The sequence below is a fragment of the Streptomyces cinereoruber genome, from assembly GCF_009299385.1.
Taxonomy (GTDB): domain Bacteria; phylum Actinomycetota; class Actinomycetes; order Streptomycetales; family Streptomycetaceae; genus Streptomyces; species Streptomyces bikiniensis.
Genome location: NZ_CP023693.1, coordinates 2444437 through 2502107 on the forward strand (window position 1 = coordinate 2444437; position 57671 = coordinate 2502107).

Here is a 57671-nt window from a genome sequence, read left to right on the forward strand (position 1 = left end):
TGCGAGGTCCTGGGTCAGGGCCTGTCGGCCGACAGCCACCACATCGCGCAGCCCGAGCCGACCGGCCGGGGCATCGCGGCCGCGATGCGGAACCTGCTGGACTCGACGGACCTGAAGCCGTCCGAGGTCGTCCACCTGAACGCGCACGCCACGTCGACGCCGCAGGGCGACACCGCCGAGATCAAGGCGCTGCGGAACGTCCTGGGCGACGACCTGGACCACGTCGCGATCTCCGCGACGAAGTCGATGACGGGTCACCTCCTCGGCGGCGCGGGCGGCATCGAGACCGTCGCGACGGTCCTGGCGCTGTACCACCGCCTCGCCCCGCCGACGATCAACGTCGACGACCTGGACCCGGAGATCGACGCGGACGTCGTCCGCGGCGAGGCCCGCGCGCTCCCGGAGGGCACGATCGCCGCGATCAACAACAGCTTCGGCTTCGGCGGCCACAACGTGGTCCTGGCGTTCCGTACGGTCTGATCCCGGATCCCGTCGAACGCGTGAGGCCCACCCCCGGCAGGGGGTGGGCCTCCGGCGTGTTCCGGGGCGTCAGACGACCTGGTGGAGCCAGCGGACCGGGGCGCCCTCGCCCGCGTAGCGGAAGGGTTCCAGTTCGTCGTCCCAGGGCTTGCCGAGGAGTTCGGCGATCTCGGCCTCCAGCCGGGTCCCGCCCTGCGCGGAGCGCGCCAGGGCGGCCCGGAGCCGGTCCTCGGGGACGAGGATGTCGCCGTGCATGCCGGTGACGGCGTGGAAGATGCCCAGGTCGGGGGTGGCGCTGTAGCGCTCGCCCTCGGCGGTGGGGCAGGGCTCCGCGGTGACCTCGAAGCGGAGCATCTGCCAGCCGCGCAGGGCGGAGGCGATCCGGGAGGCGGTGCCGGTCTCGCCCTTCCAGGAGAGTTCCGCTCTCCAGGTGCCGGGGGACGCCGGCTGGCGGACCCAGTCGAGCTGGACCCTCGCACCGAGGACGCCCGCCACCGCCCATTCGACGTGCGGGCAGAGCGCGCGCGGTGCGGAGTGTACGTACAGGACTCCACGTGTCGTCACCGGGACCTCCAGTGTGGGACGAGGTTCGCCTTTTCCCAGCGGCCTCAGTAAACATCATCGGGAGTGGATCATCACAAACCATCAAAAAGGGGACAGGTTGTGACGTGATGTAATTTACCGGAGCCGGTCGGCGAGGGCGCCTCTGGTTCGACGGGGGAAAAGCTACCGTGCCGCGCTGTCATCGGGGTGACGTACGGTCGGACCGATGACGGTGCACACGAAGCTTTCACCCGCGAGGACGCCGAAGGAGGGGGCCGGGATGCGCGGCCGACGCCGATTCCGTACCGCCGCCGCCACCGCGACGGCGGCACTGCTGTGCGCGGGGGCGCTGGCCGGATGCTCGTCCGGTGCCCCGGAGAAGGCGGCCCCCACCAGGAGCGCGTCGACCCCGACGCCGACGCCCACGCCCACCTCCTCCTGGAACGCCTCGCCCTCCTCCCTCGCCGCCGTCGGCGACTCCATCACCCGTGCCTTCGACGCCTGCTCGCTCCTCTCGGACTGCCCGGAGGCGTCCTGGGCGACCGGGACGGACGCGGCCGTCAACAGCCTGGCGCTGCGGCTCCTGGGCCCGGAGGGGGCGGCCGGCCGCAGCTGGAACCTGGCGCGGACGGGGGCGCGGATGGCGGAGCTGCCGGAACAGATGACCGCCGCGGCGGCCCGGAAGCCGGAGCTGGTGACGGTGATGATGGGCGCCAACGACGCCTGCCGGCCGACCCCGGCCCTGATGACCCCGGTCGCGGAGTTCCGCGCCTCCTTCGAGGCGGCGCTCGCCCGGCTGCGGGCGGCGGCGCCGAAGGCGCAGGTGTACGTGGCGAGCGTGCCGGACCTGAAGCACCTGTGGTCGACGGGCCGGCTCGGCGGCGCGGCGAGCGTGTGGGACCTGGGGATCTGCGGCGCGATGCTGGCGGACGCGACGAACCTGGGACCCGAGGCCGAGCGGCGGCGCGCGACGGTGTCGGCGCGGGTGGACGCGTACAACGAGGTCCTGGCGGAGGTCTGCGCGAAGGACGAGCGCTGCCGGTACGACGGCGGCGCGGTCCACGGGTTCCGCTTCGACGGCGCCCAGTTGAGCCCCTGGGACTGGTTCCATCCGAGCCGGGACGGCCAGGCGCGGCTCGCGGAGCTGGCGTACCGGCGGATCACGGCGGGGTGAGGACCCCGGGGCGGATGTCAGGTTCCGCCCCGGGGCCGTCGGGGAGGGCGGCCCGTGCCGGAGGGGTCAGTCGATCTCCAGCACGGCCGTCAGGCGCACGTCGTCGAGGGAGTGTGCCGCCCTGACCTCGTATGCCCCGGGCACGAAGGTCCAGTCGCCCTTCTCCTCGTCCCAGATCTCGAAGGCGCGGCGGGAGAGCGCGATCGACGTCTCGACGGTCTCGCCGGGCCCCGCCCCGACGCTCGCGAAACCGGCGAGGACGCGGGCCGGGCGCTCGGGGGCGCCTGAGGAGGGGGCGGGCGCCAGGTAGACCTGGACGGTCTCGCGGCCCGGCCGGCCGCCGGTGTTGGTGATCCGGACGGTGGCCGTCTCGGGGCCCGCGACCAGGGAGTCGTACGACCAGGTGGTGTAGCCGAGGCCGTGCCCGAAGGCGTACGCGGGGGTCCGGCCGCTCCGGTCCCAGGCTCGGTGGCCGATGAAGGGGCCCTCGGCGTAGTCGAGTTCCCCGTCGACGGGGACGACGTCGGTGACGGGGGCGTCGGCGAGGACGGCGGGCCAGGTGGTGGGGAGGCGGCCGCCGGGCTCCTCGGCGCCGGTGAGGACGTCGGCGAGGGCGGCGCCGCCCTCCTGGCCGGGGAACCAGGTGAGCAGGATCGCGGCCACGTCCTCGCGCCAGGGCATCTCGACCGGGGAGCCGGCGTTGACCACGACCACGGTGTTCGGGTTGGCGGCGGCGACGGCCCGTACGAGGTCGTCCTGGCGGCCGGGGAGCGCGAGGTCCGTGCGGTCGAAGCCCTCGGACTCGACGCGTTCGGTGGTGGCGACGACCACGACGGCGGTGTCGGCGGCGCGAGCCGCCTCGACGGCTTCGGCGATCAGTTCGTCGGGGTCACGGCGCGGACCGAGGTGGACGAGGGAGAAGGCGACGGCCGGCAGCGGGGCCGCGAACTGCTTGTCCGGGGTGTGGAGCAGGGAGACCTCGACGGTCTCTCCGGCGGTGAGCGGGACCTCGGCGCGCACGACCGGGGAGCCGAAGAAGGCCTCGAAGGGGTCGGTCTCGGAGCCCATGGCCTGGACGCCGTCGAAGACGGTCTCGCCGGCGACGGTGAGGACGAAGGCGCCGAGGCCGCGGGTGCCGAAGGCGTGCGCGCCGGTCTCGCGCGGGGTGAAGGTGCCGACGACCTCGACGGAGGCGAGGGCCTCGTGGGTGACGCCGTCGGGCAGGTCGCCGCCGATCCACTGGACCTGGCCGGTGGGCAGGGAACCCTCGCCGAGCAGGTTCCCGGCGGCGTCGCGGCAGCGGGCGCGGAGGGCGAAGCCCTTGTCGGCGGGGGCGGGTTCGTCGGTGGGGTCGGCGCCGACCGCGTACGTCAGGGCCCCCTCGGGCAGGGCGGCGGCGAGGCCGTCGAGCGGGGAGACGACGTGGTCGGGGAAGACCTGGGCGGAGCCGCCGCCGAGGACGCGGGCGTCACGGGCGGCGGCGCCGGAGAGGGCGACGGTGGTGCCGGGGGCGAGGGGGAGGACGGGGTCCCCGGTCCGTACGGCAGCGGCTCCGTCTCGTACCCCGGGCTCGTTCCGGAGCAGGACGAAGCCGCGGTGGGCGAGTTCGCGGGCCAGGGCGTCGCCGTCGATCGGGGCGGGGGGTTCGGTGACGGCCGGCGGGGCGCCTTCGAGGGCGCCGACGCGGGCGGCGAGCCGCAGGACGCGGCGTACGGCGGTGTCGACGGCGGACTCCGCCACCTCCCCGGCGCGGACGGCGGCGGCCAGGGCCTCGCCGTAGATGGTGGCCGGTCCGGGCATGGCGACGTCGAGGCCGCCCCGGAGGGCGCCGGCGGTGGAGCGGGCGGCCGTCCAGTCGGAGACGTTGATCCCGTCGAAGCCCCACTCGCCGCGCAGGACCTCGTTCACCAGCTCGTGGTGTTCGGTCATGGTCACGCCGTTGACCTGGTTGTACGCGGTCATGATCCCCCAGGGCCGCGCGCTCTTGACGATGGCCTCGAAGGGGGCGAGGTAGAGCTCGCGGAGCGGGCGGGGCGCGACGCGGTTGTCGACGGTGAAGCGGTCGGTCTCGGCGTCGTTGGCGACGAAGTGCTTGACGGTGGTGCCGACCCCGCCGTCCTGGACGCCCAGGACGTAGCCGGTGCCGATCGCGCCGGTGAGGAGCGGGTCCTCGGAGTAGGCCTCGAAGTGGCGGCCGCCGAGGGGGCTGCGGTGCAGGTTGACGGTGGGGGCGAGGAGGACGTGGACGCCCTTGCGGCGGGCCTCCTGGGCGAGGAGCCGGCCGGCCCGGCGGGCGAGGGCGGGGTCCCAGGCGGCGGCGAGCGCGGTCGGGGAGGGCAGGGCGACGGAGGGGTCGTCGGCGGTCCAGCGGACGCCCCGGACGCCGACCGGGCCGTCGGACATGACCAGGGGGGCGAGGCCGACCTCGGGCAGGGGGTGCAGGCTCCACATGTCCCGGCCGCCGAGCAGCCGGGCCTTGGCGTCCAGGTCGAGCTTGCCGAGGGCCGCCTCGACGGCCGCCTCCCGGGCGGCCTCCCCCGCCGCACCCGCGTCCGCACTCGTCCCCGGCTCCGTTCCCGTAATCGTCCCCGCGCCCGTCTCCGCCATGTCCGTACCTCCTCGTCCGACGTACCGATGGGGCCCATCGTGCACCGCTTTCCCTGTAGAGAGGTAGGTGATGTGATGATTCTGTTACTTGCACGAAGAGGTGAGGAGGTACGGTCCTGTCCGACGGACCTGCGGAAGGGGGCCCCGGGGATGGTGCGGGCCAGGAGCGAGGAGCGGCGCGCGGTCATCGTGCGCGCCGCCCTCGAAGTGATCGCCGAGCGCGGCTACCGGGGCGCGACGCTCGCCGCCGTCGCCGAGCGCGTCGGGCTGACCCAGCAGGGGCTGCTGCACTACTTCCCGACGAAGGAGGCCCTGCTCGTCGCGGTCCTGGAGGAGCGGGACCACTGGGACACCAGCGGCGGCGGGGGCCGCGAGGGCTGGCGCCTCGACCTGGTCGAATCGCTCGTGGAGTACAACGCGATGCGCCCCGGGATCGTGCAGACCTTCTCCGCGCTGCTCGGCGAGAGCGTCACGGAGGGGCATCCGGCGCGGGAGTTCTTCACCGAGCGGTACGCCCAGGTGCGGGCGCACATGGCGGAGGTGCTGCGCCTGGAGTTCGGCGAGCGGCTGCCCGGCGGCCTCACCCCGGAGCGCGCGGCGCCGCTGCTCACGGCGGTGATGGACGGCCTCCAGTACCAGTGGCTCCTGGACCCGTCGGCGGTCGACATGCCGGGCGCCTTCCGGGACTTCGTACGGCTGCTGTACGGCGGCGAGGACCCTTCCTGAGCCGCGCCACCCGGCGGACGGGATGATGGGGTCATGATCGTCGCAGCCGCCCAGTTCGCCCCGGTCGCCGGGGACATCGACGCCAACGCGCGGTCCGTCGCCGGCCTGGTCCGGGAGGCCGGGGAGACCGGGGCCCGTGTGGTCGTCTTCGCCGAGCTGTGCCTCAGCGGGTACGAGCCCGCGCTGATACGGGACTCCCCCGGCCTGGTCCTCGCCGAGGACGACCCCCGGCTCGCGCCCGTGCGGGAGGCGTGCCGCGCGGTGTCGGCGGCGGCCGTGGTCAACGGGCCGGTGCGGACGGCCGACGGGCGGCCCGGCATCACCACGCTGGTGATCGGCCCGGACGGCGGCCTCCTCGCCCGCTACGACAAGCGGCACCTGTACGGCGTCGAGCGGGAGGTGTTCGCGCCGGGCGCGGAGGACGGGCGGTTCGCGCTCGACGGGGTCCGGTTCGCGACGGCCACCTGCTACGACAACCGCTTCCCGGAGGTGGCCGAACGGGCGGCGGCCGACGGCTGCGCGGTCTACCTGGCGAGTTCGGTCCTGACCGCCGGCAACGACTCGTTCACCGGGGTCTATCCGGTACGGGCCCGGGACTTCGGCCTGTACGTGGTGCTCGGCAACGTCCTCGGGACCAACGAGGACGGGGTGGGACAGGGCGGCGCCGGGGTCTGGGGCCCGGACGGGGAGCGGCTGGCGGACGCGGGCCCGGACCGGCCGGGCTTCGTCCTCGCCGAGGTCGGGGCGGGCTGAGAGGTCCCGGGCGCACGGACGCCGGGCGGCCGTCGGGTCGGCCGCCCGGCGCGGGACCCCGTGACGGGACCCCCGGCCCGTTACGGGGCGCTCAGACCCAGCGTGTACGCACCGGAGCCGCTGTACGCGTGGACCACGTACCGGTAGTAGCCGGCGGTGCCGTAGTAGCTGGTGTTCTCGTCGGCGGTCGCCGTGCCGCCCACGGCCACGTCGGTCCAGCCGTACCCGTTCCACTTCTGCAGGTACAGGTCGTAGTCCTGGCCGGCCGGGCCGCGCAGGCAGCCCGTGTGGGTGCCGGACGCCGCCGAGTGGTAGTACGAGCCGTCGGGCTGGATCGCGGTCCGGCCGGACGTCAGGCTGCCCTGGTAGGTGTGCTGGGCGCCCGCGCAGCCGGTGGGCGGGGTCGACGAGCCGACCGTCAGCTGGTAGGTGACCGTGTGGGTCGCGGAGCCCGTGCCGGTGATGGTGATCGGGTACGTGCCGTCGGCGGTGCCCGCCGCGACCTGGACCGTCATCGTGGAGGAGTTGCCGGAGGTCACCGAGGAGGGGCTGAAGGAGACGGTGACGCCGCTCGGGGCGCCGCTCGCGGAGAGCTGGACGGTCTGCGCGTTGCCGCCGACGGTGCTGGTGTTCACCGTGGAGGTGGCGGAGGCGCCCGGCTGGACCGAGCCCGAGGACGGGTTCAGGGCGAGCGAGAAGTCCGGGTTGGTGGAGCCGCCGCAGTCGGTCTCACCGGACTGGGCGGGGACGCCGACCGCGTTCCAGGCCGCCTTCACCGCGTTGCACTCGGCGCTGCCGTAGGTGTTCTTGGCGCTGGTCAGGGTCGCCCTGCGGGCGGCCAGGTGGTTCCAGGAGGAGGTCTTCATGAGCAGGGCGCCCATGAAGATCTTGCCGGCCTTCTGGATGCCGATGCCGGTCACGGAGGAGGGGCCACCGGAACATATGGGGCTGTTGGGCTTGCCGCCGCCCGGGTTGGAACCCTCGGCGAGCAGGTAGAACCAGTGGTTCTGCGGGCCGGCCGCCGCGTGCACCTCGGTGCCCGAGGTCAACTGGGTGTAGCAGTTGGGGTCGTTGTTGATCAGCGACGGGTTGTACATGTTGCGGATCGGCTGGTTGTTGCCGGTGAAGTTCAGCTCCTCGCCGACCGTGTAGTCCGGGGTGTCGTTGGGGTTGTTGGCGTAGTGCTCGGTGAGCGCGCCGAAGATGTCGCCGGTGGACTCGTTGAGACCGCCGTTCTCGTTGGAGGAGCCGGCGCTGCCCGGGGTCCGGTCGAAGATCTCGTGGCCGTACTCGTGGGCCACGACGTCGATGCCGGTGAGCTGGTTGGTGCCGTTGCGGTTGCGGCCGTAGGTGGTCTTCGTACCGTCGTAGTACGCGTTGACCTCGCTGAGTCCGGCGCGGGCCGGGACCATGCCGCCCTGCCCGTTCTGGCCGTTGTAGCCGAACCACTCCTTGAGCATGGAGTGTTCCTTCTGCGCCGCGTACATGATGTCGACGCAGGCGGTGACCAGGTCGTTGGCGCCGTTGTTGCCCCACGGCGGGGTGCCGGTGTAGGCGCTGCCGTTCTGGCCGCCGCACCTGAAGGAGCCGCGGGTGGTGTCGGTCATCGAGTTCGCGGCGGTGTCGATGGTGACGTTGCCGTTGTGGTAGCCGCGGCCTTCGGCGTGCAGGATCTTCTCGGTGGACCGCGTGACGGCCCCGGTGCGCGCGTCGACGTGGGTGTCGAGGGAGCTGGGGACGTTCTTCGCGGTCCGGCCGACGACCAGGGTGTGCCAGGTCAGGACGGGCTTGCCGTCCTTGAGGAGCACGGTCAGTTCGGGGGCGCTCGCGGACTCGACGGAGGCGAGCTGCTTGCGGGCGGTGGCGAGCGCCGCGGCGGCGGGGACCTTGGCGGTGGTGGTGGCGAGCCTGATCGCGGGGGCCTTGGCGCCGGTGACCTCGCGGACCGCGCCCGTGGAGTCGCTGAGGACGACCGCGTCACCGCCGCCGGCGACCGGGAGGCCCTTGTAGGTGCGCTCGTAGGCGGCGTAGTACAGGCCGTTCGTCCAGGGGGTGACGGAGGTGCGGACCAGCTCCTCGTCGGTGCCGTGCCGCAGTTCGTCGAGGCCGCTCTCGGCGGCGGTGTCGGCGGCGGCCAGGGCGAGGGACCGGCCGTGCCCGGGCGGTACGGGCTGGGCCTGCGGGCCGGACGGGGCCTGCGGGGCGGCGGTGGCCGGGCCGGCGAGGGCGGTCGCGAGGCTCGCCGAGAGCGCCAGGGCGGCCACGGCCGCCGTGAGTCTGAAGGGGTGCACGTGGGCTCCGTTCGAGGTGGGGGATCCGGCGCGGGGAGTCCGGAGTGGGGACTCCGGGGTGGGGATTCCGGGGTGGGGATTCCGGTCCGGTGGTCCGGGGTGCGGGATCGGGACGGTGATCCGGGGTGTGGGATCGGGACGGTGATCCCGGGGTGGGATCGGGGTGGCGGTCCGGAGTGGGGAAGTCGGATCGTCGCGCCGAGTATGGGCGTGGACATGGCCGGTCCGGGACATCCCATGCGGCATAAGACGCGGGTTATGGTGCGCCCGCCCGGTGCTGCGTACGCTGCTGAAATGCAGCTGGAGTTGAGGCACCTTGAGGCCGTCTGCCGGATAGCGGAAGCGGGCAGTCTGGGGCGCGCGGCGGTGCGTCTCGGGGTCTCGCAGCCGGCCCTCTCGGCGCAGTTGCGGCGGATCGAGCGGGTCGCGGGCGGAGAGCTGTTCCTGCGCGGCCGCAGCGGTGTGGAGCCCACGCCGCTCGGCGAGTTCGTCCTCGCCAAGGCGCGTCTGGTACTGGGCGAGATGGACGCGCTGGCGGCCGGGGCGCGGGCCGTCGCGCCGGACGCCCCGCTGCGGCTCGGCTGCATCCTGCTCGTCCTGGTGGACCGGCTGATGGAACGGCTCGAAGAGGTCCTGGCGGGGCGGGAGATCGCGGTGACCGTGGAGCACTCGGTGACCACGCTGACCCGGCAGCTCGGCGCGGGCCGGTACGACGCCGTCCTGTACGGCGAGGTCAACGACCACGAGGTGCCGCTGCCGGAGGGCGTGACGGCCCGGACGCTGGTCCCCAAGGAGCCGTTCTGCGTGCGCCTTTCGGCGGGGCACCCGCTGGCCGCGAAGGAGCGGATCGCGCTCGCGGAGCTGGCGGGCGAGTCCTGGATGACGCTGGTGGAGGACGACGACGGCGGCCCGGAGGCGCTGGTCGCGGCCTGCGCGCGGGCCGGGTTCGCTCCCCTGCTGCGGCACCGGGTGGCCGACCGCAAGATGCACTACGACCTGATCGCGGCGGGCCGGGCGGTCTCGCTGAGCCAGCCGACGGCGCCGCCGGCCGCCGGGACGGTGCTGCGGCCGCTGGAGGGCGATCCGGTGACGGGGAGGATCCGGCTGGCCTGGAACAGGGCGGCGGTGCCCGCCCGGCACGCGGAGCTGCTGTACCGGGCGGCGGCCGGGGCCTACGTGGCGAACGTCGGCACGAACGCCTTCCACCGGGAGTGGTGGGAGGCCCGGCCGGAGCTGCATCCGGCGCTGGGGGACCTTCCGTAGCGACGGTCTTCGGGGTTACGCGCCATGGCCCTCGGGGTCACGCGCGGCGGCCCCGGGAGGTCACCTGTAGGAGAGGTCCCCGGCCGAGTAGCGGCAGGTGGTGCCGTCGGGGCCGGTGCCGGTCGCCTTGGGCTCCTTGCCGGTGCTGTTGCCGGTGAAGCGGGTGCAGGGCTCGATCTTCTCCTTGGCGTCGCCGTGGATCCGTACGTTTCGCAGGGCCGCGGTGTCGCCGTAGTTGGCGTTGACGCCGACGATCGACTTGCCGGGGGCGGTGACGTCGATGTCGTTGAGGATGATCGTGCGGGCGTACTGCTTCTTGCAGTTGCCGCAGGAGCGGACGAGCTTGCCGAAGTCGGAGACCTGGAACTTGGTCACGACCAGCTTGCCCGCGCCGTTGAACTGGAAGACCTTGTCGGAGGCGCCCTTGGCACCGCCGCCGTAGACCGTGTACACGGACTTCGCGGAGGTGCCCTTGAAGGTGGCGGCGTCCTCGCCGACGTTCTCCCACCAGACGTTCTGGAGGGTGCAGCTGCCCAGGCAGTGGACGCCGTCGGCGGCGGGGGTGCCGAGGATCACGTTCTTGAGGACCGCGCCGTCCTCGAGGACGAAGACCGGCTTCTGGCTCTCGTCCTGGCCGTCCGAACCGAGGGCGCCGGTCCCGTGGAAGCGCTTGAGCCTGCCGTCGTACGTGCCCGAGACCTCGATGGTGGAGGCGACCGGCGCGCTGCCCCTGGCCTGGGGCCAGGCGGCCGTCGGCGCGCCCTCCGCGCCCGCCGGGGCGAGCAGGGTGCCGGCGACGACGGCGGCGGCGGTGACGCCGAGGGCGCTCAGTCCGCCGATGAGGGCGCGGCGGCGGCCGGTCTTCCGCTGGTGGGAGGTCATCGTGCTCCTTCGTCAGTGGGGGAGGTGGTGCACCCCCTGGTCGCCACCGGACGGAGGAAGGTTGCCGTCGTGCCGCCCGTTCTTCGAGAAATCGACGTCCCGGCCCTCGGACCGGTCGCCGTCCCGCTCCTCGTCCCGGTCGTCGTCGGCGGTCTCGCCGCGCAGGTCGCGGGCCATCAGGGTGGCGCCGGCGACCGCGCCCGGCATGAGGAAGACGGCGACGAAGGGCACGAGGAAGGCGAGGGTCAGCGGAACTCCGAAGCCAAGCACGGCGGTCCGGCGTCCGCGGAGGAGCCTCAGCCGCTCCTTGAGTTCGACGCCCCGGCGCTGGAGTGCGACGGCGGTCAGCTCCTCGGTGAGGAAGAAGCCGGAGACGCAGAAGCCGATGACGGGGACGACGGTCTGGCCGATCACCGGGATGAAGCCGCAGGCGAAGAGCAGGATGCCGTAGAACGCGACCCGCAGCAGGACGCGCAGGCTGTCCCGGGCCGAGATCCACAGCTCGCGCCAGAGCGGGAGGCCGGACTCGGGCACCTCGCCGCCCTCGCTCCGGTCGACCGCCTCGGAGAGCGACTCGTAGAAGGGCTGGCCGACGAGGAGGGTGACGGCGGTGAAGGTGATGACGGCGAGGAAGAGGCCGAAGACGAAGACGAGGGCCGTGAGGGTGCCGCGCAGGACGTCGAGCCAGGGCGAGGTCCAGTCGTCGGCGAACGGGGTCGCCCAGGCGACCAGGTCGTCGGCGCCGTAGCCGAGTCCGACGAGGGCGCCCGCGTACAGGACGAGGGTCACGAGCCCGGGCAGCAGCCCGAATCCGAACCACCGCCCGTGCCGGGCCACCCACTTCTGGCCCTTGACCAGGTAACCGAAACCCACCCCGAGATCACGCATGGGGGTCACCCTATCGGGGCCGGTCGGCGGCCCGTTTCCGGTCGGTGCCCGTCGCCGGCCGACCCCCGGCTCCGGACGCGGCGAGGCCCGCACCCCGGTCCGGCCGGGGTGCGGGCCTCGTACGCCGGTCCTCTTGCGGTGGTAAGCGCCGGGGCCCGGGCGGCGCGCGCCCGGGACCGGACGGTGCGCCCGGACCGGAACGGCGCGCGTCCTGGATCAGACGGCGAGTTCCACCGTGATGTTGCCGCGGGTCGCCTTGGAGTACGGGCAGACCTGGTGGGCCTTCTCGATGAGGTCCTTGGCGGTCTCGGCGTCCACGTTCGGGATGGTGGCCGAGATCTTGACGATGATGCCGAAGCCCTCGTCGTTCTTGCCGATGCCGACCTCGGCGGTGACCGTCGAGCCGGACACGTCGGCGTTCTCGTTGCGGGCGACGACCCCGAGGGCGCCCTGGAAGCAGGCGCTGTAACCGGCCGCGAAGAGCTGCTCGGGGTTGGTGCCCTCGCCGGAGCCGCCCATGGCCTTGGGCGGGTTGACGACGACGTCGAGCCTGCCGTCGTCGGTGGCGACGCGTCCGTCGCGCCCGTTCTCGGCGGTGGCGACCGCGGTGTAGAGGACGTCGGAGTGCTGGATGGACATGCTGGGTACTTCCTTCTGCGGTTCGCCGCGACTCGCGCCCACGATCGCGACGGCTGGGGGAAGCCTAGCGGGTCACACCGTGACGATCATCTTCCCGGTGTTGTCCCCGCGCAGCAGGCCGAGGAAGGCGTCCACGCCGTTCTCGATGCCCTCGGCGAAGGTCTCGCGGTGCTTGAGCTCTCCGGCGGCGAGCCAGCCGCCGACCTCCTGCACGAACTGCTCCTGGAGGTCGTAGTGGTCGCCGACGAGGACGCCCTGGAGGCGCAGCCGCTTGCCGATGATCAGCGCCATGTTGCGCGGACCGGGGGTCGGCTCGGTGTCGTTGTACTGGGCGATCATGCCGCAGATGGTGGCGCGGCCGTGCACGTTGAGCGAGGAGATCGCGGCTTCGAGGTGGTCCCCGCCGACGTTGTCGAAGTAGACGTCGATGCCGTCCGGGGCGGCCTCGCGGAGCTGGTCGCGGACCGGGCCGTTCTTGTAGTTGAAGGCGGCGTCGAAGCCGAGCTCCTCGACCAGCCACTTGACCTTCTCGTCGGAGCCGGCCGAGCCGATGACCCGGGAGGCGCCCTTGATGCGGGCCATCTGGCCGACCTGGCTGCCGACGGCCCCGGCCGCGCCGGAGACGAAGACGGCGTCGCCCTCCTTGAAGGAGGCGACCTCGAAGAGGCCCGCGTAGGCCGTGAGGCCGGTCATGCCGAGCACGCCGAGGTAGGCGGAGAGGGGGGCGAGGTCCGGGTCGACCTTGGTCGCATGCTTGGCGGGCACGTCGGCGTACTCGCGCCAGCCGAGGCCGTGCAGGACGTGGTCGCCGACGGCGAACCCCTCGGCGTTCGAGGCGACGACCTCGCCGACCGCGCCGCCGTCCATGGGGTGGTCGAGCTTGAACGGCGGGACGTACGACTTCACGTCGTTCATCCGGCCGCGCATGTACGGGTCGACGGAGAAGTGCTTGTTGCGCACGAGGATCCGGCCCTCGGCGGGCTCGGCGACCGGAGTCTCGCGCAGGGCGAAGTCCGCGGGGACGGGCCAGCCGTGCGGGCGGGCGACGAGGTGCCACTCACGGCTGGACGCGGGAAGAGCGGACATGGCACGGCCTCCAGAAAAGCTTCAGATCGAAAAAGGTTCACTGCCTGAAACAACCATGCACCTTGATATTTCAGGTTGTCAAGCATCCGGGTAGGATGGTGCCCATGGCCACCTCACGCACGGACCCCGTCACCCTCGAAGTCGTCGAGTTGATCGGCGCGGTCGTGGCGCGCTACTACGAGGAGTACGAGCAGGCGGCCGCACAGCACGCGCTGACCGGCGCCCAGGCGCGGGTCCTCGGCCTGCTCTCGCTCGAACCGCTGCCGATGCGCCGCATCGCCCAGAAGCTGAAGTGCGAGCCGTCCAACATCACCGGGATAGTCGACCGCCTGGAGGCGCGCGGCCTCGTGGAGCGCCGGCCCGACCCGGAGGACCGGCGGGTCAAGGTGGCCGTCCCCACGGACGAGGGCCGGGCCGTCGCCCGCCGGCTGCGCGAGTCGCTCGACTTCGCGCGCGAGCCGCTCGGCGAGCTGACCGGGGTCGAGCGGGCCCTGCTGCGGGACCTCCTGAAGCGGATGCTGGGCGAGGCCCCGGCGTAACGCGTACGCGGGGACCGCTCCCCGCTACACGCACCACCAGAGGAAACGGGTGCAGGTGGGTGTCGGGCTCGGCGTCGGGCTCGGGGTCGCACTCGGCACGGGGCCGGTGGCCGGGGGCGCAGGCCGGCCGGAACCGGAGGGCGTCGGGCCACCGGCGGGCGGGGTCGCGCCGGGCGAGCCGGAGGGCGGGGCCGATGAGGTGGCGTCCGGCGACTGCGCCGGGGTGCCGCCCTCGCCCTGACCGGCGGCCGGACCGGGGCCTTCGGATGCGGGACCGGGCGCGGGGCCGGAGCCCGTGCGGGTACCGGAGCCGGCGTCGCGTCCCGGCCGCTCGCCCGTACCAGGGCCCGCGCCCGTACCGGTGTCCGTACCGGTCCCGGTCGTGGAGTCCGCGTCGACCCGGTGGGGGCGGGGGGACGCGGAGTCCGGCGCGTCCGTCACCGGGGCCGGGCCGGAGCCGTCCGGCGCGCCGGTGCTCTCGACGGGGTCGGGCGGCGGGAGCTCACTGACCTCCAACTCCTGGACGGCCGTGGCGGCACGGCCCCGCGGCTCCTCCAGGACCAGTTTCGCCATGCTCAGCGTGCCGGCCGCGAGCACCAGGCCCGCCGTCCCCAGCAGGACCGTGCGGCCCCGGCGCGCCCGCGACCGCCTCCCCCGGCGCGCGGAACGTCCCCGCGCGCCGGCGCGGGCGGCGGCACGGCGGCCGCCGGCGGAAGGGCGGGGCGGTTCGACGACGTCCAGTTCGTAGACGTGCTCGGGCGCCACGGCCGGGGTGGCGGCCGGGGTCATGGGCGGTGCGGCGGCCGGATCCGGAGCCCCGTCCGCGAGCGAGGCCCGGCCCGGAACCGGCATCCGATCGGGAGCCGGGGTCCAACCCGGAAGCGGGGTCCGGTCCGGCGCCTGCCGGGGGGCGGGGACGTGGGGGGTCTCGTACCGCAGCTCCTCCACGGGGGTCCCGCACCCGGCGCAGGCGAGGGCCCCGTTGAGATGCCGCCGGCACGCGTGGCAGTAGTCCATGGGGCCCGCAGGCTATGCGGCCCGGCGCACCGTCAGATAGGCGCGGACGTGAGGATCCTGTGAGGAAACCGCAGGTCGAAGGCGGTGCGTCGCGATTCTCCCGCTTCGGGAAGGATCGCCTCCGGATCTCTCCGGATCTCTCCCGACCCTCCGGAGCCGACCGGCTCCGGACCGTTCGCACCCTGCGGAGGGACCACCTCCGGAACCCCTCCGAGGGCACGTCCGCAGCCCCTCGCAGACCCCCCCCCCCCCCCCCCCCGAAACCGCCCCCGGAGCCGTCCCGGGGCCCCGGCCGGCTCAGCCCAGCGCGCGCCCGGGGCCGGACGGCCGGACGATGCGAAGAGGACCGCGCACCACCTCGCACGTGCCGGCACCGCACTCCGGAGGATCCGCCATGACCGTCAGCCTTGAGCAGCTGCGCCGCTGCCATGTCGCCGTCGACCTGGGTGCCTCCCGCACCCGGGTCTTCGTCAAGGGCGCCGGACTCGTCGTCGACGAGCCGAGCGTCGCCGCCGTCAACGTCCGCACCGGCGCGCTGATCGCCGTGGGCGAGCTGGCCGAGAAGATGACCGGCCGCACCCCCGACTACATCCGGGTCGTGCGCCCGGTCTCGGGCGGCACGGTCGTCGACATCGAGATGGCGCAGCGGATGCTCCGTCACCTCCTGGGCGAGAAGCTGCGCCGGCAGCTGCGCCGCAAGCCCCGACTGCGCGCCGCCGCGTGCACCCCGCACGGCAGCGACCCGCTGGCACAGCGCGCCACCGTGGAGACCCTGGTGGGGCTCGGGGCGCGCCGGGTCGAGCTGGTCGACACCCTGATCGCGGCGGCCGTTGGCTGCGGGCTGCCCGTCGAGCAGCCGACCGCGACCATGATCATGGTCTGCGGGGCGGCGACCACGCAGGTCGCGGTGCTCTCGCTGGGCGCGATCGTCACGGCGGAGCGGATGCCGATCGGCGGCGACGCCATCGACCACGCGATCGTCCAGCACCTGCGCCACCACCACGAGCTGATGCTGCCGAGCCAGTCGGTGCGTCCGCTGCAACTGGCCCTCAGCGGCAACGGCCTGACGCCCCAGGGCCCGGCCTGGACCGAGATCCACGGCCGGGACGTCGCCACGGGCCTGGCCCGTTCGGTGACCGTCGACACCGCCGCCGTGCGGGACGCCATCCACACCCCGCTGACGGCGGTCCTCGACGGCATCGGGAAGGTGCTGCGGGACTGCCCGCCGGACCTGGTGGCCGACCTCGCGGACCGGGGGATCACGATGGTCGGCGGCTCCGCCCTGCTGCCGGGGCTCGACCAGATGCTGCGCGAGGCGACCGGGATGCCGGTGCGCATCGCCGAACGGCCGGACGTGTGCGCGGTCCTGGGCCTCGGCGCGATGCTGGAGGGCAAGGTCGAGCCGATGATCCTGGACCCGCTGTCGGTGCGGGACCCCTTCGCCGACGACGAGGAGAAGGAGGAGGCGTGACCCGCGGTCACACGTAAAGCGCCCCAAAAAACCTTTTCGTACGACAATGAGACCATGACGCTCATGGACGAGGAGAGGGACGAGGGGGCCTCCGGGGAGCACGACGGAGGAACCTCCGGGGAGCCGGGCGAGGATCCGGGCAGGGTCCCGTCCCGGCTCCCCCTGCTGCTCGACGCGGTCCTCGGCGTCGGTACGGACCTCGAACTGCGCGCCACGCTCCAGCACATCGTGGACTCCGCCACCGAGCTGACCGGGGCCCGCTACGGCGCGCTCGGGGTGGTCGACCCCGAGCGCCACCGGCTGACCGGGCTCTTCACCACCGGCATGACGGAGGAGGAGCGGCGGCGGTGCGGCCGCCTCCCCGACGGCCGCACCGGTCTGACCGGCGCCCTGGTCCGGGATCCCCGGCCGCTGCGGCTCGACGACCTGACGGCCGATCCGCGCTCCGTCGGCGTGCCCGAGGGGCACCCGGAGATGCGCACCTTCCTGGGCGTCCCCATCCGGGTCCACGCCGAGGTCTTCGGCAACCTCTACCTGACCGAGAAGCGCGCGGGCCGCTTCACCGAGGAGGACCTCGCCCTCCTCCGGGTCCTCGCCTCGCAGGCCGGGATCGCCATCGGCAACGCCCGTCTGTACGAGACGGCCCGGCAGCGGGAGCGCTGGATCGAGGGCGCGGCCGCGGTGACCACGGCCCTGCTCACCGGCGCGTCCGCCGAGAACGCCCTGACGACCGTCGCCGAGCGGGCCCGCGTCCTGGCCGGCGCCTCGGCCGGGGCGGTCCTGCAGCCCACCCCGGAGGGCGGGATGGAGATCGTCGCCGCCTCGACCCCGGACGACCCGGGCGACCTGGTCGGCACGACGATCGCGCCCGGCTCCCCCGTGCTCGTCCAGCTCCTCGGCGGGGAGCCCGTCTTCGTGGAGGACTCGGCGACCGATCCGCGGATGACCACTCGCGTCCGGTCCCGCTTCGGCCCGTCGATGATGCTGCCGCTGCGGAGCGGCGGGAAGCTCATCGGGACCCTCGCCCTCCCCCGGCGGCGCGGCGGCCCGCCGTACTCGGCGGTGGACCGGCTGCTCGCCTCGCAGTTCGCCTCGCAGGCGGCGCTCGCGCTCGTCCTCGCGGACGCCCGCCAGGACCGGGAGCGGCTCGCGGTGTACGAGGACCGGGACCGGATCGCCCGGGACCTGCACGACCTGGTCGTCCAGCGCCTGTTCGCCACGGAGATGATGCTGGAGTCGACCCGGCGGCGGTCGGCGGAGCCCTCCGAGGAGAACGCGCTGCTCGGCCGGGCGGTGGACGAGCTGGACTCCACGATCCAGGAGGTCCGCACGGCCATCTTCGCGCTCCAGCAGCCGCCGGCGGACGCGCCGACGACCTTCCGGGGCCGGGTGCTGCGCGAGACCGGCGGGGCGGCGGCCCTGCTCGGCTTCCAGCCGTCCGTGCACTTCTCCGGCGCGGTCGACGCCCTCGTGGACGAGGAGACGGAGGGGCGGCTCCTCGGCGTGCTGCGCGGGGCGCTCGCGGCGGCGCACCGGCGGCCTGGTGTCGGCGCGATCACCGTCGGGGTGACGGCCGTGGACGGGGGCGTCCGGCTGCGGATCGAGGACGACGGGACCCCGCCGACCGTGGTGACCTGGCCCGAAGGCCCGTAGGGGTTCCCGTCCGGGATCGTCCGGGGGCTCCCGTACGGGATCGCCGGGGAATCCCCGTACGGAGCAGTCCGGCGCGCCGTGCCCCCGGGCCGGATCTTGACTGGTGGGGTGGACACCGACACCAAGCCCCCGACCGCGGCGGCCTACCGCAATCTGGTGATGGCCACCATCGGTTTCACGCTCACCTTCTGGGCGTGGAACCTGATCGCACCGCTCGCGAGCTGGTACGGCGACCGGCTCGCCCTCAGCTCCTTCCAGCAGTCGCTGCTCGTCGCGGTGCCCGTCCTGGTCGGCTCGATCGGCCGTGTCCCGGCCGGCGCGCTGACGGACCGGTACGGGGCGAAGACGATGTTCCCGCTGGTCTCGGCGCTGACGATCGTCCCCGTGCTGCTGCTCACCGTGGTCAAGGACAGCTACGGCCTGATGCTGGTCGTCGGCTTCCTCCTGGGCCTGGGCGGCACCACGTTCGCGATCGGCATCCCGCTGGTCAACTCCTGGTTCCCGCCCGCCAAGCGCGGTCTGGCGCTCGGCGTGTTCGGCATGGGCATGGGCGGCGTGGCGCTCTCCGGCTACTTCACGCCCCGGATCGCGAAGCACGGCGAGAACCTGCCGTTCCTCGTGGTGGCGATCGCGCTCGCCGCGTACGCCGTGCTCGCCTTCTTCCTCATCACCGACCGGCCCGACCGGCCCGTGCCCACCGCGTCGCTGGCGACCCGGCTGGGCTCGGCGGCGCGGCTGCGGGTGACGTGGGAGCTGTCGGCGCTGTACGCGATCGGCTTCGGCGGCATCGTCGCGTTCGGCGTCTACCTGCCGACGTACCTGAAGACCTGGTACGAGCTGGACGCGACGGACGCGGGCACCAAGGCCGCCGGTTTCGCCCTGGTCACCGTGATTTTCCGGCCGATCGGCGGCTGGCTCTCGGACCGGTTCCACCCGGCGCTCGTGACGGCCGCCGCACTCGGCACGGCCGCCGCGTTCGCGATCGTCCAGGCCTTCGACCCGCCGCTGAACCCTGGTGGCACGATCGCCCTCCTGGTGATGGCGGCCGGGCTCGGCACGTCGAGCGGTTCGATCTTCGCCCTGGTCTCCCAGGTGACCCCGCAGGCCAAGGTCGGCAGCGTGACCGGCATCGTCGGCGCGATGGGCGGCCTGGGCGGCTTCCTGCCGCCGCTGGTGATGGGCGCGATCTACAGCGCCAAGGACTCGTACTCGATCGGCTTCATGCTCCTCTCCGACCTGGCGCTCGCGGGCTGCGTGTACGCGTACGGGCGGATGCGCGGGCTCCGGACGGGCGGCGAGGAACCGGAGCCCGAGCAGGCACGGGCGGCGGCGGGCCGTCCCTGAGGAGGCCTCGGGGCAACCTGGGGGGAAGGTCGGGGAAGCGTTCGGAGAATGCCTCCGTCGTACGGGCAGAATCCTCCCGGTGACCCTGGCGAGACCCCTCGCCCCGACCCGAGGAGGACGACCGGTGAGTGTGCTCTTTCCCGCCGTCGCTGCCCGTTCCGACCGGCCCGCGCTGCGCTGCGGCGCGGACTCGCTGACGTACGGGGAGCTGGCGCGGACCGCCGGCGCCCTGGCCGCCCGGCTCGACGGCCTGGAGCGGGTCGCCGTCTGGGCGACGCCGACCGCGCGCACGGCGGTCGCGGTGGTCGCCGCCCTGCTCGCGGGCGTTCCCGCCGTGCCGCTCAATCCGCGCACGGGCGAGCGGGAGCTGGCGCACATCCTCGGGGACAGCGCGCCCGGCGCGGTGCTCGCGGGCCCGGAGGACATGCTGCCGGAGGGGCTCGCGAAGCTCTCCCGGATCGGCGTGGAGCTCGACGCGACGGGCCCCTTCCCGGCGGCCGGGGAGAAGGACGTCGACCCCGAGTCCCCCGCCCTGATCGTCTACACCTCCGGCACCACGGGCCCGCCGAAGGGCGTCCTGCTCTCCCGCCGGGCGGTCGCCGCCTCGCTCGACGCGCTCGCCGAGGCCTGGGCGTGGACCTCCGACGACGTCCTCGTGCACGCGCTGCCGCTGTTCCACGTGCACGGGCTCGTCCTCGGGATCCTGGGCCCGCTGCGGCGCGGCGGTGAGGTCCGGCACCTGGGGGCGTTCTCGGCGGAGGGGGTGGCGCGGGAGCTGGGCGCCGGGGGCGGCACGGTGCTGTTCGGGGTGCCGACCATGTACCACCGGCTCGCGGACGCCCTCTCCCACGACGAGGAGCTGGTCCGGGCGCTGGCCGGGGCGCGGCTGCTCGTCTCCGGTTCGGCGGCGCTGCCGGTCCACGACCACGAGCGGATCGCGGCGGCGACGGGCCGGACGGTCGTGGAGCGGTACGGGATGAGCGAGACCCTGATGAACACCAGCGTGCGGCCGGGCGGCAAGCCCCGGCCGGGGACGGTCGGCACCCCGCTGCCGGGCGTGGACCTGCGGCTCGTGGACGAGGACGGCTCGGTGCTCGGCGCGTACGACGGGGAGACGGTCGGGGAGGTGCAGGTGCGCGGCCCGAACCTGTTCTCCGGCTATCTGAACCGTCCGGAGGCGACGGCGGCGGCCTTCGACGGGGACTGGTTCCGCACCGGGGACATGGCGGTGCGGGAGGCGGACGGGACGGTGCGCCTGGTGGGGCGTCGGGCGACCGATCTGATCAAGAGCGGCGGTTACAAGATCGGGGCGGGCGAGATCGAGAACGCGCTCCTGGACCACCCGGGGGTGCGGGAGGCGGCCGTCACCGGCGAGCCCGATCCGGACCTGGGCGAGCGGATCGTGGCATGGGTGGTGCCGACGGACGCCTCGGCGCCCCCGGCGGAGACGGAGCTGGCGGACCACGTGGCCGGGCTCCTCGCCCCGCACAAGCGCCCCCGGGCCGTGCGCTACCTGGACGCGCTCCCCCGCAACGACATGGGGAAGGTCCTGAAGAAGGCACTGCCGGCGGCGGGACGGGCGGGGGCGTTCGGGGGGACTGCTCAAGGAGTCGGGTCGAGGGCGTCGTAGCGGCGGAACCCTCGCCCGTACAGGGCGAGCAGTCCGACGGCGACGACGCAGGCGATCCCGCCGCCGGTGATCGCGACGGCCGGGGAGGTCAGGTCGGCGGCGGAGCCCGCGAGGAAGTCGCCGAGCCGCGGTCCGCCCGCGACGACCACGATGAAGACGCCCTGGAGCCGGCCGCGCATCTCGTCGGGGGCGGCGACCTGCATCATCGTGTTCCGGAAGATCATGGAGACGGTGTCGGAGTAGCCGGCGAGGGCGAGGAACAGCAGCCCGAGCCAGAGGTTCCGGGTCAGTCCGAAGACGGCGATGGCGGTGCCCCAGCAGGCGACGGCGATCAGGATCGCCTGCCCGTGGTGGCGGATCCGGCCCTGCCAGCCGGACAGGACACCACCGAGGAGCGCCCCGAACGCGGGCGCGGCGACGAGGAGTCCGGCGGTCTTCGCGTCCCCGCCGTACCAGACCACGGCGACGGCCGGGAACAGGGCGCGGGGTTGGGCGAGGATCATGGCGCAGAAGTCGGAGAAGAACGTCATGCGCAGGTTGGGGCGGGTGGCGAGGAAGCGCAGCCCGTCGAGGACCGAGGCCCGTTCGGTCCCCTTGCGGTCGGGGAGCATCGACGGCAGCCGCCACATCGCGTACAGGCTCGCGGTGAAGGCGACGGCGTCGACGAGATAGGCGGTCTGGTAGCCGGCGAGCCCGACGATCAGACCGCCGAGGCTGGGGCCGACGAGGGTGCCGAAGGTCATGACCATCGAGTTGAGCGCGTTGGCGGCGCGCAGCTGCTCGGGAGGAAGGAGCCGGGGGATCATCGCGGTGCGGGCGGGCGAGTTGAGCGCGGCGCAGACGGCCTGGAGGGCGACGATCGCGTACAGGAACCAGACGCGGTGGAAGCCGGCGAAGGCGGCGCCCGCCAGGGCTATGGAGAGCACGGCGGAGCCGGCGGCGCTGGCGAGGCCGAGCTTGCGGCGGTCGACGGTGTCGGCGATGGCGCCGCCGTACAGACCGAAGACGACGAGCGGGACGAGGGAGAAGAGGCCGACGAGGCCGACGGAGAAGGGCGAGCCGGTGATGTCGTAGACCTGGAGGGAGACGGCGAGGGCGGTCATGCCCTGCCCGACCCAGGAGACGGTGTTGCCGAACCAGAGGCGGCGGTAGTGGGCGGAGGTGCGGAGCGGGGTCAGGTCGGCGAGGATCCGGCGGCGTTCCCGCGCCCGTTCGTGCTCCTGCTCGTGTGCGTCGGTGGCGGTCACGCGACGTCGTACCGCAGCTCGGGGCGCTCCCAGTGGATACGGCCGGAGGGCGGGACGGTCCCGGTGCGGACGGCGCCGGTGCGCAGGTAGAACTCCTCGGCGGGCGGGTGCGCGACGACCCTCACGGAGCCGAGCCCGGCGTCCTTGGCCTGTCCGGTCATGTGCTCCATGAGGAGCCGCCCGATGCCGAGTCCCTGGGCTCCGTCGGCGACGAACGCGAGGTCGAGCTCGGCCTCGTCGACGAGCAGCGCGTAGAAGCCGAGCACCTTGCCGCCCCGGCCCCCGCCCGCCTTCCCGTCCCTGCCCTCGCCCTCGCTCTCCCTCTTGCTCTCGTCGGCAGCGACGGCGACGAAGACGGGATGGTGCTCGATGTACGGACCGCCGACCTGGTAGCCCTCGACCATGGCGGCGTAGTCCCCCCGGTAGGCCCGGGAGCCCCGTACGAGCCGGGTGAGCCGCCGGGAGTCGTCGGCGGTGGCGCGCCGGATGGTGATGTCGGACATGAGGCGAGTATAGGGGCGGAGGTGGAATTGGCTCCTTACAGTTTGATGAACGGGGAGACGGAGGGGCGGAGGTCCGACCCCTCGGGACTCGAACGACCGAACCGGCAGGGAGTTCGGGAGGTGACCCGGGAGGGGCGCGCGAGGAGGGTGAAGATCGACGCCGGGTTTACGATGCGTCATCATGCAAGCACGACAAGTCACCCTTGGTGCGTCTTCGGTCCCCTTTCGCGGGTTCGCCGCGCAGGCTTCCGGAGCACCCGCCACCAGCACCTTCCTTCGTTCCCTCCGGGCGACACCCCTGTCCGGTGACGGAACACGGGCCGCCGGGCCGGGGGTTACGCGTCTCCACGGGCGGATGTGAGCGCGCCGGTCCCGGAGCCGCACGCCCCTGGCGTGCGTCCCCCTCTCGCGCGCCCCTTTCTCACCCCCCTCTCCGAACGGGTCGACTACGTCGATCCCCGGGACCGGGTGGTGGCGCAGGGCGGACGGTCGGGCGAGGCGCCGGAGGGGCTGCTGAAGCGGTACGCGGCGACCGTCTGCACCGACCGTGCCGGACGGGTCCTGCTCTACCGGCGCACTCCCTCGGTGGCGGTCTACCCGGACCACTACGACGTCCTGATCGGCGGCGCGGTCCGGACCGGTGAGGAGTACCGGGCGGCCGCGCTCCGGGAGCTCCGCGAGGAGCTGGGCTGGACGGAGGCGCCCGGCCTCACCGAGGCGTACCGGCTCCGCGTGGACGATCCGCACGGCGCCTCCTTCCTGGCGGTCCACCGCTGGACGGCGACCGGCCGACCGCCCCGGCCCGACCCGCGCGAGATCGCCTGGTGCGGCTTCGTCGCCCCGCTGACGGTCGCGGCGGGCGGCTACACGCCGCTGGTCCCGGCCGGCGCGGAGGCCGTGCGACGCCTCTTCCCCCTCTGACAGCCCGCCTTCCCTTCCCCCTTCTCCCCCACGGCCTCCTGCGGCCCTCACCAAGGACACCCCTCGCCATGACGTACTGCGCGCTGCCCTTACCCGGTGCCTCCCTCGCCGCCCCCGAGCCCCTGCCCGCCTGGGTGACCCGATCAGCCCGATCAGCCCGATCAGCTACCGGCGCGGACCGGCTCGACCGGGCGCGGGCCCGGCTCGCCGCCCGGCTCACGGCCGCCGCCGGGCCGGACGGCCTGCTGCGGGCGCCGTGCGACAGCCGGATGCTGGAATCCGCCCTGGCCCTGCGGCTGCTGACGGTGACGGACGTGGACCCGGACGCTCGGGAGCGGCTCACGCGGCGCCTGAAGACCGGGCTGGACGAGGGCGCCCCCGACCCCGTGCAGGAGGCGGCGGCCCGTGCGGCCCTCGGCGAGTACGCGGACGGACGCGGCGCCCTGACCCGGCTGCTCGGCGGCTTCGACCACTTCACCGCCGGGCGCAAGCACCTGATGTTCCGGACCGTCCTGGCGGAGCTGGGCGCCGACGCGTTCCCCGAACCCTCCGACCCGGGGCGCGCGTTCGAGGCGCACGGCCAGCAGCGCTGGCTGATCACGGAGATGGCCGCCCTGAAGGTCCTGCACGCCTTCGGCACGCACTCGCCCCGGCGCGTCACCGAGGACGACTGGCGGATCCTGGAGCCCTGCGCGCTCCCCGGCCCGCCCCCGTACGGCAACCATCTCGCCCGGCTCCTCGCGCTGCTCGCGCTGCGGCTGCGGCCCCGGTACGCGGCGGCCGTCCGGGCGCGGGCACGCGAGCTGCGGGACGTGCTGTGCGAGGACGGCGGGGTGCCGTTCCTCACGGGCATGGACGTCTTCGCGACGGCGACGGGCGGTCTCGCCCTGGCCGGCGCGGGGGCGCCCGCGCACGCCCTGCGGGCCCTCGCTGAGGCGTTGACGGGGCAGCAGAACCCGGACGGCGGTTGGGGATTCGACCGGGGCGTCGGGCAGAGCGACGTGGACGACACGGCGTACTGCGTGGAGTTCCTGCGGGCGGTGGCCCCCGAGCGCCACGGGGTCGGAGTGGCCGCGGGCGAGCGGTACCTGCTCGCCCGGCAGGGGGTGGACGGCGGCTTCCCGACCTTCGAGCGCGGGACGGCCTCGGAGGTGGCGATAACGGCGGCGGCGGTGAACGCGCTGGCCCCCGAGCCCGCGCACCGCGCCGCGGTCGCGGCCGGCGTCCGGTTCGTCACGGCCCGGCAGGAGGCGGCCGGCCCGTACGAGCGCAGCTGGAGCCTCAACGAGAGCAACGCCCTGTTCCGCACCGTCCTCGCCCACGACTCCTTCCTCGCGGTGGCGCCCGGCCACCCGGCGGCGGCCGGCGCCGCGCGGGCCCGGGCACGGGCGGTGGCCCGGCTGCTCGCCACCCAGAACCCGGACGGCGGCTGGGGGCACGTGCCGGCGGACCCGAGCGACCCGATCAGTACGGCGTACGCGCTGATCGCCGTGGCCCGTACGCCGGGCGCGCGGGCCGCGACCGCGCGGGCGGTGCGCCACCTCCTGGAGCGGCAGCGGCCGGACGGCGGCTTCACGTCGCGCCCGGACCAGGCGGGCCCCCGGCCGCTCGCCTATCACGTACCGCTCCTGACGGACGTGTGCGTCCTGCTCGGCCTGAACCACGCGCGCGGGGGGCCGGCCGCCCCCTGAGGAAGGTCAGCCGCAGTCCGAGAGGTCCTCCGGGTCGACCGCGTCGAGCCGGACGGCCAGCGCGTGGAGCCGTTCGCGCAGGTCGCCGAGTTCCGCGAGGTCCAGGCCGGTGGCGGCGGCGATCCGGCGCGGCACGCCGAGGGCCTCCTCCCGCAGCGCGGTCCCCGCCTCCGTGAGGCGCACGGTGACGGACCGCTCGTCCTCGGGGCTGCGCCGCCGCTCGACGTGCCCGGCCGCTTCGAGCCGTTTGAGCAGCGGCGACAGGGTCCCGGAGTCGAGCCGCACCCGCTCCCCGATCCCCTTCACGGAGAGCTCGCGGTGCTCCCAGAGGACGAGCATCACGAGGTACTGGGGGTAGGTGAGTCCGAGCCCCTTGAGGGCCTCGCGGTAGACGCCGTTGAAGGCGCGGGTCGCCGCGTGCAGCGAGAAGCAGATCTGCCGGTCGAGGCGGAGGAAGTCCCCGTCGGAAAGACCGGCGGGGCCTTCGGGGAGGGTGTCGGACGTCTCCATGCCTCCAGGATACGCGAGCCCGCCTCACGCGCGATTGAGTTGCACACAACTAAATCGCGCGCTACAAATGAAGAGGCACCACGCCCCAGGACAGGAACCGGACGGAAGAGGAATCCCCATGGACGCGATCTACACCGCCGTCGCCACCGCCAACGGCCGCGAAGGCCGCGCCGTCAGCTCCGACGGCCACATCGACCTCCCCCTCGCCCACCCGCAGGCCCTCGGCGGCAACGGGCAGGGCACCAACCCCGAGCAGCTCTTCGCCGCCGGGTACGCGGCCTGCTTCGCCAGCGCCATGGGCGTGGTAGCCCGCCAGGAGAAGATCGACGTCTCCGAGGCCTCCGTCACCGCCGAGGTCTCCATCGGCAAGGACCCCGCCGACGGCGGCTTCGGCCTCTCGGTCGTCATGCGCGCCGAGTTCCCCGACCACCTCCAGGGCGAGGCGGGCCTGGCCCTCCTGAAGAAGACCCACGCCTTCTGCCCGTACTCCAAGGCCACCCGCGGCAACATCGAGGTCGAGCTCGTCGTCGAGTAGCCGAGCGGTCGAGCGGTCGAGCGGTCGAGCGGTCGGGCGGTCGGGCGGTCGGGCGGTCGGAGCCTTCCACCACCCCGCCGGCCACGCCGAGAACGGCGATCCCGGCCCGCCGAACGCCTCCTCCGGCGCGGCCGGAGGTCAGCGCCGTGCGGGGCCGGTGGGGCCGGTGGAGCCGGCGGGGTCCGGGCCCTTCCCCGGCTTCTCGGCGGGACGTGCCGTCCTGCCGTCCTTCTGCCACCCGTTCTTCGTCCCCCGGTCGGCGCCCCGGCCCCGCCCCGGACCGTTCCCGTTCTCCTCGCCCCTCCCCGGTGCCTCCCGGTCGGGCTCCTCCGCCTCCGGCGGCACGGCGCGCGACGGTCGAGGACGGGGCTCGGGACGGACTGGAGGAGGGTGGGGAACAAGAACACCGGGGGTGGTGGGGTCCGCGGGACGGGTGGGGGCCGGGAGCGGACGGTCGCCGAGCAGATCGGGCAGGTCTCCGGCGGCGAGGGCGACGCCGCCGAGGGTGACGCTCGCGAACAGCCCGGCCAGGACCGCACGCAGGGGGCGCCCGCCGCGACGACGGTCGGCGACGGGGGTCCAGTCGTCCCGGCGGCGGGTGGGCGGGGCGGCGCGGCGGGCCGCGCGGAAGGCCGCGAGGGCGGCGGGCTCGACCTCGGGGCGGGCGCCGCGGGTCAGCGCGGCGCGCAGCGCCTCCTCCACATCGCCGTGTCCGCCGCCGTGGCCGTCACCGCATCCGTCATCGCGTCCACCACCGCGTCCGTCGTCGTGCGTCATTCCGTCACCTCCCCCTCAGGCCGAGTTCCCGTGCGAGTCGCTTCAGTCCCCTGTGCGCGGCGGACCGTACCGCACCGGGCCTCTTGCCCAGTACGCGGGCGGCGGCCGGCCCGTCGAGACCGAGGACGACCCGGAGGAGAACGGCCTCGGCCTGGTCCCTCGGCAGGCCCTTGACCAGCGCGAGCGCCCGGTCCGTCGACAGCGCGTCCAGCGCTTCGCCGGAGGTGTCCGCGGCGGCGGGCAGATCGAGGACGTCCTGTTCGATCGGGGCGGGGCGGGGGCGGGAGCGTTCGCGGCGCAGGTGGTCGAGGGCCCGGTTCCGGGCGATGACCGCGGTCCAGCCGCGGAACCCGGCGCCGTCGCCGCGGAACCGGCCGAGGTCGCGGGCTATCTCCAGCCACGCCTCGGCGGCCACGTCCTCGGCGTCGGCGCCGACGAGGCCCCGTACGTAGCCGAGCAGGCCGGGGTACACCATGCGGTACGCGACGGCGAACGCCTCCTCGTCGCCCCCTCGCGCCCGTTCCACGGCGGAGCCGAGTTCCGCGTCGCGGGTCGCCGAGGGCCCGCGGCCGCCAGCCCCCTCGCTCACACGTTCCTCTTCCCAGCCGGTTCCGTCGGGACGTTCCGGCCGTGCCCCCGGACCGAAAGGTGCCATCCTGTCAAACCGTCAGCACAGGCTCGTCGCCCGCCCGTCCGAGGGACAGTCCCGGCGGACCGGCCGCACCGGCCGGCGTCCGTGCAGGGTGAGGAAGTAGGTCCGGAGGGACTCCTGGGGGCCGATCTCGAAACGGTTCACGGTGCGGCCGAGGGGATTCCACAGCCTGCCGTCCGGCATCCGCACGGCGACGGGATGCCCGAAGACCGGGCGGAGCGGGTGGCCCGGCGCCAGGTCCACCCACTCCGCACCGGCCTGACGCACCAGCACCTCGCCCACGTACGCGCCGAGGCCGAGCAGGGGGCCGTCCACGTCCTGGCGCCGGGCGCCGCCGCGCCGCAGGCCGTCGATGATCCGGTCGACGACGCCGAGGCTCGCCACGCCGTAGTCCAGCGGCAGGCGCGTCCTGGCGGTGACGCCGTCGGCGAACTCGGCCGCGCACCGCCTCATCCCGGTCGCCCGCGGCGTCTGTTCCCCGCTGTCCATTCCCGTCCCCTGCCCCTCGACACGTCACGGTGGGACCTGGCGGAGCCACCGGATGATCAAGCGGATCCCGTGCGCGGATCATCACGGGGCGGACGAGTGACGCTGCTCACAGAGCATGGTGGCGGGGCGGGGGCGGGCTCACCCGCCCGACCCGGCCGACGATCTCCGCGACCAGGCCGGCGAGGGCGCCGAGCACACCGAGCAACGCCGTCAGGACCAGCAGGAGCAGCCCCGTGTGGTCGTCCAGGGCCCGCGCCTGGACCGTGGTGGCCGCGACGCTGCCGGACCGCGTGTCGAGCGAGAAGCGGGAGTCGTTGGAGTTCGCGCGGTGGTCACCGAGCAGGAACAGCCTCCCCTCGGGGACCGTCACGTCGTAGGCGAGGGTCGTCCCGGACGGACCGCCGTCCTTCACGTACGGCTCCGACAGCGGCTCGCCGTTCACCGTCACCGGCCCGCCGGGGCTTTGACGGACGTGGTCACCCCCGATGCCGATCACTCGACGCAGCGCCGGCCTGCTCTCGTGGCCGTCCTCCATCCGGTGGAGTACGACATCGCCCCGCCCGACCTCCACCGGATCGATGCGCTCGAAGAAGGCGCGCGCCCCCTGCGGGTACGTCGGGTTCATGGCATCGCCTTGAACGGCGACCGCCGTGTACCCGGTACCGAGAAGTGCGATCGAGCCGACGGCAGCGGCCAGCCCCACGACACCCACTGTCCGCCCCACGCGCCGCAGTCGAGTCCTCCCCGTCATGACACCGGGCCGATCGTGCGGAAGCCCGGCTCCGGCGCCGAACACGCGGTGGAGAAGGGTTCGCAGTCCGGGTCTGCCAGGACGCGGTGGACGAACTCGGAAGTCGACATGCTCTCCTCGTGCCGTGAGTACGGGTTCCCCCGGGGAACGATCGACCGGGTGGACAGGGCTTCCTCCGCGTACGCCGGCCGGAAGCAGTCGCACCCTATCTCCGCGCGGGCAGACGGAATCAGACCGCGTCGACCGGGCCGGTGCGCCTGGTGCGGCTACTGCACGCGGGACCGGCGCGGGGTGCGGGCGCGTGGGACGGCCCACGGGTCCAGCCCCTGCTCCAGCAGGCGCTCCTCCTCGCTCTCGCTCAGGAAGAGCGCCGGATGCCTGCCCCAGAGCGAGAGGTCGCTCAGGGGGTTCGCCGGGAACTCCGCCCGCAGGACGCGGACGAGGAACTCGACCATCCCGCAGTCATGGCGCTGCCAGATGCCCTTGCCCCGGTGGTAGACGAGCACCGGCCACGCGGACGGGTCGTCGCCGGAGGCGTCCCAGCAGACGATGTCCGCCGCCGCGTCGGAACCCCAGGCGATCAGCCGAGGCCGCGCCCCTTCCAGTTCGGGCTCCTTCTTGAAGCTCACCCACACGTCCTCGGCCGTGAGCGTCTCCACGAGCATGCCGCCGTAGGGCGACGACAGCTCCTCCGTCTTCGGCTCAGGGACCTGAACCTGGAAGAAGTTGTCGATTGCGCCGGGCCCCCACACCTCCATGAACACGCGGTAGTCGGGCGGGAACTCCGTGCCCCACGACTCGCTCATACGAGCCCAGTCGACGGACGTATCGGGTGCCGCCTTCGGCGGCATGAGCCGCCGCAGCGTCTCCAGATCAGTCATCTCGGTGCCCCCTTCTCCTTCCGGTCGGCGTCATCCCATCGACCCCGTCGGTACCTGCCGACCGGTAGCCGGGTCATTGAACATGCCGAGGTTGCGGCCGGCCAGGGGGCTGGGAATGAAAGTGCTGATGGATATTCCAGCACTCCCATCCAGGTTCGTCCCCTGTGCGTGGATGGCGAATCCGGTGGGTACGGTCCGGCGGCCACTGTAGCGAGGGGTCACCGAGTAGTAGACGTCCTGCCCCGCCTGCGCGGCCGCGGCGATGTCCGTCTCGTGCTTGGCCATGTCGTCGTCGCCCTGCCGGGAACCGAGCTGCTTGGCGTCGGCTCCGCGGGCGCACGCGGCGAGGTTCCGCGGGTCCGTGCCCGAGCCGGTCAGTCGGTCGGCGAGGAGGTGGCAGGCGTTGATGTTCTCCCGGGTCGGACGCGCGCCGAGGAAGCCGGCGGTGCGCTGTGCCCACCGATACCCCGGAGGCGTGAACACCCGGGTGTCCGTCTCCGAACCCGGGTGCGAGTCCACGTAGTCCTTAGTGAGGCAGGAGGTCATGCCGGTAGCGCGGCTGCCGTTCTTCTTGTCCACGTCGCCGTGCCGGACCCAGCCGGCCCCGCACTTGTTGCTGTCCTCGTCCTCGTCCTCGGACGCGGGCCTGAACTTCGGCTTCGGCTGCCTGGCCCGGTCGATGGCGCCGTTGATGCCACGAGCGGTGGAGATCAGCGCGTCGCCGAGGCTGCCGTGCCTACGCCGTGGATGGCCGCAGCCATCGACAGTGCGGCGCCGAACAGGTGGCCGTCCAGCTCCACGAAGGAGATGGGGTTGCCGCCGGCGAAGGCGTAACGGTTGCCGGTGTAGGGGTCGGTGGCCAGGGACATGCCGTCCAGGGCGCCGCCGCACATGTCACGGGTCAGGAAGCGGTTCAGGCCCGGGCTGTAGTTGCGGAAGCCCATGTCGTACGTGCCCGAACCATCGTCGTACCGGTGCGCGTTGTACCGGTAGGCGTTGTACGACTCCTTGTCCGGGTTCGCCGCGTCCGGCTTGTCCGCGCCGGTGAACTTCGCGTCGTCGTCCGAGCCGTAGGCCGTGTAGCCGTACGCCGCCCGGGTGCCGCCGTCCTCCTTCGTGACCGCCTCGACGTCGCCCTTCGGGTGGTAGAGGTACTGCGAGTACTCGTGCGGACCGGTGTCCTTGTGCTTGATCTGCGTGAGCTTCTGGCCCCACGGGCTGTACTGGTAGGACTTGGTCGCCTTGCCGGCGACCTCCTCCCGCAGCACCTTGGACTCCATGCCCAGGTAGGTGAAGAGCGTCGTCTTCCCGTTCGTCCCGGACGTGGTCTGCTGCGCCGTGCGGTCGAAGGCGTCGTACACGTACGTCGTCGACTTCGCGGCCGCGTCCGTACCCGCCGTGTGCCTGGCGATCCGGTCGAAACCGTCGTAGGTGTACTTCTCCTGCGTCGAGCCGTTGGACGAGACCGTGTCCAGGCGGCCCAGCGGGTCGTAGTTGTACGTCGAGGCGACACCGCCCGCCTCCGTCGGCGGACCCTCCCGCAAGATCCGGGCCAAGCCACGGACCATGTCGTCACCACCACGTCAGGGGCGCCGCCTGGTCGTATACCCCCGGACTCCCGATCCGATCCCGACCAGTGCGAGCAGGGCTCCGAAGGCCGCCAGTGCCCACAGCGCCAGCGGCACGGCCCCTTCGGCTCGGACACGGCCGCGCACGTCGGAGGCCGCGACGCTGCCCGACTGCTCGTCGAGGAAGGAGCGCGAGTCGTTCGCGACGGGCCGGTTGTCGCCCAGCAGGAACAAGCGCCCCTCCGGCACGGTCACGTCGTAGGGTGCGCCTGCCGAACCGAGCGGGTCACGCATCACGTACGGCTCGTCGATCCGCTTGCCGTTCACCGCGACCCGCACACCGTCACGGGACTCCACGCGATCCCCGCCCAGGCCGATCACCCGCTGCAGGACCGGCGCGTTCCCGTACCGACCGGGCACACCGACGAGGACGACGTCGCCCCGGCGTATCTCCCCTTCACCGACCCGCAGGACGGTCAGCCGCTCGCCAGGACTGTACGTGGGTCGCATCGCGTCGCCCCCGACAGTGATCCGCTCTCCTTCCAGGCCACCGCCGCGCACGATCCCTCCCACGGCGCCCAGCACCAGGACCAGCCCCAGAGGAACCAGCACCCATGCGGCGATTCCCAGTCCGCGGCCCGCGCTTTGCTGCTGCGTCGACACCCTCCTCATCTCCCGTCAGCCTCGGGGCCGGGCTGGAAGGTCGGGTCGAGGCCGTACTGAGCGATGCCGAACGGTTGGAAATCCTTGTCCGCCAGGACCCTGTAGAGAAATTCCGAAGTCGACATGTCGTACTCGCACCATTCGCCGGCTTCGCCCCGCGCGAGGACAGGGTATGTACCGGGCTGCTGTGCGTCGACAAGCCAGCAGTATTCAGCGCCCCATTCCGACGATGCCCATTTGATGTACCCTTTTCCGCCCGGTGTGTACTTCTGGTACTGACCGATCTCGGCAGGAAGAGGAGGAAGGGGCGCTTGCCACGGCAGGACAAAATTGAAACGAAACCCCGCCGTCCTGCCGTAAAAAGCGATGGAGTCACTGAAGGTTCCCCCGCCGAAAACTTCACACAGTTGCTTGAAGTCCGTCGGCAGAGGAATGCGAAGCTCCTCCTCTGCCGCTGCCCAGTCGACGGAGTGCGCCGACGGCTCCCAGCCGGTGAATTCGAGTAGACGTTGCACCCACATGCAAAGACCTTTCACAGAAGGGCGAGGTGCAGGCGGACATCGGGATCGATGTCCGCCTGCACCTCCGATGATCCAGCTTACCGACCTACGGCTTGAGCCCCGAAGGCGTGTTCCAGATCGTGATGGGATCGCGTGGCATTTCTCCCGTGTCCAGGTTCAGCCACTTGATGGTCAGGCTGTCGGGGATGGCGTTCTTCCCCGTGTAGTTGGCGGTCACCTCGTAGTAGACCGTCTGCCCCTTGGCCACCATGGCGGCCACCTGGTTCTCGTACGGCGCCATCACAGTCTGATTGGGCGTCGCGTACAGGCTGACGAGGTTCCGCATCTCGGTACCGCTACCACCCAGCTGGTTTCCCAACAGGTGACCGCGGTTCATGTCGTCACCGGGCTTGAAACCAGGGGTCACTGTCTCGGGGAAGTTCCGCATGGGCCGCGGGACCTGGGTTCCCTGGATCATGGAGCCAGGATTTCCCTTGACGGCCTTGTCCGCTCCGCTCTCCCAGCCGAAGTCGCCGGAGTTGAGGCAGGCCCGCGCTCCCTGTGCCCGGTCGTACTTGTCGAGAGCCTGATAGAAGACCACGCTTTCGTCGTCTTCGCAGTATTCCTGCTGGAACGGGAAAAGCGTGTCTCCCCCGACCCAGTCCCACTGCCCGTCGGGCTCGACGAGCCGTCCCTTGCTGCGGTTGCCCGTGTACTCGGACTCGTACCCGTTGGGGGCCGTCTCGTTGTACCAGCCGATTCCCGTGAGGAAGGTGTCAGCGACGGTCTTCCAGCCGCCCCCCGCCTTCTTCACACCGGCGGTGGCGACGTTCTCCATCGTGTCGAGGATGTCGCCGCACCAGTCACAGCCGAATATGTGGCCGTCCAGCTCGACGAAGCTCGTGGGGTTTCCGCCGGTGAAGGCGTAACGGTTTCCGGTGTACGGATCGGAACCGAGCCCCATGTCCGCGAGAGCACCGTTGTACATGTCCCGGCTGGTGAACCGGTTGAGACCGGGGTTGTAGTCCCGGAAGCCCATGTCGTAGGTGCCGGCGTGGGAGTCCCACCGCTTCGAGTTGTAGCGGTAGGGGTTGTAGGTCTCCTTGGTCGGGTCGCCGGCGTCGGGCTTGTCGATACCGGTGAACTCGGATTCGTCGTTCGACCCGTAGGCGGTGTAGCCGTAGGTGGCCTTGGCGTTGCCGTCCTTGTCGGTCAGCGTCTCGACGTCGGTGTGCGAGTTGTAGCCGTAGTAGCCGTCCTCGCCGGTGCCGTCGGTGTTGTGCTTGACCTGGGAAAGACGCTCGCCCCACGGGCTGTACTGGTACGACTTCGTCAGCTCGCCGACGACTTCTTCACTGAGCACCTCGGACGACAGACCGAGGTAGGTGAAGTCGGTGGTCTTGCCGTCGGCCGTCTTGGACGCCGTGCGGTCGAGCGGGTCGAAGGTGTACGTGGTGGACTTCAGCGAGCCCGCGTCGTCCCTCTTCTGGGACTCGACGACATGGTCGAAGCCGTCGTACACCGAGCGTTCGATGACCTGGCCACCGCCGGTGACGGACTCCTGACGGCCGAACGGGTCGTAGTTGTACGTGGCCGCCGAACCGCCGGCGGTCGCGGAGACCAGCCGGTTGCGGTCGTAGGTGTACGTCGTGGACGTTCCCTTGACCGTCTGGCTGACGACGTTGGCGTTGTCGTCGTGGACGTACGTCTCGGTGCCCGCACCGTTACCGGTCTTGACCGACTTGGCGAGCCGGTTCGCGGGGTCGTAGGTGTAGTCGGTGGTCGACTCGAGATAGGCCGAGGTGCTGTCGGCGTTCATCTTCTTCGCGACGTCCTGCGCCTTGTTCCCGTTGGGGTCGTAGGCGTAGGTGTGCGAGGAGACAAGGGTGCCGTTCGGCTTCTTCTCGACGCTCGTCTTGACGGCGCCGTCGAGGTAGTAGGTGTAGTCGACCGTGTTCTTGTTGTTCTTGGTCTCCTGGAGCTTCAGGCCACGGTCGGTGTACGTGTACGAGGTCACCTTCGGCGAGGCGTCCGTGGACGACTTGCCGACCGAGGTTGTCCTGACCAGATCCCGAAGGTCGTAGGTGTACTTGGAGAATTGATCGGGGTGGGTGACGGTCTCCGGCTTGCCGTTGGCGTCGTACGTGTACGACGTGGACTTCTTCTCCGTCCCGGCGAGCGCTTCGGTGACCTTGGCGACCTGGTTCAGGCCGCTGTAGACCATGGTGTAGGCGTCGACCTCGGCGCCCGACGAGGTGTCGTCGATCGAGGTCAGGTTGCCGTTCACGTCGTAGGCGTAGGCGAAGGACTTCTTTTCGGAGTCAGTCTCGCCGGACGTGTCGCGCACCAGCTTCACGCCGTCGGCGACCACGATGCCGCCGCTGTTCTGCTCGAGCTTCAGCTTGGCGTCGTTGCCCTGCCTGAGGGTGTACGAGCCGAGCTGGACCCAGGTGCCGGTCGCGGCGTTCTGGTCCTTGGTCACCGCGGGATGCGTGGTGGCACCCTGCGACAGCGTGTACCTCGCCGTGGTCACGGCGCCCGTCACCTTCGGGTACTTCACGTACGCGGTGTACGTGCCGTCCTTGGGAACGTTGAGCGTCCACGTGAAGGCATCCGTGCCCGTGCCGGCCGCGTGCGTGCGGTGGTCGTAGCCCTGCTGCCCGGTGATGTCGCCCTTGGCCCACGTACCGGTGGCCGAGGTGTGCTGGCTGTCGGAGTTGTCCACCAGGACCACCGACTTGCCCACCGGCACGCCGTCGTCCGCCTTGGACTTGAGCTTGCCGTCGGGGTAGTACGACCAGGTCATGGTGCGGTCGGAGGAGCCGCCCGCCGACGTCAGCGTGCGGGCCTTCTGCTGCCCGAGCTCGGTGTAGTCGTACGTGGTCGTGATGTCCCACGGGTCGGTGGACCTCCGCGTCCAGCCGTTGTCGAAGTACTCGATGACCGTGTCGTTGCGGACCGTCTGGCCCTCCGACGGGGGCATCGACCTCTTCGTCACGCGACCCACGGCGTCGTACACGGTCTGCGTGTAGACGTTGGGGTCGTTGTAGCGGGAGTCCGCCGGGTCGTACGGCTGGTACTGCTTGACCGGACGGTTCAGCGCGTCGTACTCGGTGCGCGAGGTGAAGTCGTCGGCGGTGGCCGTGGCCGCGCCACGGGGGGAGACGACCTTGGTGGTGTTGCCGACCTGGTCGTACTCGTACTGGGTCTTGCGGAACGTGGTCCCCTCGTAGGGGGTCCGGACCTCCTTCTGTTTCCCTCGCTCGTCGTAGTCGACGTAGGTGATGTTGCCCTCGGCGTCCTTGGTCTGGATGACCAGGGAGTCCTTGTCGTAGGTCGTCGTGACGGACTTGCCGACGGGGTCCGTGACCGTGGTGACCCGGTGGTTCAGGTCGTAGGCGGTCCTGGACAGGTAGTCGGTCGTGTCCGCGGTGGCGTTCCTCTTCGGATCGACGATCCGGACGACGTTGCCGACGTTGTCGTACTCGTACGAGATCTTCTGCTGCGCGGAGTTCACCACCGAGGTCAGCTGGTAGATCTCGTCGAACGTGTTGGTGATGACGTGATCGGTGGCGTCGCCCGTGGTGAGTACGCCCTTGGGTTCGGTCTTCGTCCGGAGGTTGCCGACCTTGTCGTAGGTGTAGACCGTCTTCCGCTCGGCGGAGGTGGCCGTGTCCTTCGGCACGGTGTCCGAGGCGATCTGGTCGGCCGCGTCGAAGACCGCGGTCGAGACGGCGCCGTTGGGCGCGGTCGCCTTGGTGACATTGTCGTTGGCGTCGTACTCCGGCGCCGACAACGTGATGAGGTCTCCGGCCGCCTGGTCCTTCGGCACGACCTTGGTCAGCGGACGCCCGAAGGTGTCGTACGTCTGCGTGGTCTTCTTGCCCAGCGCGTCAACGGTCTCGCGGACCTGACCGCGCTCGTCGTAGACGAACGACGAGGCCTTGCCCAAGGCGTCGGTGATCGTGGCCGGGTAGCCGGTCGGACCGAACTCGCTGTTGGTCGTCGGGTTGCCGTTGGCGTCGATCGCCTTGGTCAGCTGACCGTACGCGTCGTATTCGTACGTGGTGGTGTAGTCGCCCGCTGTCGTGGTCGCGACGCCCTTGGGGTCGGTGACCGTCTTCAGGTTGCCGAACGAGTCATAGCCGAACTGCCACTTGCGGCCCTCGGGCGAGGTCTTGGTGAGCAGGTCGGCGGAGAAGCCGTCCAGGCGGGTCTGGTAGCTGTACTGCTGCGAGTTCGCCGGGTAGGTGCCCGGGGCGCAGTCCGAGGACGGCGGGACACCGCCCTTGTTGTTCTCCGCATCGCGCGACCAGAGGGGGTAGCCCGTCTTCTGGTCGTAGCAGTACGCGGATTTGGCCCCGTTGGCCTCCTCCGCATACGTGACGTTATTGTCGGCGTCCCACGACATCTTGGCGACCTGGGACTTGGCGTTGGTCGTCTGGACCGGGCGGCCGAAGTCGTCCGTCACGTAGTCCGTGGCGTGTGCCTCGGCGTCGGTGACCTTGGTGTCGGTGAACTCGGGATTCGCCGTGTTCGTCTTGTACGCGAAGCCGGTGAGGAACCCGAGACGGTCGGTGATCGTCTTGGTCCACCAGTGGTACTTCGGGTCGTCACCGGCCTGCGGTGCGTAGTACGCGAACTGCGTGCTGTTCCCGCGGGGGTCGGTGGCCTTGACGAGCTTGACGTTCTTGTTGCCCTGCGTGGCGTCGTAGGTGAACTTGAACACCTTCGGCTGTGTCGAACCCACACCGTCGGTGAGTTGCCCGAGCAGGCCCTTGGCGGTGTAGTGGAACTCGATCTTCCGGCCGGAGACATCGGTCACCGAGCGGATGTGGTCGTAGATCTTCGAGTTGTTCAGCGCACCGGCGTCGGTGGTGAGTACGCCGGAGTCATTGACGTACTGGTAGCCGGACTGGCCCTTGGTCCAGTAGTCGACGGTGAGGATCTGCCGGCCGGCCGGGTCGTTGATGTACTTGAGGAACTTGGTCGGCTTGTTGTTGGACTTGCGCTCCTCGTAGGTGAACGTCTGCGTGTTGCCGTTCTTGTCGACGGTGGACGTCAGGTAGCCGTCGCAGCCGAAGAGGAAACGCGTGCCGTCCGGGCGGGTCAGCGTCCAGGCGTCGGGGACCGGGTCCTTGGTGGGCTTGCAGTCCAGGCCGGCCTTCATGGTGGCCTTGTAGTGGACGCCGGCGGGGGCCTTCCAGGTGCCGTCGGCCTGCTTGCGGAAGACGTGCGTGGTGCCGTCGCCGTCCGGGAGGCGGATCTCGGTCGGGTTGGGGTTGGGGTGGAAGTCCAGCGGCGCGCCGAGCCGGACGGGGCCCGAGAGCTGGAACGACCAGCCGTGGCCGGCGACCGTGTCCGAGGTGTCCTGGCTGTTGTAGGCGAAGCGGGCGAAGGTGCTCAGTCCGCGGCCGGGGTTGGTGATCGCGTTGTACTGCCATACGCCGTTGCCGGACGCCAGGTTGTTCATGAAGTTCGAACCGGCGCCGGTGTTCTTGCCGGTGTAGGCGTAGAACTTCTCCATGCCCAGCGTGTTGGAGGTGGGGTCCTCCACCGCGATGTTCTGCTTCAGCGAGGGGATGCCGCCGGTGCCGGCGGAGAGCCAGGTTCCGTCGGCGATCTTGCGGACGTCCCAGCCGAGCACGTACTCGTTGCGCTTGTTGCCGTTGTCGGAGTTGATCGGCGTCTTGACCTGTGCCTGGATCGTCGCCGACTTGCCCGGCAGCAGGGCCGGGATCGCGGTGGAGAGCTGGTTGCCACCCGTCGTCACGTCCGTGCCGTCGGGGAGCTTCCAGGTGTAGGACAGCTGACGCTCACCGGCGGCCCACGCCGTGGCGGTGGTGTTGGTGACCGTGAACTCGACCGTGTACTGCGAGTTCGGGGTCATCCGGGACGGGGTGGTCGGCGCGTAGTACGTGTCCTCGGTGGTCGCGTCGACGTAGATGACCTGCATGTACGGGCGTAGCTGCGGGTCCGAGGCCTCGGCCGACAGGAACAGGGTGCGTTCCTGCGGGCCGGTGGTGGTCTCGTCCTTCAGCTTGACCAGGACGCCCTTGTTGGTGGTGGGGGTCTTGACCCAGGACTGCATGAGTCCGGTGGCGTCCCACCAGTGGCGGCCGACCTCGTCGGTGATCTGCGGGACGGTGTCGGAGACGGCGGCGGAGAAGTCACCGCCGGCGGTGGTCCACGGGGTCGTGGAGTTCGCGTTGTTCCACGTGGCCTGGGTCTCGGTGAAGTCCCGGGTCAGGGAATGGAGTTCGTAGATGGCGCCGTTGGTGGTGCTGGTGGTCTCCGCGCCCCACATGTACATCTTGTTCTCCAGCACCGTGGCGGTGGTGGGGATGGATGTGGTGGGGAACTTCAGGGCGGCGCGGGTCTTGCCGTACGTGCCGGAGTTGTTGCCGACGCTCAGCCAGGTCTGTGCCTTGCCGGAGACCAGGCCGTCGTGGTTGGCGGTCGGCTGCTGCGAGGAGAGCGTGGTGTCGACCTGCCCGGCCTGGATGATCCTCATCGTCCGGCCGGCCTTGGGGATGCCCACGATCCGGGTCGGCGAGCCGAGGAGCTGCCCGTTCTTCGTCTTGACCGCGAGCTGGTAGTAGTACGACTTCCCGATCTCGGCGCTGCTGGAGTCGGGGGTCGGCACCGCCGTGGTGTCCGTGTACGCCGTCGTGCCCGTCGGGATCGGGGCGATCAGGGTCGCGGCGGACGGGGTGAAGGCCTGCTGCGTGGAGCGGTGCAGCTGGTACTCCACGATGTCCAGGCCGGTGTCACCGCTGCCGTTGGTGTACGCCGGCCAGGAGAGCTCAGGGCCGGTGGAATGGACCACGGTCGGCGAGTTCAGCGACGTGCCGACCGCCCCGTAGGTCACGGTCAGGCGCGGATACGTGGACGTCTCGCCGCCGTAGGCGTTGCCGTCGGCGGCCTCGTAGCGCGGGCCGCCGGTCGGGGCGGTGGCCGTCTCGTCCTTGGCCTTGAGCACGAAGCCGTGGTTGGCGGCCGTGCCCGAGACCCACTTCTGGACCGTGTCGGCGACCGGGAAGTCGTGCCACTTGTTGTAGTCCCAGGCGGCCTTGGTGATCGCGGCGGGGTTCACCAGGCGGACCGAGTCGGCCAGCGCGCGGGTCGTGGACGAGCCCGTGTCACCGAGGACGATCTTCCCGGCAGTCCCCTTGGCGAAGCTCAGCTCCGCCGCGTCCAGGGTCTTCCAGACCCCGCCGGTGCCGGTCTGGTTGACCGTGTAGTTCTTGGTGCCGCCGTTGTGGGTGACCGTGTACGGGGCGGCCGTGGCCGCGTCCGACGCGGCCGGGTGGTGCACGTCCACCCGGTAGGTGTCGGTCTCCGGGACCCTCGGCTGCCAGGCGTACGACTCGCCCGTGAGCGCGTTCTTGTTGTACGCGTAGTCGTCGTTGGTCGCCGCACCGCCGGTCGTGGTGCCCCGCGGCCACTCGCCGACCGCCGCCGTGCCGGCGTCCCCGTCGTCCAGCTGCACCGTGGTGCCGGACAGCTCGCCCACCAGGGCGCTGGTGTTGGTCCAGGTCGCGCCCGCCTCGTTCCACGCTCCGGTGGCCCGGTGCGCCTCCAGGGCGACCGTGTTGCCGTTGGTGGTGTGCGACTGGTCGTAGTACAGACTCAGCCGGGCCGCGTCGACCTTCACCCCCGCCGGGATCTCGTTCAGCGGGAACTTGATCAGGGAGCGGGCGATGCCGGTGTCGGTCTTGCCGACCGACAGCTTCCAGGTGTTGTTGAAGTTCACCCCGGGCTGGTCCGACAGGACCATCGTGTCCTCGGAGACCGAGGCGATCGGCGTGATCGTGATCGTCGGGTCGATGACGACCGGGTACTGCCGCTCCTTGGCCGCCAGCCACTTCGCGTCCGGCGTGAGCGTCAGCCTCCAGCCCTTGCCGTCCGCATCCCGGCTCAGCTTCTGGGTGACCGCGGTGCTGTACGTGCCGCCGGTGACCGACCGCGGATCCTTCCTGGCGTCCGTCATGTACGGAGCCGGGATCACCATCACCGGAGTGCCCGGGGCCTCGCCGAAGAAGGCGACCGAGCCGTCCTCGCGGGCCTTGGGCGTCAGACCGCCCTCGGTGTCCAGGGTGAAGGTGAAGGACACCGGACCGGCCGGACGCTCGGCCAGGACGATGTCCTCCTTCACCTGGCCGTTGCCCACCCGGTACGACAGGTCCGCACCGGCGACGGCGTCCTTGTAGAGGACCTGGTCGCCCTTCGCCTCCGGCTTGAGCGCGCCCGCGCCGGCCAGACCGAGCGTGACCGCCCCGCCGCCCTCCGCCTCGAACCGCATGAACCCGTCGGCGTCGGAGCCGAACCAGCTCTTGCCGGTGTTCGTGGTGTTGGCGAAGTCGAAGCCCTTGTCCCCGGTGGCGCGCACCGTCGTCTCGACCGGCTTCCAGGACGTCCCGGACCGGTACGACGTCGGTACCGCCGTCAGCTCGGCCTCGATCCGGCCGTCGGAGAGCTGCCAGTAGCGCGCCTGCGAGGTGCGCTTGGCCGTCAGCTCCTTGACCCGCTGGGCCTTCGGAAGCTTCTCGCCCTTCGGCAGCTTCTCCCGGCTGGGTATCTCCAGCGCCCCGCCGACCGGGGGTTTCGCCTCGCCCTTCTCGTCGTCCTGGAACCAGCCCGCGATCGTGTCGAAGACGCCGGTGTCGTCACCCGAGGACGGCGAGGCAGGGGCCGCATGGGCGGCCTGGGGCAACAATGTGCCCGCCACCGCCGATACGACCAGGCAGGAGAGAAATCTCCTGTGTGGGACTTTCACCACGATACCTTTCGGTATCGGCACACCCGCGTCGCTGCACGCGAAATGGGCACGCCGAACGAGCCGGAGCGGATGTTTCCGCCCGGCTTGAAGCAATGCGAGCCGGCCGCAAAAGACAGGGAGATGAAACCTCGCGGAGCTGCAGGGGGGTTTCTAACCAGACTCCTGACGCCAGGTCAATCCTGGCGACATACAGGACAATCGGCAGCTCGAAAGCGGTGTTGTTCGTCCGGTTCTTCCGCTCGCTCGCGTCCGACCGGCAGCCTGGTGTATAAACACCCGGTTCATCTGCCAGTTCACCGAAAGCCGGGCTCTTCCATGCCATCCAGCGAAATCGCGGAAAACGCCGCACCGCAGGAAAGTGAACACGCGGGCACCGAGGGCTCGCCTGACCGACGGGGACTACTGGTGGCCGGAATCGTCCTGCTCGCCTGCCTCGGGCTCGTCGGCTACGGCATGCTCGACACCGAGGAGCCGCCGAAGCCGCGGGCCGTCCCCACGGCCGAGGTGACGTACGAGGTCACAGGCACGGGTACCGCCGAGATCTCCTACCTCGCCCGCAGCGAGGACGGCACGGCCACGGTCGAGAAGGGCGTCACGCTTCCCTGGAAGAAGTCCGTCCGGGCGCCCCTCGGCAAGGCCCCGGCCGTCGCCGTCGTCCTCGACGGAAAAGGCGGACAGGCCGCCTGCGCACTGGCGATCCGGGGCAAACACGTCCAGCGCGCCACCGCCACGGGCGAATACGGACGTGCCACGTGCACCGGCGAGCTCCTTTCCGGTGACGGCGAGGGGTAGCACGCCGACTTCCGGGAACTCACTGTCCGGTTTGCGCGCTCGGATGCGCCGGATCCGACAGGTCGTGTATAACCGCTGCGCTGTGCGGCGGGAATTCGGGGTGCGCACCCTCGGAAATCAAATGGCGATTGCCACTGAAGACTATCTGAATCCATCATGCCCCCTGGTTTCCCGTCCCACCGCATGCACAGCCGCCGGCGGCAGGCCGCCGCGGATATGGATCGGCTGCCTACAAGGGATGGGAAATGAGTCCGAGAGGAGCCCGCGCCAGGCGGGCGAACGGTAAGAAGTACGCGACGTGGCTCGCGGCGGGAGTCGTCGTCCTGGGAGGCACGGCCGTGACCGCCGCCGCCTCGGCGGGTGGCGAGGGCGCCGGGCCCGGTGACGGGACACGGTCGGCGAAGGCGCACGCGCTGGCCCTGGACGGCAAGGATCCGAAGAGGCGCGCGCTCCCGCGCACCGGAACACCGACGTTCTCGCTCGTCGGCGTCTCGTGGGAGGACAGCGGCGACACCTTCGAGGGCACCGCTCAGATCCGTACCCGCGAGGCCGCGACCGGCGAGTGGAGCGAATGGCACGACCTCGACTTCGACATACGGGCGCCGGAGTCCACCGAGGGCGAGGAGCCGGAGGTGCGGGGCGCCTCGGAGCCGCTGTGGGTCGGCCCGTCGGACGGGGTCGAGGCGCGGGTCGTCGCGGACGGCGAGGAAACCGCGGTGCCCGAGGCGCTCCGCCTCGACATGATCGACCCCGGCGAGACCGTCAAGGGCAAAGACAAGGGCAAGGACAACGGCGGCACCCAGGGGAGCGGAAAGGGGGACGCCGAGCCCCCCACCAGCGGAGCCCCCACGGGCCCGGCCCCCGGCACAGTGCCCGCGCAGGAGCCCACCGGGCCCGCTGCCACCACCATTCCGACGGCTCCGACGGCTCCCGCCATCGTCAGCCGTGCCGGCTGGGGCGCGGACGAGTCGCTCGTCCAGGACCCGCCCTCGTACCTGAACGAGGTCGACGCCGTCTTCGTCCACCACACCGCCGGGACGAACGACTACACCTGCGCCGACTCCCCGGCCGTCATCCGCGCGATCCTCAGCTACCACGTGCGGACGAACGGCTGGAACGACGTCGGCTACAACTTCTTCGTCGACAAGTGCGGCACGGTCTTCGAAGGCCGCGCGGGCGGCGTGGACCGGCCCGTCCTCGGCGCGCACACCTACGGCTTCAACAGCTACTCCTCGGGCGTCTCCCTGCTCGGCGACTACGAGAACGGCGGCACCCCGACGGCCGCGGCCCGGCAGGCCATCGCCGACCTGGCCGCCTGGAAGCTCGGCCTGCACGGCGTCGACCCGGAGGCCGAGGTGGCCCTCACCGCCGCCGCCGACACCGGCGTGTGGAAGAAGGGCCAGGTCGCCACGTTGAACACCATCTCCGGACACCGCGACGGCTACGCCACGCTCTGCCCCGGCGCGACCCTCTACTCGGCACTCCCCGGCATCCGCACGACCGCGGGCGCCTCCCCGTACGCCATCGGAAACTGACGAGCACGACCACGGACACACCGGCGGCCGGGACCCTCCCCAGAGTCCCGGCCGCCGGCCGTCACACGGCTCGGTGTCAGCCGATGGCGATCCGCGGGTTCGCCGACGGCTCGACCCAGCCCATGATCCGGTCCATCGTCGCCCGCGGCACGGACACGCAGCCAGCCGTCGCGCCGCTGCCGTTGACGTGCAGGAAGATCCCGGCGCCACGGCCGGGCACGGCGGGCCACCGGTTGAAGTCGATGACGAGCGCCTTGGCGTACTGCGTCGAATGGTCGATCAGATGCTCGCTGCCGCGCTCGCCGGACTCGGTGAGCGGGAAGTCCGCGCCCTCCGCCGTGCGCATCTGGTTGTAGAACTTCGACTCCGGGTCCTGCACCCACCAGTGACGGTCGTCGACCTTCGTGTACGGCATGGCGGTTCCACCGGACTGGACCCCGAAGCCCTCGGTGATCGTGTACGTGCCCGACGGCGTGGTGTACGTGTTCTGCCGGCGGGTCGAGCCGTCCACGACGCCGTTGGAGCCCACGCGTCCGGCGCTCGTGGAGAACTGGGCCTTCCAGCCGGTCGATCCCTTCTGCCACGCGGTGACGGTGGCGTACGAGCCGGCGGCCTCGACCGTGATGACCTGCGTGGCGTTGCCGACGTTCACCGGCACGGGGAAGTCCGGCGCCACGGCGGGCGCGGACGTCTGCTCCCCGGTCCCACCACCGGCCGTACCGCTCGTGGGCTTCGCCCTCGGGGCCGCGCTTCCGGACGGCTTGGCGGAGGCGGACCGGGACGCGGAGGGCGACACGGACGGGGAGGCCGAGGCGGAGGGCGGCGTCGAGGGTGACGCGGAGGCCGAGGCGGAGGGGGAGACGGAGACGGACGGGCTCGCCGACGCGGAGCCGCTCTCGGTCTCGTAGCCGCCCGGGGCGGCACCGGGCGCGACGGAGGCCGCGGAGCCGGCGGGCTCCTTCTCGCCGCCGCAGGCCGACACGAGGGTCATCGTCCCGATGACGGCCAGAACGGACGCGTACCTACAGGAAGAGCGCAGCACGAAGTGATTCCTCGGTTCGTCGGAACAGCGCGGCACCCACCACCGCGCATCAAGGCGGCCGGTTATACAGGCCCCGCAGCCGCGGGTACCAGGCGGCGGACATTGCGGACACGGCCGTCGTCGCCCCTGCCGAACGCGGCGACGGGCCCCGCGTGGAGCGGCGGCAAGCACGGAGAATTCGGCACGATGTGCGGCGCGTCACACACAGGGGCCATGGGGTCGCCGTGGGATCATCGACATGGCTTCACACCCACGCTCCACCGAAGCCGCGGGCCAGGAAGGCGCGACCCCCGCGAGACAGGCCGGGGACGCCCGCTCCGCCGTACCGCCGAGAGGCGAACGCCGCACGCGAAAGCACCCTTCCAGGGGGCGTTTCCGCGGATCGGAACGTTTTTCTGTGGTGGGGCGGGTGGGACTCGAACCCACGGCCGACGGATTATGAGTCCGCTGCTCTAACCGGCTGAGCTACCGCCCCGTTCGGTGTGGCGCGTACATGTGTGCGCGCCGTCTGCCGCAGCATAGCCGCTCATACGATCTCCTGCTCCGGAAGATCGGCTCTGCTCGACCATGAAGACCCCTTCGTGCCCCGCACGGTTCCCCCGGACGCGAAAAAGGACCCCGAAGGGTCCTCTTCCGTTCCGCTCCCCCGGCTGGACTCGAACCAGCAACCCTCCGGTTAACAGCCGAATGCTCTGCCAATTGAGCTACAGGGGATCGCGCTCCCCCGACTGGACTCGAACCAGTAACCTGCCGGTTAACAGCCGGCTGCTCTGCCAATTGAGCTACAGGGGATTGCTGCGTTGCACCGAACGGATCCACCCCGGGCCTTCCCGGGCGGCGCGCGCTCGCTGCGACACATACATTAGCGCAAGCAGGGGGGTGCTCCGCCAATCGGTATCGCCGTGGCACCGCCGTGGGCACCAGCGATGCATCAAGGAAGCTCTCCAGGGAAGGTGGTGGCCATGCGATACAAGCTGACGTTCGTCACGGGACTCGCCCTCGGTTACGTCATCGGCACGCGGGCCGGACGCGAGCAGTACGAGAAGTTGAAGAAGTCCGCCAAGGACATCAGTCAGAACCCGGCCGTGCGCAACGCCGCCGAGTCCGCCGCCCAGACCGGGCGGCAGGTCGCCGGGAAGGCCGCGCACGTCGTGGGCGACAAGGTGGGCGACCACCTGCCGCCCGCCGTGGCCGACAAGGTCCACGCGCTGCGCGAGCGCGGCCAGAGCAACGGGAAGGTCGAGAGCGAGGAGTGGGGCACCAGCAACACCTGAGGCCCCGCGTGCGGCAGAATCTCTGTCATGGGGATAGTCGCCGGACTGGACAGCTCTGCTGAGTTCACACGCATCGTCGTCTGTGACACCGACACGGGTGCCGTACTGCGCCAGGGGTACGCCCCGCACCCCGGTGACCCGAAGGCCGTGGACGTCGATCCGCAGACCTGGCTGCTCTCGCTCGGGGAGGCCGCCACCGGCGGTCTCCTCGAAGGCGTGGAGGCCATCGGGGTCTCCGCGCAGCAGCACGGGCTCGTGCCGCTCGACGCGCAGGGCGCCCTCGTGCGGCCCGCGCTCGTGCGCAACGACAAGCGGGCGCAGGTCGCCGCCGCCGACCTGATCGACTCGCTCGGCGGCCGGCAGGCCTGGGCCGAGGCCGTCGGCAGCGTGCCCGCCGCCGGGCAGCCGGTCGCCAAGCTGCGCTGGCTGGCCCGCACCGAGCCCGAGCAGGCCCGGCGCACCGCCCTGGTCCTCCAGCCGCACGACTGGCTGGTCTGGCAACTCCTCGGCCGCCCCGCGCGCCGCACCACCGACCGCGGCGCCGCCTCCGCCACCGGCTACTGGTCGGCCCGCACCGGCGCGTACCGCCCCGACCTGGTCGAGCTCGCGCTCGGCCACCGGGCCGCGCTGCCCGAGGTCCTCGGGCCCTCCGACGCCGCCGGCACCACCCCCGAGGGGCTGCTGATCTCCGCCGGCACCGGTGAGACGATGGCCGCCGCCCTCGGCCTGGGGCTCGGCCCCGGCGACGCGGTGGTCTCGCTCGGCGCCTCCGGCTCCGTGATGGCCGTGCACCACGAGGCCCTCGCCGACCCCGGCGGCATGATCACCTCCTTCGCCGACGCCACCGGCATGCACCTGCCGGTCGTCTCCACCTCCAACGCGGTGCGGGCGCTGCGCGGCACCGCCGAGATGCTGGGCCTCGACTCCCTGGACGAGCTCTCCGCGCTCGCCCTGAAGTCGACGCCGGGCGCCTCCGGGCTCGTCCTGCTGCCCTACCTGGAGGGCGAGCGGACCCCGAACCTGCCGCACGCGGCGGGCACGCTCAGCGGGCTGCGGCGCGAGTCGATGAAGCCCGAGCACCTGGCGCGGGCGGCGTTCGAGGGGATGCTCTGCGCGCTCGCCGACGCCCTGGACGTGCTGCGTGGGCGGGGCGTGGAGGTGCGGCGGGTCTTCCTGCTCGGTCCCGCCGCCGCGCTGCACGCGGTGCAGGCGCTCTCTCCGGCGATCTTCGGCGCGCAGGTCGTCGTCCCCCAGCCGGCCGACTACGCGGCGCTCGGCGCGGCCCGGCAGGCCGCCTGGGCCCTCGGGGTCGCGCGGGGCACCCTGTCGCCCTCCGCTCCCCCGGCCTGGCAGGGCGCCGCCACGCAGGTCCTGGAGCCGGCGGACGAGCTGGCGGCGGGGCGGGCCGTGCGGCAGCAGTACACGGCGACGCGGGAGCAGATCCACCCGGGCGCGTTCGGCGGGTGACCGCCGCCGTTCCGGGAACGGTCGGCCTCCGGGCGCCCGGAGCGGCTGACCGTCGGCCCCGGAGCGGGTGACCTCCGGGGCGGGGCCGTGCGCGGCGCCCGCCCCGCAAGGGCGTCGGCCCGCCCCACAAGGCCTCGTTCGTAAAGACTTCCCCAGGGTTTACAGCGCCCCGGAAACCGGTCGTAACGGCCCCGGGTCGCGGGCGATAGTAAGTCCCGTGCTCATAAGACTTCTCCGGACCCACCTACGGCCCCACCGAAAACCCATCGCGCTGCTCGTGCTGCTCCAGTTCCTGCAGACCTGCGCGAGCCTCTACCTGCCGACCCTGAACGCCGACATCATCGACAACGGTGTCGTGCACGGGGACACCGGCTACATCCTGCGCTTCGGCGCCCTGATGGTCGGCGTCTCCGTCGTCCAGATCGTCTGCAACGTCGGGGCCGTGTACTACGGCGCGCGGACCGCGTCCGCGCTCGGCCGGGACGTGCGCGGCGCCGTCTTCGACCGGGTGCAGTCCTTCTCCGCCCGGGAGCTGGGGCACTTCGGCGCGCCCTCGCTGATCACCCGTACGACCAACGACGTGCAGCAGGTCCAGATGCTGGTCCTGATGGCGTTCACGCTGATGGTCTCCGCGCCCATCATGTGCGTCGGCGGCATCGTGATGGCGCTCGGCCAGGACGTGCCGCTGTCGGGCGTGCTGCTCGCGGTGGTGCCGGTGCTCGGCGTCGCCGTGTCGCTGATCGTGCGGCGGATGCGGCCGCTCTTCCGGACCATGCAGACGCGCCTCGACACGGTGAACCGGGTGCTGCGCGAGCAGATCACCGGCAACCGGGTCATCCGGGCCTTCGTGAAGGACGGGTACGAGGAGGAGCGCTTCCGGGGGGCCAACGCCGAGCTGACCGACGTCTCGATGGCGACCGGCCGGCTGATGGCGCTGATGTTCCCGACGGTGATGACGGTCGTGAACGTGTCCAGCGTGGCCGTGGTCTGGTTCGGCGCGCACCGCATCGACGGCGGCGGGATGGAGATCGGCGCGCTGACCGCCTTCCTCGCCTATCTGATGCAGATCGTGATGGCCGTCATGATGGCCACCTTCATGTTCATGATGGTGCCGCGCGCCGAGGTATGCGCCGAGCGCATCGAGGAGGTCCTGGCGACCGAGTCGAGCGTGGTGCCGCCGGCCGAGCCGGTGACGGCGCTCGACCGGCGCGGGCACCTGGAGGTCCGGGGCGCGGAGTTCCGCTACCCGGGCGCGGAGGAACCGGTCCTCAAGGACGTCGGGCTCGTCGCCCGGCCCGGCGAGACCACCGCGATCATCGGCTCGACGGGCAGCGGCAAGTCCACCCTCCTCGGGCTCGTGCCCCGGCTCTTCGACGCGACCGGCGGCGAGGTCCTCGTGGACGGCGTGGACGTGCGCGCCCTCGACCCCGCGCTCATGGCGCGGACCGTCGGGCTCGTGCCCCAGAAGCCGTACCTCTTCTCGGGGACGGTGGCGACGAACCTGCGGTACGGGAAGCCCGACGCGACCGACGAGGAGCTGTGGCACGCCCTGGAGGTCGCCCAGGCCGCCGACTTCGTACGGAAGCTCGAACACGGGCTGGACGCGCCGATCGCGCAGGGCGGCACCAACGTCTCCGGCGGGCAGCGGCAGCGGCTCGCGATCGCGCGGACGCTCGTGCAGCGGCCGGAGATCTACCTGTTCGACGACTCGTTCTCCGCGCTGGACTACGAGACGGACGCCCTGCTGCGGGCCGCGCTCGCCGAGGAGACGGCGGACTCGACGGTGGTGATCGTCGCCCAGCGGGTGTCGACCATCCGGGACGCCGACCGGATCGTGGTCCTCGACGAGGGCCGGGTCGTGGGCACCGGGCGCCACCACGAGCTGATGGCGGACAACGAGACGTACCGGGAGATCGTGCTCTCCCAGCTGACCGAGGCGGAGGCAGCCTGATGGCCGGTCCTGGCGGACGCATGATGGCCGGTGGCGGCCCCGACCAGCGGTCGATGGACTTCAAGGGCTCGGGGAAGCGGCTGCTGCGGCAGCTGGCGCCCGAGCGCGGCGCGCTCTGGGTGATGCTGATCGCCTGCGTGCTCTCGGTGGCGGCCTCCGTGATCGGGCCGAAGATCCTGGGCCGGGCGACGGACCTGATCTTCGCCGGGGTGGTCGGGCGGCAGACGGAACCGGGCGCCACGAAGGCGGAGACCCTGGCGGGGCTGCGCGCCGACGGGCAGGACGGCATGGCGGACATGCTGTCCGGCGTCGACTTCACCCCGGGGCAGGGGATCGACTTCTCCGCCGTGGGCCGGGTGCTGCTCCTGGTCCTCGCGGTGTACGTGGCGGCGGGCCTGCTGATGCTGGTCGCCACCCGCCTGTCGATCACGGTGATCAACCGGACGGTCTACCGGATGCGGGAGGACGTCCAGACGAAGCTGGCGCGGCTGCCGCTGTCGTACTTCGACAAGGCCAAGCGCGGCGAGGTGCTGTCCAGGGCGACCAACGACATCGACAACGTCTCTCAGACGCTCCAGCAGTCGATGGGCCAGCTGATCAACTCGCTGCTCACGATCGTCGGCGTGCTCGCGATGATGTTCTGGATCTCGCCGCTGCTCGCCCTGGTGGCCCTGGTGACGGTCCCGGTGTCGGTGGTCGTGGCGGCGCGGATCGGCAAGCGCTCGCAGCCGCACTTCGTACAGCAGTGGAGGTCCACGGGCACGCTCAACGCGCACATCGAGGAGATGTACACCGGGCACGCCCTGGTGAAGGTCTTCGGGCGGCAGGAGGAGTCCGCGAAGGACTTCCGCGAGCAGAACGAGGCGCTGTACGAGGCCGGGTTCAAGGCGCAGTTCAACTCCGGCGTGATGCAGCCGGTGATGTTCTTCATCTCGAACATCAACTACGTCCTGGTGGCCGTGGTCGGCGGGCTGCGGGTGGCGAGCGGCACGCTCTCCATCGGTGACGTGCAGGCCTTCATCCAGTACTCGCGCCAGTTCTCGATGCCGCTGACGCAGGTCGCGTCGATGGCGAACCTGGTGCAGTCGGGCGTGGCCTCGGCGGAGCGGGTCTTCGAACTGCTCGACGCGGAGGAGCAGGAGCCGGACGCCCCGACGGACGAGAAGCCTCTCGAATCGCGCGGCCGGGTCGCCCTGGAGCACGTCTCCTTCCGGTACGAGGAGGACAAGCCGCTCATCGAGGACCTGTCGCTGACGGTGGAGCCGGGGCAGACGGTCGCGATCGTCGGTCCGACGGGCGCGGGCAAGACGACCCTGGTGAACCTGCTGATGCGGTTCTACGAGGTGACGGGCGGGCGGATCACCCTGGACGGGGTGGACGTCGCGAGGATGTCGCGCGAGCGGCTGCGGAGCGGGATCGGGATGGTCCTCCAGGACACCTGGCTCTTCGGCGGGACGATCGCGGACAACATCGCGTACGGCGCGACGCGCCCGGTGACCCGGGCGGAGATCGAGGAGGCGGCGCGGGCCGCGCACGCCGACCGGTTCGTCCGGACCCTGCCCGACGGGTACGACACGGTCCTGGACGACGAGGGCTCGGGGGTGAGCGCGGGCGAGAAGCAGCTGATCACCATCGCGCGCGCGTTCCTGTCCGACCCGGTGATCCTCGTCCTGGACGAGGCCACCAGCTCGGTCGACACCCGCACCGAGGTCCTGATCCAGAAGGCGATGGCCCGCCTCGCGCACGGCCGCACCTCGTTCGTGATCGCCCACCGGCTCTCCACGATCCGGGACGCGGACGTGATCCTGGTGATGGAGAACGGCTCGATCGTGGAGCAGGGCACCCACGAGGATCTGCTGTCCTCGGGCGGCGCCTACTCCCGCCTGTACGCGGCGCAGTTCGCGCAGGCGGTGGCGGAGGTGGACTGACGGCCGGGCGGCCCGTACCGCTTCCCCGCGGGGCACGCGGTACGGGCCGCCGGACAGGTCCTAGGGCCTGTCCGGCGGGTCAGGGTCGGGCAGGCCGCGGCGTCTGGTGCGGTGGCTCGCAAGGCGCCGGAGCGGGTCGATAGCGGAGCTATCGGGACGTTTCGGCAACGTGGCGAGGTGCCGTGCCAGGCGTCGCGGCCCCGGCCATGATCCGCCGGACAGGCCCTAGTCGAGGTAGCCGCGCAGCTGGTCCGCGTAGGCGTGGTCGCGGAGTTTGCCGAGGGTCTTGGACTCGATCTGGCGGATGCGTTCGCGGGTGACGCCGAAGAGCTGCCCTATCTCCTCCAGGGTGCGGGGGCGGCCGTCGTCCAGGCCGTAGCGGAGCTGGACGACCTTGCGTTCGCGTTCGCCCAGGGTGGAGAGGACGTCCTCCAGGTGGCGGCGCAGGAGGAGGAAGGCGGCGGACTCGACCGGGGAGGTGGCGTCGCCGTCCTCGATGAGGTCGCCGAGGGCGACGTCCTCCTCCTCGCCGACGGGGGTGTGCAGGGAGACCGGCTCCTGGGCGAGGCGGAGGACCTCCCCGATGCGCTCGGGGGGCAGGTCGAGCTGGGCGGCGACCTCTTCGGGGGTGGGTTCGTAGCCGCGTTCCTGGAGCATGCGGCGCTGGACGCGGACGACCCGGTTGATGAGTTCCACGACGTGGACGGGGACGCGGATGGTGCGGGCCTGGTCGGCGAGGGCGCGGGACATGGCCTGGCGGATCCACCAGGTGGCGTACGTGGAGAACTTGTAGCCGCGCGCGTAGTCGAACTTCTCGACGGCCCGGATGAGGCCGAGGTTGCCCTCCTGGACGAGGTCGAGCATGGTCAGGCCCCGGCCCACGTACCGCTTGGCGACGGAGACGACGAGGCGCAGGTTGGCCTCGATGAGCCGGCGCTTCGCGATCCGGCCGAGGACGACGAGCCTGTCCAGGTCGCCCGCGAGGCGGGTGTCCAGGTCCGGGGTGTTGGCCAGCTTCTCCTCGGCGAAGAGGCCGGCCTCGACGCGGCGGGCCAGTTCGACCTCCTCCTCGGCGGTGAGGAGCGGGATGCGGCCGATCTCGCGCAGGTACTGGCGGAAGAGGTCGGAGGAGGGGCCGTTGCCGCCGGGGTCCGGGCGGCGGCGCTGGGCCGGGACGACCGCGGGCTCCTCCGCGTCTTCCACGTTCTCGTCGGACTCTGTCCGGTCCTGCTGGTCCTGCTGGTCCTGCTGGTCCTGCGGCACGGTCTGGGTCTGCACGGCGGGCGACCTCCAGGAGGAGCGGAACGGCACCGTCATCCAGTGTGGGGTACGACACATCGCCGCCACGAGGGGCGTGCGGTGACTTTTTGAGTCCGCCGGGTGACCGTGCGTCAGAGCGCGGCGGCGCCGTTGTTCCGCAGGGACTGCCCGTACTGGGTGAGCACCCACAGTTCGTTCTGCACGGCCGCGGTCTTCTCCGGGTCGCCGTTCGGGCCGAGGCGGGCCAGGGCGCCCTGGACCTCGCGGAGGCGCCGGTCGACGGCGCGCAGGCGGACGGTGACGAGCTGGTCGCCGGCGTAGGCCTCGTCCACGGTCTTGGCGAAGATCGTCTCGACGGCGAGTTCGGTGACGAGGGCGCGGACGGTGTCGTTCGGGGCGGCCGCGCGGACGGCGTCGAGGTAGTCGGCGGGGGCGCCGGTGGCGCCGCCCGCGTCCTGGACGCACTGGCGGACGGCCGCGTAGGGCGGGGCGGTGAACTCGTCCACCCCGTAGGCGTCGAAGGCCGGGGAGACCAGTTCGGGCCGCTGGAGGGCGAGTTTGAGGAGTTCGCGCTCGGTGCGGTGGGCGGGGCTGCGCAGGTTGAGCGCGGGGCCGGGCGGGGCCACGGGGGCCTGGATCGGGGGCGTCTCGCGACGCGGCCGGTGGTCGTCCGTGCGGCCCCGGCCGCCGCGGTCGCGCTGCCAGTGGGCGATCTGGCTGACCCGTTGCACGACGAACCGCTCGTCCATGATCCCGAGCATCCCGGCGAGTTGGACGGCGACGCCGTGGCGCACGGCCAGGTTCTTGAGCTTGGCGACGATCGGGGCGGCCTCGTCCAGGGCGGCGGCCCGGCCCGCCGGGGTCTCCAGGTCGTAGCGCCGCACGATCTGGCGGAGGGCGAACTCGAAGAGCGGGGTGCGGGGTTCGACCAGGTCGGCGACGGCCTCGTCGCCCTTGGCGAGTCGCAGGTCGCAGGGGTCCATGCCCTCGGGGGCGACCGCGATGTACGTCTCGGCGGCGAACTTCTGGTCGTCCTCGAAGGCGCGCAGGGCGGCCTTCTGGCCGGCGGCGTCGCCGTCGAAGGTGAAGATGACACGGGCCGAGCCGTTGTCCATGAGGAGGCGGCGGAGGATCTTGACGTGGTCGCCGCCGAAGGCGGTGCCGCAGGTGGCGATGGCGGTGGTGACCCCGGCGAGGTGGCAGGCCATGACGTCGGTGTAGCCCTCGACGACGACCGCCCGGCTGCTCTTGGCGATCTCCTTCTTGGCGAGGTCGATGCCGTAGAGGACCTGCGACTTCTTGTAGATCGGGGTCTCGGGCGTGTTGAGGTACTTGGGGCCGTTGTCGTCGTCGCGGAGCTTGCGCGCGCCGAAGCCGACGATCTCGCCGCCGACGTCCTTGATCGGCCACATGAGCCGGCCGCGGAAGCGGTCGATGGGGCCGCGGCGGCCGTCCTGGGAGAGGCCGGAGAGGATCAGCTCCTTGTCGGAGAAGCCCTTGCCGCGCAGGAAGCGGGTGAGGTGGTCCCAGCCGGCCGGGGAGTAGCCGACGCCGAAGTGCTCGGCGGCGGCCTGGTCGAAGCCGCGCTCGGCGAGGAACTTGCGGCCGATCTCGGCCTCGGCGGAGCCGAGCTGGTCGGCGTAGTAGCGGGCGGCGACCTGGTGGGCCTCGATCAGGCGGATGCGTTCGCCGCGCTGGTGGCCGGGGTTGTAGCCGCCCTCCTCGTACCGGAGCGTGATGCCCGCCTTGGCGGCGAGGCGTTCGACCGTCTCCGAGAAGGAGAGGTGGTCGATCTTCATCACGAAGGCGATGGTGTCGCCGCCCTCCTGGCAGCCGAAGCAGTGGAAGAGTCCCTTGCTCGGGCTGACCTGGAAGGAGGGCGACTTCTCGTCGTGGAAGGGGCAGAGCCCCTTGAGGTTCCCGCCGCCCGCGTTGCGCAGCTGGAGGTATTCGGACACGACGGCGTCGATCGGGACCGCGTCCCGTACCGCCTTCACGTCGTCGTCGTTGATCCTGCCTGCCACGCGTGAAGTCTACGTGGGAGCGGCGGTGATCAGATCAGGCCGTCCAGGGGTACGGAGGGGTCCGCGAGGGCCTCCGGGTCCACCGGCGTCCGGGCGCGGATGAGGTTCTGGATCGGCTCTGTGACGTCCCACACGTTCACGTTCATCCCGGCGAGGACGCGCCCCTCCTTGAGCCAGAAGGCGATGAACTCGCGCTTGCCGGTGTCGCCGCGGACCACGACCTGGTCGTACGAGCCGGGGGGCGCCCAGCCCGAGTACTCCATGCCCAGGTCGTACTGGTCGGTGAAGAAGTACGGCACGCGGTCGTACGAGACGGGCTTGCCGAGCATGGCGCGGGCGGCGGCGGGGCCGCCGTTGAGGGCGTTGGCCCAGTGCTCGACGCGGAGCCGGGTGCGCAGGAGCGGGTGGTGGGCGGCGGCCACGTCCCCGGCGGCGAAGACGTCCGGGTCGGAGGTGCGCAGGGACTCGTCGACGGCGACGCCGCCGCCGTCGGCCCGGTCCACGAGGGCGAGCCCGGAGTTCTCGGCGAGGGCGGTGCGGGGGGCGGCGCCGATCGCGGCGAGGACGGCGTGCGCCGGGTGCTCCTCGCCGTCGTCGGTGCGGACGGCGAGGACCAGGCCGTCCTGGCCGACGATCTCGGTGAGCCGGGCGCCGAAGTGGAAGCGGACGCCGTGGTCGCTGTGGAGGTCGGCGAAGAGCTGGCCGAGCTCGGGGCCGAGGACCCGGTGGAGCGGGGTGGGGTCGGCCTCCACGACGGTGACCTCGGCGCCGTAGCCGCGGGCGGCGGCGGCGACCTCCAGGCCGATCCAGCCGCCGCCGGCGATCACCAGGTGTCCGTTGTCCCGGCCGAGGCCGGCGAGGACCTGGCGGAGCCGGTCGGCGTGGGCGAGCCGGCGCAGGTGGTGGACGCCGGTGAGGTCGGTGCCGGGGACGTCGAGGCGGCGCGGCTCGGAGCCGGTGGCCAGGAGCAGCTTGTCGTAGCGGATGACGGTGCCGTCGCCGAGGCGGACCGTGCGGGCCTCGCGGTCGACGGCGGTGACGGGCTGCCCGAGGTGCAGCTCGACGTCGTTCGCCGCGTACCAGGCGGGCTCGTGGACGAGGGTGCTGTCGCGCTCCTTGGCGCCGGTGAGGTAGCCCTTGGAGAGGGGTGGGCGCTCGTAGGGGTGGTCGCGTTCGTCGCCGATGAGGATCACCCGGCCGTTGAACCCCTCGGCGCGCAGGGTCTCCGCCGCCTTGGCGCCTGCCAGGCCCCCGCCGACGATGACAAAGGTCTGATCTGCGTCGACCACGTCGTTTCCTCCTCTTTACGACCGGTTCCCAACCTACGCCCCCGGGCGTTCTTCGGGCCGTACCGCCCCGGGGCCGCATGCGAGCGTCCCGCACGGAGGGGGGCGGCGGAAGAGGGCCGGGGGTTCCCTCACCGCACCCGCGGGTGGTGGAAGCGGGCGTGGAGGGCGCGGGCGGAGGCGTCGGTGAGGGAGGCGATCTGATCGACCACCACGCGCTTGCGGGCCCGGTCGTCGGGGGCCTTGTCGTACGCGGCGCGGAACTGCGGTTCGAGTCCGTCGGGGGCGCGGTTGACGAGGGCCTCGGCGAGTTCGGCGACGACGATCCGCTGGTCGGCGCGGAGGGCCTCCTGCTCGGCGCGCTGCATCACGTACCGGACGGCGACGGCCTTGAGGACGGCGCACTCGTTGCGGGTCTCGCGGGGGACGACCAGCTCGGCGCCGTAACGGGTGAGCCGCCCGGAGCCTCCCCCAGTGCCTGAACGGCCTGGGCGGTGCCCCCATGCCTGCCTCGTGGCGCCCTCGGCGGCGAGGCAGAAGCGGCCGATGAGCTGGCTGGTGGCGTCCTTGAGGCGGGCCTGGGCGACGGCCGAGCCGTCGTAGCCGTGCGGCCACCACTCCTGGTCGACGAGCCGGTCCAGGGCCTCGGCCAGCTCCTGCGGGTCGGTGTCCTCGGGTACGTAGCGGCCGATGGCGACCTGCCAGATGTCGGCGCGCTCGGGCTCGGCGAGGAGGAGGTTGGGGTCGATGTGCCCGGCGTGCAGGCCGTCCTCGAAGTCGTGGACCGAGTAGGCCACGTCGTCGGACCAGTCCATGACCTGGGCCTCGAAGCACTTGCGGTGGGCGGGGGCGCCCTGCCGGATCCATTCGAAGACGGGCAGGTCGTCCTCGTACACCCCGAACTTGGGCGAGCCGGGGTCCTGGGGGTGGCCGCCGCGTCCCCAGGGGTACTTGGTGGCGGCGTCGAGGGCGGCGCGGGTGAGGTTGAGGCCGACGCTGACGAGTTCGCCGTCGGCGTCCTTGACGAAGCGCTTGGGCTCGATGCGGGTGAGGAGGCGGAGGGACTGGGCGTTGCCCTCGAAGCCGCCGCAGTCCTTGGCGACGTCGTTGAGGGCCTGTTCGCCGTTGTGCCCGAAGGGCGGGTGGCCCATGTCGTGGGAGAGGCAGGCGGCCTCCACGAGGTCGGGGTCGCAGCCGAGGGCGGCGCCGAGCTCGCGGCCGACCTGGGCGCACTCCAGGGAGTGGGTGAGCCGGGTGCGGGGGCTGGCGTCCCAGGCGTGGCTGCGGGTGCCGGGGGTGACGACCTGGGTCTTGCCGGCGAGGCGGCGGAGCGCGGCGGAGTGCAGCACGCGGGCGCGGTCGCGCTGGAAGGCGGTGCGGCCCGGCTGCTTGTCGGGCTCGGGGTCCCAGCGCTCGGTCGCGGCGGGGTCGTATCCGGGGATGTCGGGGGTGTCGGTGCTGTCCTTGGTGTCCTTGATGCCTTCCATGTCCCCGAAGGTAACCGGAGGGGCCGACAGAAGCGCTCAGACGGCGGCGAGTTCCCGCCCGTGGACGACGGCGGGGGCGGCGAGGGCGCGGTCGTGGCGGTGCAGGACCAGGCGGGCGAGGGCCGGGTGGGCGCCGAGCGGCGCGGCCGCGATCCAGGGGGCGTGGGCG

At 72.0% G+C, this 57671-nt stretch carries 47 protein-coding genes and 3 tRNA genes (2 of these 50 only partly in view); 20 read left to right on the forward strand and 30 right to left on the reverse strand.

Annotation, left to right across the window (positions count from 1 at the left end; all coding sequences use genetic code 11):
* A protein-coding gene (gene fabF / locus CP977_RS10875) for a beta-ketoacyl-ACP synthase II (RefSeq protein WP_152369996.1) crosses the window boundary here: on the forward strand, positions 1 to 480 show its final stretch. The gene continues 783 nt to the left of window position 1, outside the view; 480 of the gene's 1263 nt are visible here — the last part of the coding sequence; its start codon lies beyond the left edge, outside the window; the stop codon is at positions 478 to 480.
* A 69-nt stretch (positions 481 to 549) separates the two neighbouring features.
* Here fabF and CP977_RS10880 read toward each other — a convergent pair whose 3' ends face one another.
* Positions 550 to 1044 carry a DUF3145 domain-containing protein gene (locus CP977_RS10880; protein ID WP_030210841.1) on the reverse strand — a complete coding sequence of 165 codons (495 nt, stop codon included), beginning with the start codon at positions 1042 to 1044 and terminating at the stop codon, positions 550 to 552.
* A 259-nt stretch (positions 1045 to 1303) separates the two neighbouring features.
* Here CP977_RS10880 and CP977_RS10885 point away from each other — a divergent pair, with 259 nt between their 5' ends.
* The gene (locus CP977_RS10885) at positions 1304 to 2197 is read left to right on the forward strand and encodes an SGNH/GDSL hydrolase family protein (RefSeq protein ID WP_062755964.1); all 894 of its coding nucleotides are present in this window, start codon (positions 1304 to 1306) and stop codon (positions 2195 to 2197) included.
* 66 nt (positions 2198 to 2263) lie between these two features.
* Here the strand turns inward: CP977_RS10885 and CP977_RS10890 are convergent, their stop codons facing one another.
* Positions 2264 to 4804, reverse strand: coding sequence for a beta-glucosidase family protein (locus tag CP977_RS10890; RefSeq protein WP_152369997.1), 2541 nt, complete (start codon positions 4802 to 4804; stop codon positions 2264 to 2266).
* A 150-nt stretch (positions 4805 to 4954) separates the two neighbouring features.
* Here CP977_RS10890 and CP977_RS10895 point away from each other — a divergent pair, with 150 nt between their 5' ends.
* Positions 4955 to 5530: a TetR/AcrR family transcriptional regulator gene (locus CP977_RS10895; protein WP_062755962.1), complete on the forward strand. Its 576-nt coding sequence runs from the start codon at positions 4955 to 4957 to the stop codon at positions 5528 to 5530.
* 33 nt (positions 5531 to 5563) lie between these two features.
* A complete protein-coding gene (locus CP977_RS10900) occupies positions 5564 to 6283 on the forward strand; it encodes a carbon-nitrogen hydrolase family protein (protein WP_152369998.1) in 720 nt (239 codons plus the stop codon).
* An 80-nt stretch (positions 6284 to 6363) separates the two neighbouring features.
* On the opposite strand, the gene CP977_RS10905 is transcribed toward CP977_RS10900, so the two are convergent.
* Entirely contained in the window at positions 6364 to 8574 is a 2211-nt protein-coding gene (locus tag CP977_RS10905) for a M4 family metallopeptidase (protein ID WP_229991666.1), read from the reverse strand.
* 294 nt (positions 8575 to 8868) lie between these two features.
* Between CP977_RS10905 and CP977_RS10910 the strand changes: the two genes are divergently transcribed.
* On the forward strand, positions 8869 to 9837 hold the full coding sequence (locus CP977_RS10910; protein ID WP_062755958.1) for a LysR family transcriptional regulator: 969 nt from the start codon (positions 8869 to 8871) through the stop codon (positions 9835 to 9837).
* A gap of 60 nt (positions 9838 to 9897) precedes the next feature.
* Here the strand turns inward: CP977_RS10910 and CP977_RS10915 are convergent, their stop codons facing one another.
* The 4 genes from CP977_RS10915 to CP977_RS10930 all read right to left on the reverse strand — a co-directional run bounded on the left by CP977_RS10915 (position 9898) and on the right by CP977_RS10930 (position 13332).
* Positions 9898 to 10719, reverse strand: a complete 822-nt coding sequence (locus CP977_RS10915; protein ID WP_062755956.1) for a pectate lyase — start codon at positions 10717 to 10719, stop codon at positions 9898 to 9900.
* 12 nt (positions 10720 to 10731) lie between these two features.
* Positions 10732 to 11607: an EI24 domain-containing protein gene (locus CP977_RS10920; RefSeq protein ID WP_152369999.1), complete on the reverse strand. Its 876-nt coding sequence runs from the start codon at positions 11605 to 11607 to the stop codon at positions 10732 to 10734.
* A gap of 216 nt (positions 11608 to 11823) precedes the next feature.
* Entirely contained in the window at positions 11824 to 12246 is a 423-nt protein-coding gene (locus tag CP977_RS10925; protein WP_030210868.1) for an organic hydroperoxide resistance protein, read from the reverse strand.
* A gap of 72 nt (positions 12247 to 12318) precedes the next feature.
* On the reverse strand, positions 12319 to 13332 hold the full coding sequence (locus CP977_RS10930; RefSeq protein ID WP_062755952.1) for an NADP-dependent oxidoreductase: 1014 nt from the start codon (positions 13330 to 13332) through the stop codon (positions 12319 to 12321).
* 104 nt (positions 13333 to 13436) lie between these two features.
* Between CP977_RS10930 and CP977_RS10935 the strand changes: the two genes are divergently transcribed.
* Positions 13437 to 13871 carry a MarR family winged helix-turn-helix transcriptional regulator gene (locus CP977_RS10935; RefSeq protein WP_062755949.1) on the forward strand — a complete coding sequence of 145 codons (435 nt, stop codon included), beginning with the start codon at positions 13437 to 13439 and terminating at the stop codon, positions 13869 to 13871.
* A 24-nt stretch (positions 13872 to 13895) separates the two neighbouring features.
* Here the strand turns inward: CP977_RS10935 and CP977_RS10940 are convergent, their stop codons facing one another.
* A complete protein-coding gene (locus CP977_RS10940; protein WP_167309044.1) occupies positions 13896 to 14888 on the reverse strand; it encodes an SCO2400 family protein in 993 nt (330 codons plus the stop codon).
* 394 nt (positions 14889 to 15282) lie between these two features.
* On the opposite strand from CP977_RS10940, the gene CP977_RS10945 reads away from it, so the two are divergent.
* From CP977_RS10945 to CP977_RS10960, 4 genes are all read left to right on the forward strand, one after another.
* Positions 15283 to 16359 (forward strand): rod shape-determining protein, encoded by a 1077-nt coding sequence (locus tag CP977_RS10945; RefSeq protein WP_152370001.1) that lies wholly within the window; start codon positions 15283 to 15285, stop codon positions 16357 to 16359.
* Positions 16360 to 16413: 54 nt separating this feature from the next.
* A complete protein-coding gene (locus CP977_RS10950; protein WP_152370002.1) occupies positions 16414 to 18012 on the forward strand; it encodes a GAF domain-containing sensor histidine kinase in 1599 nt (532 codons plus the stop codon).
* Between the two features lie 159 nt (positions 18013 to 18171).
* Positions 18172 to 19356: a nitrate/nitrite transporter gene (locus CP977_RS10955; protein WP_208421816.1), complete on the forward strand. Its 1185-nt coding sequence runs from the start codon at positions 18172 to 18174 to the stop codon at positions 19354 to 19356.
* Positions 19357 to 19480: 124 nt separating this feature from the next.
* Positions 19481 to 20986, forward strand: coding sequence for an acyl-CoA synthetase (locus CP977_RS10960; protein WP_152370004.1), 1506 nt, complete (start codon positions 19481 to 19483; stop codon positions 20984 to 20986).
* Here CP977_RS10960 and CP977_RS10965 read toward each other — a convergent pair.
* Entirely contained in the window at positions 20959 to 22233 is a 1275-nt protein-coding gene (locus tag CP977_RS10965) for an MFS transporter (RefSeq protein WP_152370005.1), read from the reverse strand. The two genes, CP977_RS10960 and CP977_RS10965, sit on opposite strands and share 28 nt — an antisense overlap.
* Entirely contained in the window at positions 22230 to 22736 is a 507-nt protein-coding gene (locus CP977_RS10970; RefSeq protein ID WP_062755939.1) for a GNAT family N-acetyltransferase, read from the reverse strand. The genes CP977_RS10965 and CP977_RS10970 overlap by 4 nt, the downstream gene beginning before the upstream one ends.
* Before the next feature lie 393 nt (positions 22737 to 23129).
* Between CP977_RS10970 and CP977_RS10975 the strand changes: the two genes are divergently transcribed.
* Together CP977_RS10975 and CP977_RS10980 are read left to right on the forward strand one after the other, a co-directional pair.
* A complete protein-coding gene (locus CP977_RS10975) occupies positions 23130 to 23657 on the forward strand; it encodes an NUDIX domain-containing protein (protein ID WP_152370006.1) in 528 nt (175 codons plus the stop codon).
* Between the two features lie 68 nt (positions 23658 to 23725).
* Positions 23726 to 25348, forward strand: a complete 1623-nt coding sequence (locus CP977_RS10980; RefSeq protein WP_152370007.1) for a prenyltransferase/squalene oxidase repeat-containing protein — start codon at positions 23726 to 23728, stop codon at positions 25346 to 25348.
* A 6-nt stretch (positions 25349 to 25354) separates the two neighbouring features.
* On the opposite strand, the gene CP977_RS10985 is transcribed toward CP977_RS10980, so the two are convergent.
* Entirely contained in the window at positions 25355 to 25858 is a 504-nt protein-coding gene (locus CP977_RS10985) for a MarR family winged helix-turn-helix transcriptional regulator (protein WP_152370008.1), read from the reverse strand.
* A gap of 118 nt (positions 25859 to 25976) precedes the next feature.
* Between CP977_RS10985 and CP977_RS10990 the strand changes: the two genes are divergently transcribed.
* A complete protein-coding gene (locus CP977_RS10990; RefSeq protein WP_062755933.1) occupies positions 25977 to 26393 on the forward strand; it encodes an organic hydroperoxide resistance protein in 417 nt (138 codons plus the stop codon).
* Between the two features lie 138 nt (positions 26394 to 26531).
* Here the strand turns inward: CP977_RS10990 and CP977_RS10995 are convergent, their stop codons facing one another.
* The 10 genes from CP977_RS10995 to CP977_RS11040 form a co-directional block, all read right to left on the reverse strand.
* Positions 26532 to 27170 (reverse strand): hypothetical protein, encoded by a 639-nt coding sequence (locus CP977_RS10995; protein WP_152370009.1) that lies wholly within the window; start codon positions 27168 to 27170, stop codon positions 26532 to 26534.
* A 4-nt stretch (positions 27171 to 27174) separates the two neighbouring features.
* Complete coding sequence (locus CP977_RS11000) at positions 27175 to 27759, reverse strand: RNA polymerase sigma factor (RefSeq protein ID WP_229991665.1); 585 nt, start codon at positions 27757 to 27759, stop codon at positions 27175 to 27177.
* Positions 27760 to 27837: 78 nt separating this feature from the next.
* A complete protein-coding gene (locus CP977_RS11005; RefSeq protein WP_062755926.1) occupies positions 27838 to 28311 on the reverse strand; it encodes a hypothetical protein in 474 nt (157 codons plus the stop codon).
* Between the two features lie 106 nt (positions 28312 to 28417).
* A complete protein-coding gene (gene lepB / locus CP977_RS11010; RefSeq protein WP_152370010.1) occupies positions 28418 to 29062 on the reverse strand; it encodes a signal peptidase I in 645 nt (214 codons plus the stop codon).
* Positions 29063 to 29328: 266 nt separating this feature from the next.
* The gene (locus CP977_RS11015; RefSeq protein ID WP_062755921.1) at positions 29329 to 29943 is read right to left on the reverse strand and encodes a hypothetical protein; all 615 of its coding nucleotides are present in this window, start codon (positions 29941 to 29943) and stop codon (positions 29329 to 29331) included.
* A 30-nt stretch (positions 29944 to 29973) separates the two neighbouring features.
* Positions 29974 to 30522, reverse strand: a complete 549-nt coding sequence (locus CP977_RS11020; protein WP_152370011.1) for a DNA/RNA non-specific endonuclease — start codon at positions 30520 to 30522, stop codon at positions 29974 to 29976.
* 131 nt (positions 30523 to 30653) lie between these two features.
* A complete protein-coding gene (locus tag CP977_RS11025) occupies positions 30654 to 31499 on the reverse strand; it encodes an RHS repeat-associated core domain-containing protein (RefSeq protein WP_167538849.1) in 846 nt (281 codons plus the stop codon).
* A 27-nt stretch (positions 31500 to 31526) separates the two neighbouring features.
* Complete coding sequence (gene lepB / locus CP977_RS11030; RefSeq protein WP_109185880.1) at positions 31527 to 32183, reverse strand: signal peptidase I; 657 nt, start codon at positions 32181 to 32183, stop codon at positions 31527 to 31529.
* On the reverse strand, positions 32180 to 32695 hold the full coding sequence (locus CP977_RS11035; protein WP_152370013.1) for an SMI1/KNR4 family protein: 516 nt from the start codon (positions 32693 to 32695) through the stop codon (positions 32180 to 32182). Before CP977_RS11035 ends, lepB (CP977_RS11030) begins: the two co-directional genes overlap by 4 nt.
* A gap of 85 nt (positions 32696 to 32780) precedes the next feature.
* On the reverse strand, positions 32781 to 40454 hold the full coding sequence (locus tag CP977_RS11040; protein WP_229991677.1) for a golvesin C-terminal-like domain-containing protein: 7674 nt from the start codon (positions 40452 to 40454) through the stop codon (positions 32781 to 32783).
* A gap of 1407 nt (positions 40455 to 41861) precedes the next feature.
* Between CP977_RS11040 and CP977_RS11045 the strand changes: the two genes are divergently transcribed.
* Both CP977_RS11045 and CP977_RS11050 read left to right on the forward strand, forming a co-directional pair.
* Positions 41862 to 42248 (forward strand): MmpS family transport accessory protein, encoded by a 387-nt coding sequence (locus CP977_RS11045; protein ID WP_229991663.1) that lies wholly within the window; start codon positions 41862 to 41864, stop codon positions 42246 to 42248.
* A 245-nt stretch (positions 42249 to 42493) separates the two neighbouring features.
* Positions 42494 to 43783, forward strand: a complete 1290-nt coding sequence (locus CP977_RS11050) for a peptidoglycan recognition protein family protein (protein WP_152370015.1) — start codon at positions 42494 to 42496, stop codon at positions 43781 to 43783.
* Between the two features lie 76 nt (positions 43784 to 43859).
* Here CP977_RS11050 and CP977_RS34795 read toward each other — a convergent pair whose 3' ends face one another.
* The gene (locus tag CP977_RS34795; protein WP_229991662.1) at positions 43860 to 44435 is read right to left on the reverse strand and encodes a L,D-transpeptidase family protein; all 576 of its coding nucleotides are present in this window, start codon (positions 44433 to 44435) and stop codon (positions 43860 to 43862) included.
* On the opposite strand from CP977_RS34795, the gene CP977_RS34800 reads away from it, so the two are divergent.
* Positions 44416 to 44691: a hypothetical protein gene (locus CP977_RS34800; protein ID WP_229991661.1), complete on the forward strand. Its 276-nt coding sequence runs from the start codon at positions 44416 to 44418 to the stop codon at positions 44689 to 44691. The two genes, CP977_RS34795 and CP977_RS34800, sit on opposite strands and share 20 nt — an antisense overlap.
* A gap of 532 nt (positions 44692 to 45223) precedes the next feature.
* Here the strand turns inward: CP977_RS34800 and CP977_RS11060 are convergent.
* From CP977_RS11060 to CP977_RS11070, 3 genes are all read right to left on the reverse strand, one after another.
* Positions 45224 to 45300 (reverse strand) — tRNA-Ile (locus CP977_RS11060).
* Between the two features lie 166 nt (positions 45301 to 45466).
* Positions 45467 to 45539: transfer RNA gene (locus CP977_RS11065), tRNA-Asn, on the reverse strand.
* Positions 45540 to 45544: 5 nt separating this feature from the next.
* Positions 45545 to 45617: transfer RNA gene (locus CP977_RS11070), tRNA-Asn, on the reverse strand.
* A 170-nt stretch (positions 45618 to 45787) separates the two neighbouring features.
* Between CP977_RS11070 and CP977_RS11075 the strand changes: the two genes are divergently transcribed.
* The 4 genes from CP977_RS11075 (at position 45788) to CP977_RS11090 (ending at position 51445) form a co-directional block, all read left to right on the forward strand.
* Positions 45788 to 46099, forward strand: a complete 312-nt coding sequence (locus CP977_RS11075; RefSeq protein WP_062757103.1) for a hypothetical protein — start codon at positions 45788 to 45790, stop codon at positions 46097 to 46099.
* A 27-nt stretch (positions 46100 to 46126) separates the two neighbouring features.
* Entirely contained in the window at positions 46127 to 47566 is a 1440-nt protein-coding gene (locus tag CP977_RS11080; protein ID WP_152370017.1) for an FGGY family carbohydrate kinase, read from the forward strand.
* A 217-nt stretch (positions 47567 to 47783) separates the two neighbouring features.
* Positions 47784 to 49517, forward strand: coding sequence for an ABC transporter ATP-binding protein (locus CP977_RS11085; RefSeq protein WP_062755905.1), 1734 nt, complete (start codon positions 47784 to 47786; stop codon positions 49515 to 49517).
* Positions 49517 to 51445 carry an ABC transporter ATP-binding protein gene (locus CP977_RS11090; RefSeq protein WP_062755903.1) on the forward strand — a complete coding sequence of 643 codons (1929 nt, stop codon included), beginning with the start codon at positions 49517 to 49519 and terminating at the stop codon, positions 51443 to 51445. The genes CP977_RS11085 and CP977_RS11090 overlap by 1 nt, the downstream gene beginning before the upstream one ends.
* A 225-nt stretch (positions 51446 to 51670) precedes the next feature.
* Here CP977_RS11090 and CP977_RS11100 read toward each other — a convergent pair whose 3' ends face one another.
* The 5 genes from CP977_RS11100 to CP977_RS11120 form a co-directional block, all read right to left on the reverse strand.
* The gene (locus tag CP977_RS11100; RefSeq protein ID WP_229991660.1) at positions 51671 to 52762 is read right to left on the reverse strand and encodes an RNA polymerase sigma factor; all 1092 of its coding nucleotides are present in this window, start codon (positions 52760 to 52762) and stop codon (positions 51671 to 51673) included.
* A gap of 74 nt (positions 52763 to 52836) precedes the next feature.
* Positions 52837 to 54729: a DNA primase gene (gene dnaG / locus CP977_RS11105; RefSeq protein ID WP_062755898.1), complete on the reverse strand. Its 1893-nt coding sequence runs from the start codon at positions 54727 to 54729 to the stop codon at positions 52837 to 52839.
* Positions 54730 to 54758: 29 nt separating this feature from the next.
* A complete protein-coding gene (locus CP977_RS11110; RefSeq protein ID WP_062755896.1) occupies positions 54759 to 56018 on the reverse strand; it encodes an NAD(P)/FAD-dependent oxidoreductase in 1260 nt (419 codons plus the stop codon).
* Positions 56019 to 56146: 128 nt separating this feature from the next.
* Positions 56147 to 57502: a deoxyguanosinetriphosphate triphosphohydrolase gene (locus CP977_RS11115; RefSeq protein WP_152370019.1), complete on the reverse strand. Its 1356-nt coding sequence runs from the start codon at positions 57500 to 57502 to the stop codon at positions 56147 to 56149.
* 36 nt (positions 57503 to 57538) lie between these two features.
* Positions 57539 to 57671, reverse strand: the 3' portion of a protein-coding gene (locus CP977_RS11120) for a sirohydrochlorin chelatase (RefSeq protein ID WP_062755892.1). 644 nt of this gene lie beyond the right edge of the window; 133 of the gene's 777 nt are visible here — the last part of the coding sequence; its start codon lies beyond the right edge, outside the window — the gene reads right to left on this strand; the stop codon is at positions 57539 to 57541.

Coding starts and splice junctions, on each gene's coding strand:
- CP977_RS10885 (WP_062755964.1), top strand. CDS start 1,304: ATGCGCGGCCGACGCCGATTCCGTACCGCCGCCGCCACCGCGACGGCG.
- CP977_RS10890 (WP_152369997.1), bottom strand. CDS start 4,804: ATGGCGGAGACGGGCGCGGGGACGATTACGGGAACGGAGCCGGGGACG.
- CP977_RS10895 (WP_062755962.1), top strand. CDS start 4,955: ATGGTGCGGGCCAGGAGCGAGGAGCGGCGCGCGGTCATCGTGCGCGCC.
- CP977_RS10900 (WP_152369998.1), top strand. CDS start 5,564: ATGATCGTCGCAGCCGCCCAGTTCGCCCCGGTCGCCGGGGACATCGAC.
- CP977_RS10910 (WP_062755958.1), top strand. CDS start 8,869: ATGCAGCTGGAGTTGAGGCACCTTGAGGCCGTCTGCCGGATAGCGGAA.
- CP977_RS10915 (WP_062755956.1), bottom strand. CDS start 10,719: ATGACCTCCCACCAGCGGAAGACCGGCCGCCGCCGCGCCCTCATCGGC.
- CP977_RS10920 (WP_152369999.1), bottom strand. CDS start 11,607: ATGCGTGATCTCGGGGTGGGTTTCGGTTACCTGGTCAAGGGCCAGAAG.
- CP977_RS10925 (WP_030210868.1), bottom strand. CDS start 12,246: ATGTCCATCCAGCACTCCGACGTCCTCTACACCGCGGTCGCCACCGCC.
- CP977_RS10930 (WP_062755952.1), bottom strand. CDS start 13,332: ATGTCCGCTCTTCCCGCGTCCAGCCGTGAGTGGCACCTCGTCGCCCGC.
- CP977_RS10935 (WP_062755949.1), top strand. CDS start 13,437: ATGGCCACCTCACGCACGGACCCCGTCACCCTCGAAGTCGTCGAGTTG.
- CP977_RS10940 (WP_167309044.1), bottom strand. CDS start 14,888: ATGGACTACTGCCACGCGTGCCGGCGGCATCTCAACGGGGCCCTCGCC.
- CP977_RS10945 (WP_152370001.1), top strand. CDS start 15,283: ATGACCGTCAGCCTTGAGCAGCTGCGCCGCTGCCATGTCGCCGTCGAC.
- CP977_RS10950 (WP_152370002.1), top strand. CDS start 16,414: ATGACGCTCATGGACGAGGAGAGGGACGAGGGGGCCTCCGGGGAGCAC.
- CP977_RS10955 (WP_208421816.1), top strand. CDS start 18,172: ATGGCCACCATCGGTTTCACGCTCACCTTCTGGGCGTGGAACCTGATC.
- CP977_RS10970 (WP_062755939.1), bottom strand. CDS start 22,736: ATGTCCGACATCACCATCCGGCGCGCCACCGCCGACGACTCCCGGCGG.
- CP977_RS10980 (WP_152370007.1), top strand. CDS start 23,726: ATGACGTACTGCGCGCTGCCCTTACCCGGTGCCTCCCTCGCCGCCCCC.
- CP977_RS10985 (WP_152370008.1), bottom strand. CDS start 25,858: ATGGAGACGTCCGACACCCTCCCCGAAGGCCCCGCCGGTCTTTCCGAC.
- CP977_RS10990 (WP_062755933.1), top strand. CDS start 25,977: ATGGACGCGATCTACACCGCCGTCGCCACCGCCAACGGCCGCGAAGGC.
- CP977_RS10995 (WP_152370009.1), bottom strand. CDS start 27,170: ATGACGCACGACGACGGACGCGGTGGTGGACGCGATGACGGATGCGGT.
- CP977_RS11005 (WP_062755926.1), bottom strand. CDS start 28,311: ATGGACAGCGGGGAACAGACGCCGCGGGCGACCGGGATGAGGCGGTGC.
- lepB (WP_152370010.1), bottom strand. CDS start 29,062: ATGACGGGGAGGACTCGACTGCGGCGCGTGGGGCGGACAGTGGGTGTC.
- CP977_RS11015 (WP_062755921.1), bottom strand. CDS start 29,943: ATGACTGATCTGGAGACGCTGCGGCGGCTCATGCCGCCGAAGGCGGCA.
- lepB (WP_109185880.1), bottom strand. CDS start 32,183: ATGAGGAGGGTGTCGACGCAGCAGCAAAGCGCGGGCCGCGGACTGGGA.
- CP977_RS11035 (WP_152370013.1), bottom strand. CDS start 32,695: ATGTGGGTGCAACGTCTACTCGAATTCACCGGCTGGGAGCCGTCGGCG.
- CP977_RS11040 (WP_229991677.1), bottom strand. CDS start 40,454: ATGGTCCTGTCGGACCAGCCCGGGGTGAACTTCAACAACACCTGGAAG.
- CP977_RS11050 (WP_152370015.1), top strand. CDS start 42,494: ATGAGTCCGAGAGGAGCCCGCGCCAGGCGGGCGAACGGTAAGAAGTAC.
- CP977_RS11075 (WP_062757103.1), top strand. CDS start 45,788: ATGCGATACAAGCTGACGTTCGTCACGGGACTCGCCCTCGGTTACGTC.
- CP977_RS11080 (WP_152370017.1), top strand. CDS start 46,127: ATGGGGATAGTCGCCGGACTGGACAGCTCTGCTGAGTTCACACGCATC.
- CP977_RS11090 (WP_062755903.1), top strand. CDS start 49,517: ATGGCCGGTCCTGGCGGACGCATGATGGCCGGTGGCGGCCCCGACCAG.
- CP977_RS11100 (WP_229991660.1), bottom strand. CDS start 52,762: ATGACGGTGCCGTTCCGCTCCTCCTGGAGGTCGCCCGCCGTGCAGACC.
- CP977_RS11115 (WP_152370019.1), bottom strand. CDS start 57,502: ATGGAAGGCATCAAGGACACCAAGGACAGCACCGACACCCCCGACATC.